The organism is Oceanobacillus timonensis (assembly GCF_900166635.1).
Taxonomy (GTDB): Bacteria; Bacillota; Bacilli; order Bacillales; family Amphibacillaceae; genus Oceanobacillus; species Oceanobacillus timonensis.
This window is the reverse complement of record NZ_LT800497.1, coordinates 1,164,358-1,222,028: the sequence shown is the minus strand read 5'-3', so window position 1 is coordinate 1,222,028 and position 57,671 is coordinate 1,164,358. Positions and strand designations below refer to the sequence as shown.

The following is a 57,671-nucleotide window of genomic DNA, read 5'->3' as shown; positions in this document are numbered from 1 at the left end:
AGCTTCGACCGTATACACATGGCTCAGCGGGTTATCCTGTTCAAGCATTACCCATGCTTGTCCCTCATCACCCATACTGTCAATTAAACTATTTAATTCATTTTCATTAGAAGAAAACTGGACTTCTGCAACCCCATCTATTTGCTCTATTTCTTCACCGAGTTCGACAATTTGATCCTCATCAGCAGTCACATCAATCATGGTGCTGATTTGCACATCTTCTTCAATATTCTTCGCCATCTGATTCAAGTTCAAGACTAACGCTAAAAATACTGCAACGAGAATTAAGGTTGTGGTTACTGCTGCAATCGAAGCAAAGGTCATCCAGCCATTCCGGAATATGTTTTTTATACCTTCGCGTAAATGTCTTAATAATGTTCTATACTTCATAGCCGTAGTCACCCCGCTGTTGATCTCGTACAACATTTCCATCTTCTATTGCAATGACACGGCGTTTAATTGTATTAACAATATGTTTACTGTGAGTTGCCATGATGACAGTTGTACCTTTTGAATTAATATCATCTAAAACCTGCATAATTCCCCAAGAAGTATCCGGATCCAGGTTTCCTGTCGGCTCGTCCGCTATGACTACCTTCGGGTTATTTACAATAGCCCGCGCAATTGCCACACGCTGTTGCTCTCCCCCTGATAATTCACTTGGGATCATTTTCGCTTTGTCTTCCAACCCTACAAGCTGCAGGACTTCTGCCACTCTATGTTTGATACTTTTTGGCGATGTTTCAATTACCTCTAAAGCAAACGCTACATTTTCATAGATTGTCAGTTTTTGCAGAAGTTTAAAATCCTGAAAGACAACGCCTATATCACGTCGCAAGTACGGAATATGTCTTTCTTTTATTTGACTTAAATCCCGACCATTAATGATTATTTTCCCTTTTGTCGGCTTTGCTTCGCGGTAAATCAAACGGATAAATGATGATTTACCGGCTCCACTCGGCCCGACAAGATAAACAAATTCGCCGCGGTCGATATGTATATTAATATCGTTCAGGGCTGTTACTCCATTACTATACGTTTTGGATACATTCTCCATCGTTATCATTTCATGACCACCTATTACTATATTATTTCCATTTATGACGAAGCGTCTCTACGATATGTTATATATATTCTAAAAAATACATATTTCGTCATCTCTATTTATTATCATTTTAACTAGTATATTAATCATTTTTATTTATTATATAAGCTCTATATTTCTGCATGAATCGACATCATTTAAATAGATTGAAACGAACAAAAGCAATTATAACATCTCTGCGTATTTTTTGATGAAAAAATCACATTACATTTTTATTTCAATTCGACAAAACTTGTAATAATTCAATCAGGTCATTCTGCAATCCCTTCATGATGGTATTTCACAGTTTTTCTTAAAATTGCCATATTTATTTTTTTCGTAAATTCATATGTTTCGTTTTTCCATGAAAAGGGTAAAAGAGCTTTTATTTTATTAAAACATTGCTGAGATGTTTCATAGGTATTTTAAAAAGCAGAATGAAGTGGAATATATTGCTTGAAAAAGGGATATTTCTATATTCGATAAGAGAGGAGATAATGATTTCTTGAAGAAGTGTTGCCGATACATCTTGGGAGGTAAAATAATAGAAAGAAGAGAGGATAACAGACGCTTGCAATAAAGCAAACGTCTGTTGTCATTATTGTTCCGATAACCAGGAAGACAATTCTTGCAAGTCTTCTCCTTCTACTTGTGTCTGTGGAGGCATACTGCCAATTCCTTCATGAACAATATCCTCAATTTGTTCCGGTGAATATTTCGAACCAATATCAGCCAATTCCGGACCGCCATTACCAGAAAGGTCGTTGCCGTGACAGTTGGCACAATTATTACGATATACTTCTTCACCGGCTTCCAGATTCTCTTCTGTGTCACTGGTGTCGCCTGCGTTACCACAGGCACCAAGAACAAAAAGTAATCCTAAAAACAAAGCAGCTATTCCTTTTTTCACGTATTATCCTCCTTGATTCATGCTGTTGCTATCAGTATATCTTTTTTTCATTCTTACTACATGGAGGATTTTGAACAAAAAAGAACAATTGCTTTTAATTCATTTGTGAACGAAGATACGCATTAATAAACATATCTAGTTTGCCATCCATCACAGCCTGGGTATTTCCTGTTTCCACATCTGTCCTGTGATCTTTCACCATCGAATACGGATGAAAAACATACGAACGGATTTGGCTGCCCCAGCCAATTTCCATTTGTTCTCCACGAATATCAGCCAATTCTTGCTGCTGTTTCTCGATTTCCAGCTGGTAAAGTTTTGATTTTAACATTTTTAACGCCTGTTCACGGTTTTTAATCTGTGAACGTTCATTTTGACATGTCACAATGATATGCGTTGGAAGATGCGTAATCCGCACTGCAGAGTCTGTCGTATTGACATGCTGTCCGCCAGCACCGCTGGCACGATAGGTATCTATTTTTAAATCTTCCGTCTTAATATCAATATCGACATCGTCGTTCATTTCCGGTGTCACATCGCAGGATACAAAGGATGTATGCCGTCTTCCGGATGAATCAAAAGGAGAGATTCGGACCAGACGGTGAACTCCTTTTTCTGCTTTCAAATAGCCATAAACATTATGCCCTTTGATTAACAATGTAACACTTTTCACACCGGCTTCATCACCAGGAAGGTAGTCAATTGTTTCTACTGAAAAAGAATGGCCCTCTGCCCAGCGTTGATACATCCGCAATAACATACTTGCCCAATCCTGCGATTCTGTACCGCCGGCTCCTGGATGCAACTCTAATATAGCATTATTTGCATCATAAGGTTCATTTAATAAGAGCTGTAATTCAAATTGATCTACCTGTTCTTTAAAACTTTTTATTTCCGTTTGCAAGTCATCAAATAACTCTTGATCATTTTCCTCTTTAACAAGTTCATAGGAGACTTCCAGGTTATCTAATGTCTCTGTGATATCCTCAAATTTATCAACATAGCTTTTTAAACCATTTGATTCTTGAATGACCGATTGTGCTTGATTCTGATCATCCCAAAAACTTGGATTAGCCATGAGTGATTCTAATTCAGCAATTCGTGCTTTCTTCTGATCGAGGTCAAAGAGACCCCCTGAACGCTTCAACTCGTGAAGTTATTTTTTCTAGCTCTTGCTTAATGTCGCTTAATTCCATAAATTAATTCCTCCTGATAAAGTGAAACTTCCTTTAATGGGGGAAATTCTTTCCTCCTCCCATTGAAGGTTCATTGAACGAATCGGGCCGTTACTGGCTGCCCTATTTCTCACTTACAATTTTCGATTTTTCTCCATTATTGAAGTGGGAGTCTTATAGCCAGTTGCACTGCGATAATGCTTTCTATCACTTATACTTTATTATTTCCCGTGACAGTTTTTATATTTCTTACCACTGCCGCATGGACAAGGATCATTTCGCCCTACTTCATTGTTTTTCACAACCGGTTTTCTTGATTTCTTCTTGCTTTCTCCGCCTCCGGAAACAGCTTGCGTATTTTTAACAACTTCCTGACGTTGCAGGTTATCCTGGATTTGTGCCTTCATAACATATCTGGATACTTCTTCTTCAATGCTTGCAATCATTTCTTCAAACATATTGAAGCCTTCCATCTGGTATTCACGCAATGGATCATTCTGTCCATATGCACGTAAATGAATACCTTGACGCAATTGATCCATCTGGTCAATATGATCCATCCACTTAGTATCTACTGTACGGAGTAAGATTACTTTTTCAAACTCGACAAATTGCTCCGGTGTCAGTTCTGCCTCTTTAGCATCGTAGCGGCGATTCACTTTTTCCATGATAATCTCTGTTATTTCAGCAGGTTCTTTATCCTTCAATTCGTCCTTAGGCATATCGCCCTGTTCCAATAAATTACCTTCCACATATTCGATAATGGCATCCAGATTCCATTTGTCCTCATCATTATCCTGCGTATGCGTATGAACAATCCGCTCTACCGTAGATTGAAGCATATTTGTAATAATCTCACGCAGGTTGGTTTCCGAATCGATGACTTCAAAACGCTGTTTGTAAATAATTTCACGCTGCTCACGAAGTACATCATCATAAGACAGGATGGTTTTACGAGCGTCGTAGTTATTGCCTTCAACACGTTTCTGGGCAGATTCTACTGCACGGGAAACCATTTTACTTTCAATTGGCTGGGTATCATCCATACCGAGTCTTTCCATCATTGTTCTCAAATTATCTGACCCAAAACGCCGCATTAGCTCGTCTTCCATGGATAAGAAAAATTGGGAAATACCAGGATCTCCCTGACGTCCGGAACGACCGCGAAGCTGATTGTCAATCCGGCGCGATTCATGCCGTTCTGTACCAATTACTGCAAGTCCGCCCAGCTCTTTGACACCATCACCCAGCTTAATGTCAGTACCGCGTCCGGCCATGTTGGTCGCAATCGTTACAGAACCTCTTTGTCCGGCATTCTCAATAATTTCCGCTTCACGAAAATGGTTTTTCGCGTTTAACACTTCATGTTTAACGCCTGCCCGTTTTAACATCTGTGAAATCAATTCGGAAGTTTCTACAGCTACAGTACCGACAAGAACTGGCTGACCGGCTTCATGACGTTCTTTAATATTACTTACAACAGATTTAAACTTGCCATCCATTGTTTTATAAATCTGATCTGCTTTGTCATCTCTTTGAATAGGTTCATTCGTAGGGATAGCAATAACATCCATATTATAAATGCTCCGGAATTCCTCTTCCTCTGTTTTGGCTGTACCTGTCATTCCAGATAATTTATTATACATCCGGAAATAGTTCTGGAAGGTGATAGAAGCAAGTGTCATACTTTCATTTTGAATCTGCAATCCTTCTTTGGCTTCTATCGCCTGATGCAACCCGTCACTGTACCGGCGTCCCTTCATTTTACGTCCGGTAAACTGATCAATGATAATGACTTCCCCTTCTTCCACCATATAATCTGTGTCACTATGCATCGATACATGCGCTTTTAAAGCCTGATTAACGTGGTGGGTTAAGGAAACATGTGATAAATCAAACAAGTTTTCAATTTGAAAGAATTTCTCTGCTTTATCAATTCCTTGTTCCGTTAATTGTACTGCCTTTGTTTTTTCATCAAAAGTATAATCTGATTCTTTTTGCAGCGTACGTACAAATCGATCCGCCTGCTGATAAAGCGATGCAGATTTTTTGGCCGAACCGGAAATAATCAACGGTGTACGAGCCTCATCAATTAAAATCGAGTCAACCTCATCAATGATGCCATAATTCAATGAACGCTGTACCATCTGCTCTTTATACAGCACCATGTTGTCTCTTAAATAATCAAAACCAAATTCATTGTTTGTTCCGTAAGTGATGTCAGCCTGATATGCTAAACGTTTTTCTTCCTTAGGAAGACCGTTGTGATTTAAACCGACTGTTAACCCTAAAAAGCCGAATAGTTCCCCATTTACTTTCGCATCACGATCTGCTAAGTAATCATTAACCGTAATAATATGCACGCCCTCTCCGGACAATGCATTAAGATACGCTGGCATGGTTGAAGCCAACGTTTTTCCTTCCCCTGTTTTCATTTCAGCTATATTACCGTTATGCAGCGCGATTGCGCCAATTAATTGTGTTCGGAAAGGACGCATTCCGAGTACACGTTTAGAAGCTTCACGGACAACCGCATATGCTTCAGTCAGTAAATCGTCCAATTCTTCTCCATTTGCAATTCGCTCTTTGAATTCTTCTGTTTTATGCTGCAAATCTTTATCTGAAAGCTTTTCCACTTCTGGCTCTAATGCCTCAATCTTGTCCACCTGTTTTTCAATACGCTTCACTAATTTTTGGTTTCCATCACCAAAAATCTTCGTTAATAATCCTGCCATTATAAACGCTCCTCAGTTATTTGAAACTTTTGTTACTTACCGGACTACATTCCAGCGTCATTCATATATATGATTTACCATTGTTTAAAGCGCGTCTTTAAAAAGTTACTAGCTTTTATATTACTTTTCAAAGGTAAAGATATCATCGTTAGTACCTTTATCATTTCTTATAGGTAATCGTCAATAATAGTATCATAACACTTCCTAAACCGTTATGACAACTTACATCGTTTGTGTCGTTTTTGATAGTGTTTCCTCTGGATCACTAAAAGAATCTCTAGACTTTTTTTATTAATAATTCAACTTTCGCGCTCTTAAAAGTGACTTCCTTTCCAAAGGAACAGAAGTTGATCGTTTCTTGCATACATCTGTTGACAAAGATGAGAAAGTAAAGTGTAAGACGACCGCTGCGGCGGACCGTTTTGCTTTCCGACGTACAAATGTTTTCGGTGGGGCGAGTAAGCGCAGTCCCAACCCAGGACGTTGCGGTCTTAGTCTGCCTAAGGGCACGCTCTTCAGATGGTGCTGATCCCTCAGGAGTCAAAACGGTCCGCCTCCGCTAGTAGGATATTCTATGCGGTTAAAATTGCTGAACCAATAAAAGTTCAATCAGACAGAACACGTTTTTTTAGCGCATGGCAAAAGATTTTATTTCTTCCATCCGCTGTAGAATCCTATTAGAGCGCAGGCCAACCACAAAGTTGAGTTATAAAAAAAAGAACTGAAACGATTATTCCAGTTCTACAATGAGGCAATCTTGCGAGGGAGTTTTTTCGGAGAGTAGTACCATTCTTGGTTATACTACTTTATATTTTTTCTTTTTGTTTTGAGGATAGTTGTGCAACATTTTTATTGAGGTTAGCTATAAAACGTAATAATTGTTGAATTGTCTGTTCCTGCTGTCTCACCCGTTGTTCAAGCTCATTCAACAATTGCTGGTTCATATACTGCATTTGACCGCCTCCTTTTTTCTTTCTAAACCATTTATATCATAGGTTGTCTTTCCCCGCGAATCGACAAAATTGAATTTTTATTTGCTAAAATTGCATTTTCTCCCGGGAGAAATTCAATTTTTAAAGTATAAAAATGATTTTCTTGTCAAAAATAATACTAAAAATTGAAAATTGATGCTTTTTAACAAAAATTTTATTATATAGAGACAATTTATTACGTTTTCCTCTATCCCCTTATTATTCGTATAAAAATTAAAACAGTCTGCTGCCTCTATGACAGAAGCAGCAGACTGTTTTTTCTACGAAACTATTTTTCTATTTCGATTTATACATGCGGTTCAATTAAACCGTATTTTCCATCACGGCGTTTATAAACCACATTGGTTTCGCCGGAATCATCGTTGGTAAATACAAAGAAGCTGTGTCCCAGCATATCCATTTGCAGAATAGCTTCTTCAGAATCCATTGGTTTCAGATTAAACCGTTTGGTACGAACCAGTTCAATCTGATTTTCAGGTTCTTCAGCTGCCTGTTTCGCTTCTCTTTCTAATTCAGCAAAAGCATGCTTAGGTGCTCCATTTTGTCTAAATTTACGGTTAATTTTTGTTTTATGTTTGCGTATTTGTCTTTCTAATTTATCTACGGCTAAGTCTACAGCAGCGTATAAATCAATATGCTGTACTTCTGCACGCAGTAAGAGATTTGTCATTGGGATAGTAACCTCAATGCGCTGTTCATCATTATAGACACTTAAATTCACATGCACATCGCTAGTCGGAGGGGTATCAAAGTATCTTTCCAATTTGCTGATTTTCTTCTCAACATATTCCCGAATAGCGTTTGTAACCTCAATATTCTCGCCTCTGATATTAAATTTCATGTAAGTGTCCTCCTTCTTTACTTTTATAAATCTATTATAACACTATTTCACAAACTTCTCTTGTCTAAACCCCTTTTTTTCGTAAACGTTTTCTATTAAATTACTTCATCTCCTTATACGCAAGGATTAGAAAGGGGGATGTTTTCTATTAACACTAAAAAGAGAAAGGAATATCGTTCTCCTTCCTCTCTACTTTTTTTTATCTAAAAACATACCATCCGTATTTTGTACATTTTTATAAGGGTTAACGTAACTTGTTGTCGATTTTTTTTGCTGTTGTACCTGTTTCATTTCATTTTTTAATGCAGTGAACAACTGCTCCATCTGCTGTTCGATATGCTGGTTCATCTGGACAACCGTAGTTCCCAGTTTTTCTTCCTCTTCTGTATAAGGAGGAGCTATCGTTTCAAGCAGTTTCCCTCTCTTCTCTATTTTCTTCTGTAATACACCGATAACTTCTTCACGGTTATGAGAGGTGATGTCCCGCAGTAATAGCTGCTGCATGCTTTCTGTTATTTGGTGGATAGGGCGTATTCGGTTCATCAGATGGAAGCACCTTGTTTGTATTTTTGCTGACGGTCCTTTAGAATAACCTGCTTCCAGACATCACGGAATTCTTCGGTGTAACCGAGCGCTTCTTCCAGTTTCTCTATATCATTCTTTATATTTGCTTCTTTTAACAGGTTATGGATATAGTCATATAATGGGAGAATTTGTTGAGAAATCTCCATCTCCATATCAAGCGTTACTATTAGTTCATTAATGATTTTTTGCGCTTTCTGGATATTTGTATTTTTGGCAGCAAAATCTTTATTATCCAAGTCTTTCATGGCTTGTTTTATAAATTTAATACAACCGTTATAGAGCATTAAAGTCAATTCACCGCCGGAAGCTGTGTTGACAGCATTGTTTTGGTAAGCTTGATATGCTTTATTGCTACTCATACCGGGTCACCCCCTCTTTTTATTGTTCCATTCCGGAAGAGAAATTCGACATTAGCATACTGGATTGCTGGTTCATATTCGAAATAGCACGCTCCATCTCCGAGAATTGCTTCCAATAACGTGCTTCTACACTCTCCAGGCGGCGTTCAAAATTCTCAATACGGCTATTTATATCCTCCATCCGCTTTCCTATCGCATAACCATCTAAAGTCATGTTGTTTTCTGTACCAGCACGCTGATTGATTTGGCTGATGGTACTTTCTACGGAATCCTCCAGACGGTTAATTAAACCTCTTCCTTCTCCTTCTTCATTATTTACGAAGAGTTTTTGGACACTTTCTGCATCTTCAGCCAATGCCTCTCGAAGACTTTCTTCATCGATAACGAGCTTTCCACCATTCATATAGTCAGCGGACGTTTCAATTCCTACTTCGGTTAACGAAGTAAAAGCTCCTTCATTTTGCACCGTTCCATACCAGCTGGAACGCATGCTGGTTAAGCCATTTGATAAAGAAGCCTCTCCTCGGAGCATTCCGCTTTTTGCCTGTTCTTCCCAAAGTTCAATTTCTCGTTCGCTCATGTCCGATTTCTGCTCATCGGTTAATGGCGGATAATCACGAAAAACTTCTTCACGTTGCGACCCATTTATTTCATCAACAATTTCATTATACGATTCCACAAATGCTGTGATTTTTTCAACCGTATGATCAATATCGCTCGTTACGTTTAAAGATGCCTCTCCGTTCGTTTCATTTAAAAATTGGAAGGTAACACCATTCAGCTCATAATGGTTATCTTGGGATTCAACTGTATAAGCGCCGTTATAGGTGAATTCAGCATTTTGGGCGCCTTCTTCATCTTCTACATTTAAACCTAGTGCTGTAAACAAGCCGCTATCGTCCATGCTAAAGTCAACTTCCGCCCCGTCTTCATTATAAACACCCGTTCTGGTAGCTTCTAAAATCGCTGTATCGGAATTTTGATCATAAGTCATCCGAACAGGAGCATCCGCATCGTCATTAATCCGTCTGATAACATCCGAAAGGGTATCGCCCTCTTCCATTTCATATCGATGTTCTTTGAAGAATCTTCCCTCACCATCTTCTTCTCCATATGAAGCATCTTTTCCATACGTTCTAAATGTAATCGGACCATCCAAATTCAGAGGTTCTTCTGGGTCAAATCCTTCTTCAGGTTCCCCAACATTAATCGCAGAAGTCGCCAATTCCCCTACTTCAATCCGATATGTCCCGCTGTCTGCCCCGGCGCTTCCTGTGGCAATTACCGCATCTTCCTGTGTAGATGAAATTATTTTTGAATTAAACGTATCACTCATTTTCATATCAAAAATCTTATTTCGATCAAAATCGGCCAACAATTTATTCACATCCCGGAAAGCATCGCGTTTCCACTCCAACTTTGTCCGGTCTTGGTGTAATTTATCAAGCGGAATTCTTTCTGCGTCCATTAAATCTTTAACCATTGAGTCTGTATCAATACCACTCGCTAAACCGCCAATTCGCATTATTCTTCACCTCTATATCCTTTTATTGACTAACAGTCCCATGAAATCAGCCATTTCTGCATACATATCCAACATCTTCTTTGGAGGAATTTCACGTATAACTTCTTCTTTATCAGCATCGACAACTGTAACGTAATACTTTTCCAGTTTTTCGTGCATTTCAAATTTGATATTTCTTCTGACCGGCTTTAAAAAATCATTCATCTTCTCTATGACTTGTTCAACTTGTGCTCTGCTCACTGCTCTGTTTTCTTCTTTCATAGCTGTGTCTTTGCCTTTTGTGTCAGATTCAAAAGCAGCGGATGATGTAACGGTGTTAATGGAATGAGGAATAAATGAAGTATTTGGAACTCCAGTTTTATTAACAACCATCAGGTTACACTCCTTACTGTTTATCTTTTATATCGGCTTCTTTTGTAAATTATGAAGCGCTAAATACAATGAAAAACATTTCTCCAAAAAGAAGCCATCTGCATTACAGTTCCTTTCCTTTCAAAAAGTCTAAGAGGTTTTGATCGATTTGTGCCGCCTGATTGTTTTGGTTTTTCACATCTACATAAATCTCCTGACGATAGATATCCACTGATTTAGGTGCACGAATCCCCAGCTTGACCTGGTCTCCTTCAATGGCAATGACTTCGACTTCAATGTCTTCACCGATTTGAATCGCTTCATTTCTTTTTCTGGAAAGTACAAGCATTATTTCCCCTCCTTTTCATGAGAAGGCTGGTTAATGGAAGCTCTGGATGAATAATCGTCCTGTTGAAGAACAACCTGTTTCGCCAGATTTTCTTTCACGTGAATCACAATGGGCGCTTTCAGGTTAATGGTACTGTCTGTAAAAGGTTTATTTACTGTGACGATGGTATAAATCGCTACATCATTGCGGTCTTCTATATGTAAACGTTCAATAGCAGAAGGCTCCAGCTCAAACGTATAATCTTGATAAAAATAATAGGGGTCAGTGATGATAAAAGCTAAACTGGCATCATCTACCGATTGTAAAATATGAAAAATGTGATTATCCGGAAATTCCAGCAATACAAATTGCCTGGCTTCTGAAAATCCAGGGATTCCGGACGGAAAGGTAATTATTTTAGACGTATCAATTTCTATTTCACCCAGATAGGCAGATGTTATTTTCATGGTGCACACTCCTTATATTTTCGTATTGACTACTTCGATTGTTAAATTCGGATGCTGCGCAAGAGAAGTTTCGACGCTTCCTGGTGTATATTGCATCATCGGTTTATTTATGTTTCCTTCAATAACTGGTTCATTCACCTGCACTTGAATGTCCAATTCTCCCGGCTCATAAGATGTCTCTACAGCAAAAGGAGAAGGAATAAATGTTAACCCTAATTGTTTTGGATGGGAAAAACCATTTTCCATCGCTTGTGATTTAATGGGATTGGTATCATTTTCAATCCGCATGAGCGCATCTCCTTGACGTGCTCTCCGTGCAGTTCCTTGCAGTGCTGCCTGCTTACCATCCTGTGCATTTTTGGCAATACTTTGTTTCGCACTTAATAAATTCATGTCTTCCCAAGCCTGGCTCTGATCAATGTTTAATCTCCCGGGGCTGGTTCGCATGGTGATGTCTGCTGCAGGCTGTCTGATGGTTAAATCGCCGGAAGGCTGTGACATATGTAATTGCGCCGGTTCAGATTGTATTTGTATTTTCGCCTGCTGCGAATGCATGCTAATTTGCGGAAAATCCATCGCCATTCCCTCGCTATCATCTTTTTAAAAACACCCCACCGCAGACAACATAATGGGCAGGGTGTATGAATGGTACCTATACCTTTTTAGTGCGTGTTCAAAAAGTCCGATAAATAGGACCAAGTCGGTTAAGAACGCGACGTCCTGTCGCAACACCGACACTAGCACGTCCTGTGCGTCGGAAGTTCAAGGCGACTAGCAAATTCCAAACGGAGCGTATGCCCTAATACGTGAGTATTGGAATTTGCTAGTCAACGTAGAAATTCGCCGTGTCATTTTTATTGGACTTTTTGAACATCTTCTTTCATGAGAAATACATCAAAGACGGCATATCCTTCCTTAGTCAGATACGTTTTGACATTAACGTAAAAAGTCAACCAAAGAAGGCTGAATGATTCGGGAGCCCGCTGAAAGCGCAGCCCGATGTAAACTTTCCTGCGTCATCAAATTCGTAATGGCTTCTGCAAAATCAACGTCCTCATTATCGGATAAAGTCTCTGTCGTTACGATTTTTTGATCGGCGAGACGATTTTCAACAAGCTCCAGACGATTCATACGAGCACCGATTTCTGCACGGGAATCAAGAACACCATTAATGGAAGTCTCCAACTCGCCAATACTGTCCTCTATATTTTCTTCCGCTTCCAGGTTATCGATGAATTTACCCACCGTATCAAATAGTTCGCCCGCTTCGCCAAAAACCGTTGACCCATTCATATTCGTTTTAACGTTGATGCCGCTTGAAACCTCAATCTGTACATCATCATCCGTAAAATCGGATGTCACTTCTCCATTCTCATCGATGGAAACTGGCGGCGTATCCGAGTTAGTGCCATTAAAAATATATTTCCCATTCACGTTTGTGTTCGCAATATCCACCAGATGCTCTTCTAATTGTTTTGCTTCTTCCACAATACTCTGGTATTCATCACTGCTATTCGTCCCGTTACTCGCCTTGACAGCCAGTTCTCTTAACCGCTGTACTGCGTTGTTTGCCTGGTCAATGGCTGCATCTGTATTATCCAGCCTGCTATTTGCTTCTGACGTATTGCGTTCAAATTGTTCAATTCTGGATAACTCAGAACGGTACGAAACACCTTTCATCGCAACCATCGGATCATCAGAAGGCTTGGATATCTTTTTTCCAGAGTACAACTGATCCATGTATTGATTCATTTGTGTACTGCTATTTGTCAAATTTCGTAATAAATTATTGGAAAGCATACTTTGAGTAACACGCATTTTTTTAACCTACCTTCCTACTAATCCCATTCGGTTGATAACGGTATCTATCAGCTCATCCATCGCTGTCATACCGCGAGCAGCAGCATTATAAGCATGCTGGAATTTAACCATATTCGTCATTTCTTCATCTAAGGATACAGCACTGATTGACTGGCGCTGGTTATTCACTTGATGCTGTAATGTTGCGGTACTATCCAGCATCGTGTTGGCATGGTTGGCATCCACACCAATCTCACCAATCATTGATTCCAGATAACCGTTCACAGACACATCGTCCAGTTCACCATTCGGGTTCGTGAAAATGTCAGCCAGCTCACTTGCTAAATCCCCGCTTCCTGCATTTCCATTAGACGATACAACAATATCCTGGGGATCTTCCAAAATAACTTCCATCGCTCCGGCAGCCCCTTTAGAATCTGCTAATTCGTTAAAGAACGGAACCTCTGTACCACCCTCCTGATGCACCTCATTAAAACTTTTACTAATCGCATAAGCAAGGTTATCCAGCTTCTCCAGCATTTCTGGAAAATCACCTTTTACTTCTCCGTCTTCAGCATAACCTGAAGTATGTACATAACTTTGAATCGTCCCCTGGGAAGATGTAATATCCATACCATTTACGGAGATGCTTTCAAATACGGTCATTCCATCTATTTTTGTATAAACCGGGTCGTCAATTTCATTGGTTTCTCCCGTTACACCGTTCACTAAAGTGGCCAACGCATTGCCTTCTTCATCTTTTACCTTTACCGTTGCGGTACCATCCCCTTGTTTTCCTTGAGGGATATGACTGTCGTCGTATTCCACTTCGATATTCACGATTCCTGACAAATCGTCTAACATATTATCGCGCTTATCATATAAGTCGTTCGCATTATATCCGTGCGTTTCAAGCTTTTTAATCTGCGTATTTATCTCATCCAGACCTTTGATCATATCATTTGCCTGATTAATCGTATTCTCTGTCTCTGTTTGTAAATCAGATCGAATATCATTCATGGAAGAAGACAGGTGATTAAACGTGTCTGCCAATGCACCGCCACTTTGCAGTACAACGGCTCGGGCACCATTCTGTTCTGGATTGGCAGCTGCTTCCTGCAGCGAACTCCAAAAATCGCTCGTGGCTGCTTCAATACCTGTATCACTCGGCTCATTTAATAAGTTTTCCATTCTTGATAACGCCTCTGATCGTTCAGACCAGTAACCTACCGATGCATTCTCCGCCCGGAATTGTGTATCTAAGAACTGATTACGGAGCCGCTGTACTGATCCAGCCTCAACTCCGGTTCCTACCTGCCCAGGCAGATTCGGACTATTCATTCCTGGTGTCGGATATGCATTCATTGCCTGCATATTAACCCGTTGTCTGGAATATCCAGGTGTGTTGGCGTTGGAGATATTATGTCCGGTTGTATATAGAGCACTTTGTTGTGTACTCAATGCTTGACGTGACATTTCTAATCCTCGGAACGTGCTCATTTCATTCTTCTCCCCTTTTTCTATGCTTTCGAATCAAACAAAGAACGGCCAGACATCTTTTCGGAAGAAGCCGCCCCATAATTCATCGATTGGATGGTTGGATTCACTAATTCCATCGAAAGCTGCACAAACTTCATGGATTCCTCCAATAAGGTCTTATTTAACTGTTCTTGTCTCTTCAATGCAGTAATGGTATCCGTTAATGCAACCGCAGCTTTTTCCAAGCTTTTCTGTTCTTCTCCATCTAACCGTTTCAGAATCTCTGTAATCGTTAATGTTTCTGCCGGATGAGACTGCTCTTCATTCCATGCTTCTGACATCTCTTGTCTTTTTTCCTCCTGCTTTTCCAGCTGGCGGATCAGGTTCCGTTCTTGTACAAGCAGGCCTTGAAATGCATCCAAATTATTATTTGTTAAAGCTTCTGTTTTTTGTTTCGATAACATCAGCAAATCTGTATGCGTAGCCGTTAAATCATTTATTGCGTGAATCAACTGCATGCTCACCCATTTTCCTCCTTTGACTGTATGCACTATTTACCAGTCCAAAAATCATGCATTTTCTGAGCAACCTTGTCATAGTTTATTTCATATTGGTTATTCTCAATCTTCTGCTTTATTTCATTTACATACGCAGCCCGTGCTTCATTTGGCTGACCCTGCTTCTGTAATTTCTTTGCTTCATTCGATATTTCAATACTATCTTTCTTGGAAGCTTCTGATTCCGCCGCTTGTTTATTGTTAAAAGCCTGTTTATATGGATTAAAATTTGTTGGATTTGGCCCATGTATTTTCATTTTCTGCACCCCTTCCAGTAATGTCCTGATATATTAATCTTTCTTCCATTCCCCTTTAGCATAATATGTTTTCTCTTTTGTTTCCTGGAACGTCTTCTCCTGTAAAGACTCTACGGCCTCATGCTGCATCAGATCTTCCTTTAATTGGGTTTGGCAATCGTCACATATATTCCCTTCTGTGATAGGATTCCCGCATCTTTCACAAGGATAAGATAAATTCGGAAATTGGGAAGGCTGAAGTCTGTTTTCGCGAATAAATTTATGGAGAAGGTGTTCATCTATGCCTGTTGCTGCTATAATCTGCCCCATCGTAGCAGCTCTGTTTTCCCGTTTTCTTAAATAGGTATATACCGTTTTAAAATCTTCTTCTTCTTTTTTATAACAAGCATTACATATTTCTCTAAATTGCTTTACAAACACACGATTACATCGTTCGCAGTTTGCCAGTTCTGCCATTGTTATGTCTCCTCTCCGCTTTTATCTTGCCAGGAAGGAATTTTCAATGTTCAGGCACTTATATCAATGAATATTTCTTCAAAAAAGCCTTAACCTAATTATATCATCGTCACTATTACCGTTTTTGTTAATAGTAAAAATGATTCATTTTACGGATGATTTTTCATTTTACCAGGGAGAATCGCCCGTAAATCTTTCGCTAAACGCAGTTTGATTTCAAATTTATTATAACAAATCACCACACTGTTTTGGGTATTCTCCTGCTTTTTAACGTTGTTCTTACACTGTTCAATCTTAACTTCTTGCTACGGTTAATACATAGACCGCCGGGCAACCATGAAGTTTTAACTGCTGTGCTGCCTGCCGTACGGTTGTCCCCGTTGTATAAACATCATCCACTATCAGCGCAGTCTGCTTCAATGGTTTGATGATAAAAAATGGATTATCTCTTTTTAACCGTTCTTTCCGATTATTGCTTGCCTGTTTCTCCCCGCTTCTCCTGCCTAAAACGTGGTTGATAGGACACGCCAGCATTTCTGCAAGTGCCAGTGATTGATTAAATCCCCTTTCCCGCATCCTGTTTTCACTTATCGGAATCGGTACAACAGCTATCTGTGGATACTTATCTGCAAATTGTTTCTTAAAGGCACTTTGGAGTTCTTTTCGAAAAATTTCTCTTAATACATAATCGCCTCTGTATTTCCATTGACGAATCATGTCACGTATTGCAGCGTTATAATTAAAAATGGAAAAATTCTTTTCAATATTATCTCCCAGTTCTCTCCATTGCTGACAATCCAAACATAATTTCCCATTCCACGCCCGGCTGCATCCTTCACATCGTTTCCCGGAAATGATTTCTAATGTATCCGCACAGGACGAACATAAGGCAGGCGGTTTTACCAACGTCAACCAATGCGACCAGGTCAATGGTTTCTCCAATGGTTCATAACAATATAGACAATGATTCACAGCTTTTTCCCCCTTTGATTCATATCCAGAATCATTTGTCTTGCTTTCTCCATAGCGTCTGTTTTTCCATCATGAAAAAAGGCGACCTCGCCGGATGGATCATCCGCACTTCTTCCGGCACGTCCGGCAATTTGAACCAGCGCTGCTTCATTAAATACGTCATGACCGGCATGCAATACCGCAACATCTACAGAAGGAAAAGTCACCCCTCTTTCCAATATCGTTGTAGTTATCAAGGCACGTAATTTCTTTTCCCGAAATTGATTGATTTTTGCTTCCCTGTCCTGATCGGCCGCAAAAACAACTTCTAATTCTTCAGAAGCAGAAATAACCTCTGTCTTGAGCAATAATTTGGAAATGACTTCTTTTAATTCTTTTGCCATCACAATTTCCGGGACAAAAATAAGCAATTGCCGTTTTGGGTTCTGTCTGCGGATAAGCCATGTTAAAAAAGTTTTTGGAAGTTTTTTATTCGTTAATTGATGAGAGAGAGTAAAAGCAAATTGATATGTGGGAACAGGTAAAGGATGTCCGTGGTATCGTAAAGGAACGAAAACGTATGGCAATTTTCCAAGCTTCATTTGCAGCTTGAAATTTTCACGCGGGGTTGCGGTGAGGTATAAAGTCGTTGCTTGTTTCTTAACAGCTTGTTTGGCGGCATGTATTAAACTTTTATCTACATAAAATGGGAAAGCATCCACCTCATCAATAATCAATAAATCAAATGCCTGATCATAACGCATTAGTTGATGCGTCGTGGCTAAAATGAGTTGTGCCTTGCCTGTCCGATGCTCACTTCCGCCATAAAGCGCTTCTGACGACACATTTTGGAAAGCTTTTTTTATTCTCGGATACAGTTCCCGAATCACATCAACACGCGGGGAAGCAAGAGCCACACGATCTCCACGCTTTAATGCTGCCGTCATCGCAGGGAATAACATCTCTGTTTTCCCAGACCCGCAAACTGCCCAGCATAAATAGGATGGAATTCGATTGTTAACAGCTTGCTCCAGACTAGCTGCTGCCCGACTCTGAGCTGTTGTTAGCTCTCCTTCCCAAGTTAAAGGGCTGGAATGCTCCGGCCAATCTGCTTCTGCACCATTCCAGATATATAACGGCTTACATTCACTTATTCTGCCCATTTGAATACAGTTTCGACAGTAGAAATGGTTTTTTTCACAGATACCACAGGGGTATTCCGAAAAATAAGACATGGCTGTATTACCACAACGGGTACATTTTAATAACCCATTCTTGTTTTCGATAGCAGGGATCGGGAGTACTTGTTTTGTAGAACAAAGAACGTGAAAGCATGCTTGAGGTACAGGGGCTTCTTCTGCTAATATCCGTTTACCGGATAAAGCTTGTGCCAGGAGTGCAGGGGACAACGGAATCTGTTTATCCATATTGTTTAACACCTCCGTAAAATGTGGGGAAATAGTTATTTGTTACATTGGAGGAGAACTTCATTCAGCGAACTTATTGCCTCTGAATGAAGTTTTCCTTATTTTTCATACCAGGCAACGCCAATAGCACCTTGTCCAAGATGTGTACCGATAACAGGTCCAAAATAACTGATAGACGTTTCTATTTCAGGATGTTTTTCTTGAAAGTCCGCTTTCAATTTTTCAGCATAGGGACGGTCATTGCCATGAATAAATACAACACGCAGTTCCTTTCCTGCGTTCACTTCTTCATCTAATAACCCAAGCATTCGGGATATCGCTTTTTTCTTCGTGCGGATTTTTTCAAAAGGAACGATAAGCTTGTTTTCAAAATGAAGGATAGGCTTGATTTGCAGTAAACTGCCTACTACAGCTTGCGCATTGGATAATCTTCCGCCTTTTTGTAAATTCGTTAAGTCGTCTACCATAAAGTAGGCACGGACTGTTTTTTTCATTTCGTCCATTCTCGCAAGAATATCTTCCGGGGAGACCGCTGCGTTCTGAGCCATTGCCGCTGCTTCCAGTGTATAAAAACCTTGTATCATACAGCTCATTTCCGAATCATAGGCATAGACATCAATTCCTTCGACCATTTCTCCGGCACTGACCATGGTCTGGTATGTACCGCTGATGCCGCTTGATAAATGAACCGAAATCACTGCATCATAGTCTTCCGCCAACTCTTCCAATTTTTCCGTGATCTCACCGAGAGATGGCTGGGAGGTACTTGGCAGTTCTTTTTCTTGAGCGAGCTTTTGATAAAATGCTTCTGTGGTAATATCCAATTCTTCACGATAAGATGCATCTTGAAAATTGACGCTCAAAGGAACCATATGAATATGGTATTTTTCACGTTCTTCGGGCGTAATATATGCTGTACTATCTGTCATAACAGCAATCTTCATAGACAATAACTCCTTTTTATTCTGATACAATGCTATTTTATTTCTGTTTATCTGTTTATGAAATAGATTACTTGACATTATTCTACACGAAACACCAGTAAAAATCGAATGATTTTTCAAGGGCTGTGAGCATATTATTCCTCTTGCCTTATTTTATATTTATTTACTGTTTTCCCGGCAACAAACGCGTTTTTCATCTCCTCCTCATCGCTAAAGAAGATAACGAAAAACAACGCCCTGACGAAATAAATCAGGACGTTGTTTGCTTATATATTAAATCACTTCTACCCAGCCTTTTCGAATCGCATGCACAACAGCTTGGGTACGATCATTTACATTCATTTTTTGAAGAATATTACTTACATGGTTTTTGACTGTTTTTTCACTAATATAAAGAGATTCTGCTACAGCACGGTTACTGTTTCCTTCTGCTAGTAGCTGAAGCACTTGACATTCACGTCTTGTTAATAGATGGAGCGGTTTGCGATGTTCTACATTTCTATTCGCCAGATTGGAACTATTTTCCCGTGCCAGACGGCGGTACTCCTTCACTAAATTATGAGTGATACGCGGATGTAAGTAAGAACCGCCTTCGCTTACTACTTTAATTGCCTCGACAAGTGCCTCTGCATCCATCTCTTTTAGCAGATAACCTTGTGCTCCTGTTTTTAATGCGTGCGTTACATAATTTTCATCGTCATGGATAGACAGGATGATGATTTTTGTGTTTGGAAATTGTCTCAGCAAATCCGCAGTTGCTTGTACCCCATTTATTTTAGGCATATTAATGTCCATTAATACAACATCCGGATTATTTTCTCTTACAATATCAGCTGCATCCGTTCCGTCATCAGCTTCCGCAACGACATGAAAAGCAGGTTCAAACTCTAAAATCCGCTTAACACCCTCCCGAAATAATTTATGGTCATCAATTAATACAATATTTACTTCTTTTTGTGCGTCCATATATAAATCTCCTTTTCTACTGAATGATACTAATTGAACGGTGATATTTTTAATCATTAATAGATAGATTATTTTTTTCTAATAAAGTAAGTCTATTATAGTATACCTCACTATCATTGTCTCATTTCAGCTCAATCTATTTATTTCAGACTGATTACTTATTTCACGGATGAGGACGGCGGTATGAAAGAGCCAAGACAGTCTGTTTTCTACAAAAAGACTCTGTTACATAGCAGGAAAATATAAGAAAAACGACGAATTCGCTAAAGAACGGACAAATACCAATTTTCTCATATAGTTCCTCTTTCTCATTATATACGTAACTTTACGAATATGGAACATTTATCGTAACTGTTGTCCCTTTTCCTTCCCCTGTAGTGATATCTAATTTACCTTCAAGCATGTCGACCCGTTCTTTCATCCCTATTAATCCAAAAGAATTATCATTTTTTTCGTCCGGATAAAACCCTTTTCCATTATCGGCTATAATTAAGATGATTCTATCTTTTAAAATTTCCAGCTTGATTTTGACTTCTGTTGCTTCACTATGTTTGATAACATTCTGTGATGCCTCTTGCATAAGCCGGAATAAAGCAACTTCGTATTTCGAATCCAATCTTTTTTCTTCCCCAAATACGATAAAATCCACATGCACGTCATGATATTCTGTTAATCTGTCTGCATATTTCCGGATTGTCGGGATAAGTCCTAAGTCATCCAAGGCCATTGGGCGCAGATCGTAGATAATCCTCCGAACTTCCCGTAAGGAAGAGCGAACATTTTCCCGTAAGGATTTAATTTCTTTAGAGACCTCTTCCGGAGTACCTTTTTTTATAACATGATCAAGTATATCGGAACGTAATAAGACATTAGCCAACATCTGAGCTGGTCCATCATGAATTTCCCGTGAAAGTTTTTTTCTTTCGTCTTCTTGTGCTTCAATGATTTTCAGACCAAATGCTTGCTTTTCTTTCGCATCTTCAATCATTTCATTAACTACTTTCATATCATCTTTCATAAAGCTGAAGATAACTGTCATTTTCGCTACAAGGTCTTCTCCGCGTTCCAATACATGGGCAAGATTTGTCAGCCTGATTTCGATTTCATCACGACGCTGCCTCAAAAGTCTTTCTTCCTCACGCATAATGAATAATTTTGTTTGAAGCTCGTTTGTTTTTTCATAAACCTTGCGTGCTTCGTCTTCTGAGTATTCCTTAAAGTCCTTGTTTACCAATGCAAGCTGTTGGCGATAAGCTTTTACTTCCTTCTCTAATTTATCCCCTTTTTGAATATGCTCTTTCACTTTCTTTTTGGTTGATTCTAATTCCCCAGAAAGATATTCATATTCTTTTCTGCTTTCTTCCGTTATTTCAAAAACTTCATCCTTACTTTGATCTATCATGTTCAGTACATTATCCACAATTTGATCTATCGCTTCACTGCTTAAACTTTTTGACATCAGAAATCTCACCAACCTATGTTATAATTATTCGTAACTTTCCTTTGTTTTATAAGGTTATATTCAAATTAATTTCACTAAAATCGCTTGTTCTCTTCTAAGCTTCATTCTATGTCTTTCGAATCACGGATAAAAAAGCACAGAAATAAATGCAAGACATTCAGACGATACGCCTATATACGAATCAAAATGACGCTTTCAATGAGGTGAAAATAATTATGCTTTCCACTTATTATACCGTAAATCATCAAGGAACAGATGAAATTACTATTCAAAAATCGCGTTTTATCGCACACATTAAACGGGTTGAATCAGAAGAAGAAGCCCAGGAATTTGTTCAATCTATTAAGAAAAAGCATCGGGATGCGACACATAACTGTTCTGCATACATCATCGGTGAAACAGACCATATTCAAAAAGCAAATGATGATGGGGAACCGAGCGGAACTGCAGGCGTTCCGATGTTAGAAGTGTTAAAGAAAAAAGGACTGAAAGATACCGCTGTTGTCGTGACCAGGTATTTCGGGGGAATTAAACTTGGCGCCGGGGGACTTATCCGTGCTTATGGATCCGCAACTACACAAGGTATTCAAACCACTGGTATTGTTCGGAGAGAACGAATGCAAGGAATATCCGTAACGGTAGCATATTCGTTACTCGGTAAAATGGAAAATGAAATCCGCCAGCAATCCCGATATATTTTAGAAGATATTCAATATCTGGAGAATGTCGCTTTTATTATCTATGTTAAAACAGAGGAAACGGATGCTTTCCAAAATTGGATAACTGATATGACAAGTGCACAGGCAGAAATGGAATTGCTTGATCAAAAATATGTCGAAATAGAAGTGGATGACACCCCATCTGCTTAGAAAAAAAGCTCTGCCGGATGTTTTTCAGCATCCGGCAGAGCTTTTGCTTTAATAACTTTTCTTTATACTCGTGTTTAGGGATAATTCCTTAATAAGTAACTGAATGATTTCATCCATCGAATTCACTTTTTGACTCTCCGTATCATGAATGACTCTTTTTAAAATCTTTTGATATTGCTCTTGCTCTCTGCCCATTCATCTACCGCCTTTAAATATATTTTCTTAAATACCTGTTCAAAGTCGTAAATCATTACGCTGCCAAGCAGAATATGTAATATCGTTCTCTAAGTTGAACACTCTCATTAATCGTCATTCTATAAAAAAATATACAACTTGTCTACTTTTTTCGCTAAATTTTTGGTTTGAAATCGAAATCAATAGATTAAATATTTGTTTTTAGCATAGACGATTAACCTAAATTTCGATATAATCTATTACAGATTTATTTTTCCTGACAATTAGTAAAAATTTGTTTAAATTAGGGATAGAATTGAGGAGAATATATTGGTATCTAGAGTAGATAGTAGAAATCGTAAAAGAAAGAAATGGCCATTTATTGTTGGTGGAATCATTTTGTTTTTCATTTTAGTCATTGGCGGTGGAGCTTTCTTTATTTGGAACCAGATTGGCAATGTTGTAGAATCGATGCATAGCCCGTTAGACAGAGATAATGATCCTGAACGGCAAGATCAGATTAATCGGATCTATAATGATTCAGATGCAGTGAACATGCTGCTTCTGGGAGTAGATGAACGTGATGGAGATGTTGGGCGTTCGGATACGATGATCTTACTTTCATTAAATCCAAAAACAGACTCCATGCTTATGTTAAGTATCCCGCGTGATACATATGTGAACATTCCGGACCGGGGCATGGATAAAATTAACCATGCATACGCATTTGGTGAATCTGCTGAAACGGGAGGCGGTACCGAATTATCGGTAGAGACCGTAGAGGATACTTTTGATGTACCAATTCATTCTTACGTACGTGTGAATATGGAAGGTTTCCAGCAAGGTATTGATGCCTTAGGCGGCGTTAACGTCGAAAATAGTACAGCTTTTTCGCAAGATGGGCATGATTTCAATGAAGGAAACGTCAATTTAAATGGGGAAGAAGCTCTATCCTACATTCGCATGCGAAAAGAAGATAGCCGCGGCGATATGGGAAGAAATGAACGTCAACGTGATGTGATTGTTGCTGCAATGGATGAAGCAGCAAGTTTTTCAAGTATTACGAAAGCAAGTAATATCCTGGACATCTTAGGAAATAACGTCCAGACTGATTTAGACATGAAACGATTACAAAGTTTATTTAAAGACTACAGTGGAACAAGAAATAATGTAGAAACAATGGAAATCGACGGAGACGGTCAAACAATCAGCGGAGTCTGGTATTATGTTGTACCAGATGATGAAATCAATCGTATCCACACGACCATTACCGAACATATGGAACAGGAATAGAGCGGCTGTGCTGAAGAACTTTCATACCTATTGAAAGTTCTTCAGGTAATGTGATAGCTGATTCCAAAAGGAAACAAAACGTCACCTGGTTATTACAGCGTGGCGTTTTTCTCACAATCTCTTATTTTCCTGATTGAGAATCTATATTTTTAAAAGTTTATGACTTTCTAGTCATTGTTCTTTATATAAACCAGAACGTGGTATACTTTTACGTAAACAGATATTTTTTAATGGGGGTTAGAAAATGTGGAAAAAAAGTTTATGGCTTATTCTTTTTATCACCCTATTAGCCGGGTGCTCTGAAGAACAAACCGACCCGACCGATACGTTAAATCAATACGCAGATGCCGTAGAAGAAGGAGATTATGAATCGCTGTATAATCTATTCTCCCAAGAAGCGAAGGATACATATGCAGAAGAAGATTCCGCTTTACGATTAGAGAAATTATATGATGATATTTCTGCCTCCGATATTGAAATGCATGTACAAGCATTAGAAGAGAGAGAAATCGCCAATGCATATGACGATGGCGTAGCAACGATTCCTTTCACTGTTAACATGAACACCGTAGCCGGTGAAATATCATTTGATTATCAAGCTGAACTGAGTCTAGTTGAAAAAGAAGACGAAGAAGACAGTTGGCTAATTAATTGGGATTCTGGTTTTATTTTCCCTGATTTGGCAGATGGCGGAGAAATTCAAATTGCTACTAATCAACCCGTTAGAGGGGAAATTCTTGATAAAAACCAAATGCCGCTTGCCATTAATGATGAAGTATATGAATTTGGAGTAATTCCGAGTGAATTAGGAGATGATGAAGCAGCTCTTGAGGAACTCGGCCGTTTACTTGGAATGTCTGTCGATTCTATCCAATACGATTTGGAAGCAGAATGGGTGGAAGACGATTTATTTGTACCATTAAAGACCATTCTCCCGGATGATTCGGATACCGTCCAGGAATTAAACGCAATTGATGGCGTATCCTACCGGGAAAAGGAAGGCAGAATTTATCCGGAAGGCGAGATAGCAGCTCAATTAGTAGGTTATCTCCGTTCAGTGAACGCAGAGGATTTGGAAGAACTGGATACAACCGAATACGATGCTTCTGACAACATTGGTGCACGCGGATTAGAAAGCCTGTTTGAAGAAGAACTCCGCGGTAAAAAAGGAGCTACGATTGAAGTTACCAAAGACGGAGAAGAAAATGTAGTCTTAGCAGAAAAAGAAGCAGAAGACGGTGAAAATGTTACAGTCACCATTGATATTAATATTCAGGATAAGGTTTTTCAAGGTTTTGATGAAGAACCCGGGAATGCTGCTGTCATTGATCCAAAATCAGGAGAAACATTGGCTTTAGTAAGCAGTCCGTCATTTGATCCAAACGATATTCTTTATGGAACCTCTTCCAACTTTTGGAGTGATATGGAAGAAGATGAATTACAGCCAATGCAAAATCGCTTTTCTTCCACTTTTGCACCAGGTTCGGTCATTAAACCAATTACCGGAGCAATCGGGCTGCAAAACGGTACGATTGATTACGATGAAGGCATCGAAATTGATGGACTGGAATGGGAAGATTACAATGTAACACGCGTATCCACTTCCGATGAACCCGTCGATTTAGATGATGCTTTAATACGTTCAGATAATATCTATTTCGCAATGAAGGCAGTCGAAATGGGCGGAGATGCTTTTGCAGAAGGATTGGAAGCATTCGGAGTTGGAGAAGAATTTCCATATACGTATCCAGTTTCCGATTCTACCATTTCCAATTCCGGGGATTTAGACGACGACTATTTACTGGCACACACAAGCTATGGACAAGGTGAAATTCAAATGAGCGCCCTGCACTTGGCAACCGCATATTCCACCTTTGTAAACAGTGGCGATATGATTCAGCCAACACTATTATCAGAGGAAGAAACAGGTCAATTTTGGAAAGAAGACTTAGTTACCGAAGAACAAGCAGACCAAATACAAGATTCTCTTCGGAAAGTAGTAACAGAAGGTACTGGTGAAGCAGCTGATGAAGCAGATTTTCCTATTTCCGGTAAAACGGGAACAGCAGAATTAAAACTGACTGATGAAGATAGCGGTGATGAGAATAGCTGGTTTGTTGGTTACCCAACGGATGACCAAGATCTAATGCTTGCCATTATGGTAGAAGGAACCAAGAATAATGACCGCAGTTCTGGCGTTGAAAAAGGGACAGATATTCTAATGGATATAGAGGATTAGGACATTAAGAGAGGATGGTGTATGGAGAAATACACCATCCTCTCTTCTTATTCCATTCTGAAGTAGACAAAAAAGCTATCTGGCAACAATACTTCTTTGCCAAACAGCTATGTCGGGACGCTTATAAACATATAAGCCATTTATATTATTTATGTTTCAAGGTATTTGTTAATTCTAAAAACGTTTCTTTATCTTCATTATCAATCGCTTTATCAATGAGTCGTTTTACATTTTCATCCTCTAATTCAGATACCAGTTGATCCAAAGCTCTTTGCTGATCTGAAACAACCTCTGTATCTTCAGGTAAATAATAGGATTCAGCTATACGGTGAAGCATTTCTAAAAAGCCGGGAACCGAAACCAATTGTGACATGGAAATAGTCAATACTTCTTTCTCTTTTTGAAATGCGAAAACATCCTCGGTATTTTCAATTTTCTTCGTTTTGCGGTTAATACGGACTTCTGTAGATTTAACAGGGATAAATTGATATATATTCTTATTCATAATAATTGAGAAATACTGATACGCTAAAATAATCCGTATATACTTTTCCTCGGTCTTTACATAATAAGGTTTTAACATTTTTACAGTAACCATCTTATTATCCCCCCTTATTCAATATACACATCTAAATTTTCAGTTAATTTATTCTATCCGATTTTTTTGAAAAAATCAAGTACATTTTATTTTTTAACGTGTGGTAACGAAAAGCAGCTGGCAAAAAACTCCAGTTCCACTTTCGTTGTTTATGATGCAAACAGGAAAGTGCGATACTTCCCTGTCTGCATCATGAAGACCTTGCGTGTAATGCTTCTGTCTCTTCCTCTGTAAATACTCTGGAACGTGTTAAAAATCTTTTTCCTTCAGGTCCTTCCAATGAAAACATGCCGCCTCTTCCATTGACAACATCAATAATAAGCTGGGTGTGTTTCCAATATTCAAATTGATCTTTGGAAATATAAAACGGGATATCTCCCTGCAGATTCCCCAATAAAATATCGGAATCACCAGTTTTCAATTCTCCAAGCGGATAGCACATTGGTGAACTCCCGTCACAACAACCTCCTGATTGATGGAACATAAGCGGACCATGGATATCCTTTAATTTTGTCATCAAATCCTGGGCACCCTGTGTCGCAACCACTCTGTCTACCATGGAAAATACCTCCTTATTAAAATCAATGGAGAACGTTTGCTAACTTAGCGCATCACGGCAGGCATATGTGTAATCTATGCCTGCCATCACTACAGATGCACATTCTCATCCATTTTCAGTATTATACTAGAATAAGCCGTCTGGACTTTCACTATAGCTGACGAGCAAGTTTTTTGTCTGCTGATAATGATCCAGCATCATTAAATGGTTTTCTCTGCCGATTCCTGACTTTTTATAGCCTCCAAACGCAGCATGTGCCGGATATTGATGATAACAATTTGTCCATACACGTCCAGCCTGAATGCCACGCCCAAAACGATAGGCTGTATTCATATCGCGTGTCCAGATACCGGAACCTAATCCATAAAGCGTATCATTCGCAATTTCCAATGCCTCTTCTTTATCTTTAAATGTAGTTACGGCTAATACTGGGCCAAAAATCTCTTCCTGGAAAATACGCATCTTATTATTTCCTTTGAAAATCGTTGGCTGGACATAATATCCGGAGGCCAGTTCGCCGTCAAGCTCATTCACCTCACCGCCAACAAGAATCTCAGCACCTTCCTGCTTACCAATATCGAGATAAGATTTAATTTTTTCAAATTGTTCTTCCGAAGCCTGTGCCCCCATCATGGTCTCTGTATCCAGCGGGTGTCCAATTTTAATTTGTTTGACACGTTCAATTGCTTTTTCCATAAAGCGATCATAAATTGATTCGTGGACAAGTGCCCGGGAAGGACATGTGCAAACTTCTCCCTGGTTCAAAGCAAACATAACCATTCCTTCAATTGCTTTATCAACAAAGCTGTCATCCTTATCCAAAATATCCTCAAAGAATATATTAGGCGACTTTCCACCCAGTTCCAGTGTTACCGGAATAATATTTTCAGACGCATACTGCATAATCAGACGTCCTGTTGTCGTTTCTCCAGTAAAGGCAATTTTTGCAATACGACTATTCGTTGCAAGTGGTTTTCCGGCTTCTACACCAAAGCCATTTACAATATTTAAGACACCATCCGGCAATAAGTCCTTTATTAAATCAAGCAGAACATGAATGGACGCCGGCGTCTGTTCAGCAGGCTTCAACACAACACAGTTTCCGGCAGCTAACGCCGGTGCCAGTTTCCAAGTTGCCATGAGTATCGGGAAGTTCCATGGAATAATTTGGCCAACAACTCCTAAAGGTTCATGGAAATGATAAGCAACCGTATCATTATCAATTTGGCTTAACGTTCCTTCTTGCGCACGAATCGTACCTGCAAAATAACGGAAATGGTCAATTGCCAACGGAATATCTGCTGCCAATGTCTCACGGACTGCTTTTCCATTCTCCCAGCTCTCCGCTACTGCCAATTTTTCCAGATTTTCTTCCATACGATCAGCAATACGGTGTAAAATAAGCGCACGTTCGGCAACAGAAGTTTCTCCCCAGGCATCTTTTGCTTCATATGCTGCATCAATTGCCGCGTCAACATCTTCTTTTGTGGAACGGGCCAACTCGCAAAACACTTCCCCTGTAATCGGGGTTGTATTTTCAAAGTAGTTTCCCTTTACCGGCGGCTGATATTTCCCGCCAATGTAATTATCATAACGCTTTTCATAATTTACAATAGCACCTTCTGTATTTGGATTAGCATATCTCATTCAAATTCCTCCTTTAGTGTAAGCGATTACAATTTAGTGGTAGTATTCATTTGTTTGTTACTATAAGTATAGCAAATTATATTTCACTTTTACAATAATTTCAACTATTTTATTTTTAATCAGCAAAAAGCCCCTGCACCAATCAATGCAGGGGCTTTTTCACAGCATAAGCGCCTTCCCTTCTTTTATTATAAACGAGCGCTAGATCTCCTGATTAACACAGGTGAAAAATGCTGCTTCCCTTCATCCTGCGTCTGATCCTACTAAATAATAGAGATACTATTTACTTCAATTCCGGAATTACGCGAACTTCTTTTGTCATTTCAGATTGACATAAAGGGCAGCTCGGTTCATCTTCAAAACTAAATGATTCTCTCATCCATCCTTGACAATCTTCTTGCGTACATGACCATACATTCGTTTCAACTTCTTGTACTGGTTCTTTTGGTCCGCGAGAAAAAGACATTATAGCATCTCCCTTCCTTATAGAGAATGTTTCAAAACCCGTTAAAACGGACTCTGACAACACACCCTTATATACAGTATACGCTAATTAATGAAAGAGTGAAACTTTTAAGCATAACAACTTTTCGAAATCTTTTCAATGATAATATCTTTGTCAGGTTCTTTTTTCCGTTGGCATCTTCTTATAGCTTGTACCATTTTCCTATTCTGTATACTGTCCTTCTTTCAAAATTAAAATGCTCTTCTTTTTTATTTTATGCACCCTTTTTTCATTTATGCTTCATTCCTAAAAAACCGGACAGTATTACTATAATACTGTCCGATTTCCCTCTTTCATTTATATACCACGTAACCTTTTGAATTGTCTCTTGACAGATTCATTATTTTAAAGCAAATTTTTCAATAGCTTTCCCGACACCATCTTCTATATTGCTGAATGTGACAGCGTTAGCTGCTTCTTTTATGACATCTTGCGCATTTCCCATTGCGACACCTACGCCGACTTTTTGAATCATTTTCATATCATTCAGACTGTCGCCAACTGCCATGATTTCCTCCATTGAAATACCAGTACGCTCACATAGAAAATCTAATGCGTTTGCTTTACTTACACCTTTTGGATTAATTTCAATATTTGTAGGTAAGGAATTCGTTAATTCCAGCTCCTCCCATTCCATTAATCTTTCCTGTACTTCTCGCAGTTTTTCCGGATTTTCCGAAGCACATCCAAATTTTAACCATTGATAATCATGGATGTTTACAATTTCATCCTCTTGAAATACTTTTTCAGTAGAAATCATCCAACGACGTACGCCCTTTTCTTTTGTAATTTGATTTAAGTCTTCTACAATATTAGCAGAAAGCAGTTTTCTTTGCAGTAACTCTTTTTCCATCGTCCATACTTCCCCGCCATTAGCTGTGATCAAAAAAGTCTGTAAGTTTAAGTCTTGCGCATATGGATAACATGTGTCCATTCCCCGTCCCGTACTTAAGACTACTTGGATGCCTTGATTTAACGCTTCTTGGATTGCTGCTTTATTGCGTTTGGATATCTCGAGGGCCGGGTTTAGTAATGTCCCATCCATATCCAAAGCAATTAGTTTAATAGGTTTTGTCATTTATGCCATTCCTCATTTCTCTATTGTCTGATTTAAGTATAATGGAAATCCTCCTGTTTTGGCTATGGAAATATTCATTTCTGTGTATAACAGTTATTTCTACAAATTATTCTATAATATTTCCCAGGAAATACTCCTATTCTTATTTTCATTTAATAAAAACACTTAATCAGAAATACTTGATTAAGTGTTTTTAAATTAATTTTCTATGGATTGCTCCGGGTTATCTATTTCTTCTATTATTTCTTTGAGTTGATTTCTTTCGGTAAACTGGATAATCTGTTCTAAGTCTAATAATAAGATTAGTTCCTTGTCTATGGTTGCTACACCTAATAAAAAGGTATCTTTTATTTCCCCTACCAGCTTCGGTGCAGATTTAATGAATGAAGCGGGTATATCCTTCACTTCTGTTGCCTGATCAACGACCATACCAATTTGCATCTCATCCACTTGCACCACAAGCGTTCTTGTCTGATCGGTTATTTCGACAGTACCAAGATCCAACCTTTCACGTAAATCGATAATCGGCGTCATCATCCCGCGCATTTCCGTGACCCCTTTTAGAAAATCAGGTGTACGGGGAACCTTCGTCAAAGATAAAGCCCGTTCTATGGAAACAATTTGCTGCACATGAACTGCAAAGGTTTGTTCTTTTAATCTAAATATTATATGTTTATCTGTATCCATTCATTTTCCCCTTTCCTGGACATTCCATTTACTCCATTAATGCATTGGGATCAATAATAAGAGCTACCTCTCCATCACCTAAAATCGTCGCCCCTGAAACGATAAAGACTTCTCCTAGATAATTCCCAAGCGATTTTAATACTACTTCCTGCTGTCCGATTAATTCATCAACAACCAGCCCTAACAACTTATCTCCTTTTTTAATAATAACAGTAGAGTAACGATCTGCTTGTGAATGGTAATCTGGAACCTTCAGCACTTTTCCTAAAAACAAGACAGGTATGATTTTACCACGATAATCAATCACATCAGCACCTTGCGCATACATAATCTTCTCTTTCGGCAGTATAACCGTCTCTAAAATAGAAGTTAACGGAATGGCGAATGTTTCCTTCTGAACATGCACAAGCATCGTTGTAATAATCGATAATGTTAATGGGAGCTGGATGGAAAAAATGCTTCCTTTTCCGGATGTTGTGGTAACAGAAATTTTACCGCCTAAAGCCTCTATCTTATTTTTAACAACATCTAATCCGACACCGCGTCCGGAAACATCGGAAATGGTATCTGCTGTACTGAAACCCGAGCTCATAATTAATGCAGCAACTTGATCATCTGTCAATTCTTTCGCTTCTTGCGCTGTAATAATATGATTTTCAATTGCTTTTTCCGACACCTTTTCACGGTTAATTCCAGCCCCGTCATCTTCAATTTCCACAAACACATGATTTCCACTGTGGTAAGCATGTAATGTCAGTTTGCCTTCTTCCGGCTTATTATTTGCTAACCGTTTCTCCGGACTTTCAATACCATGGTCACAAGAATTACGAATCAAATGAACAAGCGGATCGCCAATTTCATCAATGACAGTACGGTCTACTTCTGTATCTGCTCCTTTTATTTCCAGATTAATTTTTTTATTTAAATCTTTGGCCAGCTGACGAATCATTCGCGGAAAACGATTGAAAACCTGCTCAATCGGCACCATCCGCATAGCAAGAATCAATGACTGCATATCCGAACTCACTCTGCTTAAGTGTTCGACGGTTTCTCTTAAATCATTATTATCTATCGAGGAAACAAGTACCTCTAAGCGACTTCTATCTATAACAACCTCTTCAAATAAATTTAACAGATTATCAATTTTATCGAGATTAACCCGGATATTTTTAGAAGTTGCTTTTTTCCCGTTAGTGGATGCTGAATCCTTTTTCTTTGATGTATCTGTCTTTGTTTCATCTTTCTTCACCGGGACTTCTGTTGCCTTTTCACTGACCGGCTTTTTATCCGTTTGCGCTTGTTCGGCTTCCACTGTTTTTTCCTTTTTCTCGGCTTGAGGATGAAGCATTTTATCATCTATTTCCATAACATGTGCTTCCACCGCTTCGACTTCGGACACATTTTTTATCGCTTTTATCAAATCATCCGGCGTCTGGTCTGTTAAAAATAGAAGGGTAAATCCAGAATCAAAGGTCCCTTCTTCTATTTCCTCAACTGTCGGGAACGTACGGATAATTTCTCCCAGGTCTTCTAATACTTCAAAAACCATAAATGCTCTGGCACCCTTCAGAATACATCCCGTTTCAAAAGTTACTGTGACCTCAAAAGGAATCATTCCTTGCTCTTTTGCCTGCTGAATAACAGTAAACTGAAATTCATCTAAATCGGAAGTTTTAAAATGCATTCCTTCATTTTCGGACTCTTCCCCTGTTGTAGTAACACCTGGAGAAGACATACTTTCTCCTTTTTCAATGGCTTCCAGCTTTTTCACATGTTCGCTGACATCTTTTTTACCGTCGCCCCCGTTACGTATAGAATCAACCATATCTTCCAAATCATCAATTGCCAGAAATAAAATATCTATGATTTCCGTATCCGTAACTAATTCTTCATTCCGAATCAAATCCAGCACATTTTCCATTTTATGGGTTAACGATGCAATGTCATCATACCCCATTGTAGCTGCCATTCCCTTTAGCGTATGTGCAGAGCGAAATATCTCATGTACATACTCCAAATTAGAAGTATCTTCTTCTAATTTCAATATATTATCATTAATTGATTGTAAATGTTCTTGGCTTTCATCTAAGAAAATATCCAAATATTGTTGCGTGTCCATAAGATTTCCCCTCTATTCTATCTACTTTCTAATCCTCATTTATTTCATCCGGCACATCTATCTCATAATTAGGTAAGACCAACACCTCTACACGTCTGTTCCTTGCTCTGTCTTCCGTTGTATCATTGGGATAAGCCGGATCAAATTCTCCGTATCCTTTCACGCTGAACAAGGTTGGATCAAGGTCTTCGTTTTGCATCAAAAGTTGCATGAAGTTCATCGCCCGGTCTACACTTAACTCCCAATTTGAATCAAAGTCCGCATTATGAATAGGAACATCATCCGCATGACCGCTAATAACTACCTGATGAGGAGGTTCTGTATGTAAAATGTGAGAAACATCTGCTGCAACTTGTACCCCTTCCGATTTAACCTCTGCACTTCCCGAATCAAACAGGATATCATTACGCATTCTGACCAGCAGTCCTTCTCCCGTCAGTTCTGTGCCAAATTCTTCTGTCAGACCGGCGTCTTCAATATATACGTTTATTTCTTCCTGAACCTGCTGTAGTCTGAGAAGTTCCTGTTCCCCTTCTAAATCAGCATCCTCCATAGCTTCTTCCTCTTCTTCGCTGCCTTCTTCATCGTCCGTTCCCTCGTCCATATAATCACCGTCATCCCGGCCTTCATCCATTTTTGGAGGAACCGGCTCCGAGTCATACTCTAAAATTCCCGTTCCTGATCCAGCTGACAATTCATCCCGGAAAACATTCGCAAGCTGAAAATACCTTTCCACGTTGACATCACTGGAAGCGAATAAAACAATAAATAACGCTACTAATAATGTTAATAAATCGGAATAAGGCAGCAGCCAGGATTCATCTACATGAGATTGTTTTTTCTTTCTTCTTCTTCTAGCCATCGCTATCCCTCTTCTGCAGTTCCTCCAATTCTTTGGAAGAAAGTAAAGATCCCAGTTTTTCCTGTACAATTAAACGTGAATCACCTGTCGTAATAGCCAGGACCCCTTCCACGATTAACTCTTTTTGCAACACTTCCTGCTTTGATTTTTCACGCAGTTTATTAGCAAACGGATGCCATAATACGTAACCTGTAAAAATCCCCAGCAATGTCGCCACAAAAGCAGCAGAAATAGCATGCCCCAACGCGTCTATATCTGACATATCTGCAAGCGCCGCAATCAATCCAATTACAGCTCCTAGTACACCAAGCGTCGGCGCATAAGTACCTGCTTGTGTGAAAATAGCAGCTCCTTCTTCGTGACGCTGCTCCATTGCTTCTATTTTTTCAACCATGACATCTTTAATAAAATCAGGTGACTGTCCATCAATGGCCAATTGCAAACCGGATGAAAGAAAGGGGTCATTTACTTCACTTACTTGACTCTCTAAAGATAGCAGCCCTTCTTTACGGGTCTGGTCTGCCCAGTCCATAAATAACGTAATAAGCTCTTTGGAATCTGTTTGTTTTTGATTGGAAAATAATTTTTTAAATAATGCCGGTACTTTTTTTAACACATTTCCCGGAAATGCAATGGTAACTGCTGCAACTGTACCTAATAAAATGATAAGAAATGCCGCCGGCTCAAGTAATGCAGTTAATTGTGCACCTTTAAACACCATTCCTAATCCGATAGCAATTACGCCTAATATTAATCCTATCACTGATGATTTATCCATATGTATCCTCCCGTTTTCCATTGTACCTACTTTTAATATCGGTAAAATTCATAAATTATGAAGCCTCTAACAAAGTAAATTTAACAACAAACGACAAGTATTTTACATATTTTTTATGCCAATAAAGAAAAACAGACTGTGCACTTTCACACGAGCCTGTTTTTCTTTGCTTTAATTCATTTGATAAATAACAGCTTGATAAGGTTTTAGTTTTCCTAGTTCTGCTTCGTCATAATTATTGATAAGTAATCTTAAATCGTTATTCTCCCATTGTTCCGGCAGAGCATATTCTGTTTCTTTTCCAAAAACATTCACAAGAATCAGCCACGCATCCTTTTGATATCTCCGTGTATATGCATAAATCGCAGGATGATTCTCCAGCACCAGATTATAATTCCCATAAATAAGTCCTTCTTGCTGTTTCCGTAAGGCAATCAGCTGTTTATAAAAAGTGAAGATAGAATCCGGATTCTTTTGCTGTGCTTCTACATTGACCGTTTTATAATTTGGGTTCACTTTCATCCATGGTGTTCCTGTTGTAAAACCAGCGTTTTCTTTACTGTTCCACTGCATGGGTGTCCGTGAGTGATCCCGACTGGTCTTCGCCAACGCTTTTAAAATGTCTTTTTCAGGGATTCCTTCTTCCAATTGCTCTTTATAAAAATTCTTGGCGTCAACCGCGTCATATTCCTCAATTGATTCAAACGGGGCATTAGTCATCCCTATTTCCTGCCCTTGATAAATAAACGGCGTTCCCTGCATCATAAAGTATAGTAATGCAAAAGCTTTTGCAGAAGCTGCATGATAATGCACGGTATCTCCCCAGCTGGAAACCGAACGCGGCTGATCATGGTTTTCTAGAAATAATGCATTCCATCCAACATCCGCAAGTCCTTTCTGCCAAGTAGTAAACACACGCTTCAATTCTTCTAAATCAAGCCTCTCCCCACTTTCACGTCCCCAGAGGTTGAGGTGGTCAAATTGAAAAATCATATCAAATACCCCATGCTCTTCGCCAACCCAGTCATCCGCCTGCGAAAGCTTCACCCCATTGGCTTCTCCAACAGTCATGATGTCGTAATGATCAAGCGTTGCTTTTTTAAACTCCTGTAAAAATTCATGAATGCCATCCTGATTCATATGCCCTTTAAAGGAAGGAACATATTTTTTCTTTTTCGGATTCGGCATATCCGGAAAGCCGGGTTTCTTTTTAATATGTGTGATTGCATCCACCCGAAAACCATCAATCCCTTTATCCAGCCACCAATTGACCATTTGGTATAAATCGTTGCGGACTGCTTCATTTTCCCAATTTAAATCAGGCTGTTTCTCAGAAAAAATATGCATGAAATACTCTTTTGTCTGCGCATCATATTTCCAGGCGGAACCTCCAAAAATCGATTCCCAATTATTCGGTTCTTCCCCGTTGTTTTTCCCGGGATGCCAAATATAATAGTCGCGGTATGGATTATCCTTCGATGATCTGGATTCGATAAACCAAGGATGTTCATCTGAAGTATGATTTATAACTAAATCCATAATCAGACGCACCCCTTTTTGATGTACTTTTTCCAAAAGCTCGTCAAAATCAGCCATGGTCCCGAACTCTTCAGCAATTGCCTGATAATCACTGATATCATAGCCATTATCATCATTAGGAGATTGATAGACTGGGCTGACCCAGATGACATCGATTCCTAAGTCTTTTAAATAATCTAGTTTAGAGATAATGCCTTGTATATCACCAATCCCATCTCCGTTCGAATCCATAAAGCTTCTTGGGTAAATTTGATAGGCTGTTGCTTCTTTCCACCATGTTTTTTTCATTTTCTCGACTTCCCTTCTCTACCTCACGTTTCATATTCTCACTTCATAATAAAATGTGTAACAAAAACGGAATACTCGAATTTATTGGAAAAGTGATAATTACTTTTATCATAACCGTTTGAAATAAGAAAAGACAGCTAAATGGATATAGCTGTTTTAAGAGGATTTCATTTGTCAGGGGAAGCAGATAATTTGTATACCAGTCTATGGATACATTTATTCTCGGCAGTTTTCACATTGAAACTGGGGTGGAACAGTTGGGTCTCCTCCATCCATTCTGTCAAAATCCTGCACCATTTCATATGGAATTTTTTCTTCCTAATAACATGTCAAACAATGTTAGTTGACAACTTGTCTCTTCTTCGATGGATGTAGGTAGTTTCTCCTTTCTGATCCGTAATCCAACAGGACAGCTCTTCATTCTTAAGGGATTATCAAAGGATTCAGGTACCTTATATGAAGTATGCGAGTTCCAATAATTCACATATAAAAACCAATCATCCTGTTCTCAGTGACAATCTAACCACTCCAAAACAATATTGGCAGGCTATCAGTCTGTAATAAATTATAAAATTCGCATTTTTCTCCTTCAATCTGCATATCTCCGGCGGTATCGCCATGACCGACATTACCAGTATGGATACCAAACCAGCCTGTCATCAATACATTTTGCGAAGTAGCACATGGTGCATCCGTCACGTAATAATTAGTAAAACGCACCCTTGTTCTGCTATTTTATCAATGTAGGGAATGGTATCACGATGATAACCATAGCACCGTAGTGATCAGGTCTAGTTGAGTCTAAACCTATTACTCTCACGCTTTTCCATCCATTGACTTGCTAGCAGATTATCACTTCTTGTGTTTAAACAGCCATGTATAAAGACTTTTGTCTTGAAAAGCGGGAACCCAAGAATCATGTCCTACCCCAGGGTAAATCGTTAACCTAACTTGATCATTATACTGTTTTAGGTAATTGATTATTTCAGCTGTTTCATCCATTGGCACCACTTCATCTACCTCACCATGGAACGCCCAAATCGGTATATCTTGCAACACCTCTAACCGCTTCCATATCTCTGCTTTAGAATAGGTTTGCGAGAATTCCTTCGCTCTATGTTCCGGCAGCCGAACCGAGCCACAAACCGGCACCATTGCCGCAAAACGGTCTGGTTGTTGAAGGGCAAGATTCCAGGCACCAATTGCACCCATACTTAGCCCGGTCAAATATACTCGTTGTTCATCAACTGGGTACTTCTTGATGATTTCATCTAACAATCCATCTAACATAGGCAATTCTTCCGTCCAGTATGAATCCTCTGCACATTGAGGCGCCACAAATATGAACGATGCATCTTGATTTTCTGTTTCCATCATCTTCATGGCAAAACCATGTTTTGTTACTTCCTTCAAATCATTTCCGCGTTCTCCTGCACCATGCAAAAACAGAACGAAAGGCCACTTCTTTGTTGTTTGATCCGCTAATTGATGGGGTGTATGAAACAAGTAAGGGAGTATATCATTACCTGCTTGTTCGTACACTTTATGGACTAACACAATGATCACCCACCTCTCATCTATTATCTTTAGCCATTACTGACTCTCTTTCAACCAACTCTGTTGATAATTTATATTGCTCATTAATTTGTGTACCCTCCAACAATTGAAAAATCAAATGAACAGATAGAGCACCTACTTCATACTTAGGATGTTTAATTGTAGTCAGAGAAGGTGTGACGTATTCAGAAAGCTGAATGTCATCATAACCAATGATAGAAATATCTTCCGGAACCCGAATTTGATTTTCCTTAAGTACTTGTAAACCTCCAATAGCCATCTCATCATTTCCATAAAAGATAGCTGTTGGCAATTCACCTTGTGCAATAAGCAGCCTTGTCGCTCGATACCCACCTTCTTTAGTGAAATCTCCTTTTAGATTCCATTTCGAGTATTCCTTTATTTGATGTTTAGCAAGTGCTCTTTGATATCCCTTCATCCGATTCTTATTGTCATACGAATCAACAGGTCCGCTAATATACGAAATGTGACGATGTCCCTTCTCTATCAAATACTCAGTAGCCTTAAAGCCTCCTTCCACATTGTCAATTTTCACATGATAGATGTGCTCTTCTTGCATCTTTCGATCTAATACGACAAGTGGCAAACCTCCTTGAGCTGCTTGCCTAGTAATCGCATCACTAATATTATTAGCCAAAATAATGGCTCCATCGACACGTTTCTCCATTAAGAATTTAACCGCAGTCGATTCTTTTCCACCTATAGAACTGCAAGCAATTAGATCAAAGCCATTCGCTGTCGCGATATCTTGCACACCTTTGATTAACTCCGAGTAAAACGGTCCTGATAAATCGCTCAAAACCAGAGCAATGGTATTGGTTTTTGTTCGTTTTAAATCTGAGGCCATACCATTCTTTCGATAGTTTAATTCCTTGGCTGCTTTTAACACCTTATCCCTTGTTGTCTGGCTAATTCGCCCATTATTATTCAATGCGTAAGAAGCTGTCGATACTGCCACACCAGCCAATTTCGCTACATCCTTAATCGTTGCCATTACCGTTCCTCCGATACTGTTACGCTACGTTTCCTATTATTATAACATGCATTATAGGTTATTTAATGCCCGAAATGTTAAAGCCTTCCATAATATATTTCTGGAATATGATAAAAATAATGATGATTGGCACAACCATAAAAGCAGAACCTGCCATTTGTAGCCCATAATTAGTTACATTCTGATCCTGTAACAACGCCAGACCAACGGATAGTGTATACAGCGATTCATCATTTGCAACAATTAACGGCCATAGGAAGCTATTCCAGGCTGCAATAAAGGTCAAAATAATCTGCACAGCTATCACCGGCATAGATAAAGGTAAAATCAAACGGAAGAAAATATAAAATTCACCTGCACCATCTAATCGTGCAGCTTCTATTAAAGCATCCGGAATCGTCACCATAAACTGTCTAATCAAAAAGATATTAAACGCTGCAACCAAACCTGGAAGGACAATCCCACTCATCGTATTTGTTAACCCCATTTCATTTAAGATTAAATAAGTAGGAACCATTGTCACTTGAGCAGGTAACATCATGGTAACTAAAACAACGATAAACCAAATTTCTTTCCCTTTAAATTGAAATTTACCAAAACCATAACCTGCCATTGTATTCAACAGCAAACCAACCATCGAACACAAAACGATAATGAGCGTATTGATTAAATAAACGTCAAAATTTAAATTCTGAAACAAATTAATATAATGTTCTAATGTTGGATCTTGAGGAAACAATGTTGGTGGAACACTCAACACTTCTTGATCGTTCTTAAAAGAACTTAGTATCATCCAAATAAAGGGAAGAGAAACTAAGATACCACCTATCGTTAATATAATCACTACAATTTTTTTTTCTAATCTATTTCGTAAGTACATAATTACTCACCTCACAATGATTGATCTTTATTTCGGAATTTGAATTGAATCAATGTTGCTATAATTATAAATGCGAACAGAATAAACGAGGCAGCAGCACCATAACCAAATTCACTATATTGGAAACCTTCTTGATAGATAAATAAAGCAATCGAATTTGTGCCGTTTAACGGTCCACCCTCTGTCATTACAAACGGTTCCTCGAAGAATTGCATCCAGCCGATTAAAGTAGTAATTGTAACGAAAAAGGTTGCAAAACTCATCGATGGAATGGTAATGTATCTTAATTTTTGCCACCTATTTGCCCCGTCTATATCAGCTGCTTCATAGTACGTACGCGGAATGGATTGTAATGCGGCTAAGAAAATTAACATACTAACACCATTACTCTTCCAAACAGCTAATAAAATTAAAGATAGCTTGGCCACAAATGGGTCCTCCAACCAAGGTACTCTGCCAATATCAACTAGAGATAATAAATAGTTGAACAGCCCATATTCTTGGTTATACAAGAATCCCCACACTACCGCAATCGCCACAATGTTTGTAACAGACGGTACATAATAAATAACTCGAAAGGTAGAAGCTAACCACCTGCCCACCGAATGAAGGAATACCGCAATCAAAAAGGAAGAGCCAACTGACAACGGTACACCAATAATCACATAGAAGAAAGTGTTCCCTATGGATTGAAGAAAATTACCATCACTAAGCAAATTAATGTAGTTACGAATTCCAATGAAATTAATATCGGAATGGTTCGCCAGACCGACTAGATTGGTATCGGTAAAACTCAATACTAATGCCACCAAGATTGGCAAGAAGGCAAACAATATTAAAATAATTACTGCCGGACCAATAAATAAAAACGGTGTCATTTTCATTTTAAAATTATTCATGTTCTTCTTTCACTCCCTTTTTATAGGTGAATTTAGGAAAAGCTTCTTTTCCTTCCAGCTTTATCTATTCAGAATACTATCCGCTTGACTAATAAATTCTTCCAGAGACTCGTCAATATCTTCACCGCCACGAATGATTTTCTCTAAACTATCTAAAAGTTCACCACCGATTCGTTCATAATGTGGAACAACTGGTGATGATGGTGTAGCTTCTAACTGCTCACCAAACGTGCTCATCATCTCATCATCGGCAAGGATTGGATCGTCCCAAGCTTCCAGATTAGCTGGCAATTCTCCAATAAACTCGTACCATTTCACCTGTGTTTCTGAATCAGCCATCCAATTAATAAAATCTAGTGCTTGTTCCCTTTTTTGAGAGTTATGGAATACCGTTAAATGGGCACCTCCCATCATTGAATCGTTATTCTCGGCAGATGGCATGACACGTGTACTCCAGTCTCCTTCAATTTCCGGCACTCTGTCTTGAATCGTGTGGACATCCCATGGTCCACTAAAGAACATCGGCTTCGATCCGTCACTAAACGATTGGAAGAATTCCTTCCCTTCTCCTAGTTGAGAATAGCCATTATCGTAAAATAATTGATATAATGCTATCGCATCACGAAAACTTGATTTTTCAAAATTATCCGCTTCCTTATCCATCTCATACTCCCAACCGTGCTGCCAGGCAAATATATAGGGAAAGTGTATATCATCAAATTCTAAATCTATCGCATATTGATCATCTCCACGTGCTGCTAATTGTTCTGAGGCATCGATCATTTCCTCCCATGTAGCTGGACCTTCCGGATAACCTACATCTGCCAGTATGTCAGTCCGATAAAATAACACCCGCGTATCAACATACCAAGGTATCCCAACCGTCTCTCCCTCAAAATCTGTGAAAGCAACCGAACTCTCATAGAAGTTTTTCGGACTTAAATTCTCGTAATTGTCAATATAATCGGTCAAATCCATAAAGGTACCCGCTTCTGCAAATTCTTCTATCCAGGTCGAACCTATTTGCAAAACATCTGGTCCTTCTCCAGAAGCCACTGCTGTCACTAATTTATCGTGCGCATTATCCCAGGGTATTGTCTGTACTTCGACATTTATTCCAGTCTCTTCTTCATACTCTGTCACAAACTCGTCTAATCCATCAGACATTGTCCAAACTCGAATAGTATTCTCATCCGTATTCGACTCATCTGAAGAACACGCTGCCAAATTCATCACTACACCAAACAAAAGCAATCCTAATAGTTTTTTCTTTGCCGTCAACGTTTTCCCTCCTAATTTATTATTTATGCTTCGCACGCCAACTCCTCATCATCCATTCGTATCTTTTTTCATATTTTTGCTCAAAACTGTTGAAACGTTTCATCAATTTCATTATAATTAAATTTGTAAACGCATGCAAGTATCTTTTTTTTTTACGTAACCTAATATAAAACTATGCATACTAGTAATTAAAAACAATTAATATAAATGTGGATAGTTTTAATCATTGATGAAACGTTTCTACAATGATTATTCTCATACTTATAGTACGTGATAATGAAGGAGGAATTATTTATGTCCAAGTTAGAAAGCTTACTAAATCAAATGACGTTACAAGAAAAAATTGATCAATTAACACAACTTGCAACACCTTTCTTTAAGGGCGCCAAAGATGCAGGTGAAATTACCGGTCCTATGTTAGCTATGAATATTGGAGAAGAAAATATTAAAAATACTGGTTCTGTTCTTGGCGCCTCTGGTGCAGCAAATATTCGCGCTATACAAGAGAAACACTTAGAAGAGAACCGGCTAAAAATACCATTATTGTTTATGTCTGATGTGGTACATGGATATAAAACAATCTTTCCAATCCCATTAGCAATCGGTTGTTCATGGAATACACAGCTCGCAGAAGAGAGTGCACGCATTGCCGCTAAAGAGGCAGCAGTTTCCGGGATTCATGTCACTTTTGCTCCTATGGTAGACCTTGTAAGAGACCCTAGATGGGGCAGGGTTATGGAAACTACCGGAGAAGATCTCTATTTAAACAGCGAATTTGCCAAGGCACAAGTACGTGGTTTTCAAGGTAATAACTTAAAAGAAAGCACCGAACATGTAGCAGCTTGTGTGAAACATTTCGCTGCATATGGAGCAGCAGAAGGCGGACGTGATTATAATACGGTAAATATGTCTGATCGGCAACTTCAAGAATTATATTTACCTGCTTATAAGGCAGCACTCGACGAAGGCTGTAAAATGATGATGTCTTCTTTTAACACCATAGATGGAATTCCTGCTACCGCAAATCAAACCTTAATGAATGGACTCCTTCGTCAAGAATGGGGCTTTGACGGTGTAATGATTTCTGATTGGGGAGCAGTAAAAGAGCTGATTCCACATGGGGTGGCAGCGGATAAAGCGGAAGCAGCTGCTAAAACACTACGTGCGGGAACAGATATTGAAATGATGACCGATTGTTATATCAGCCACCTTCATGAGCTAGTAGAAACCGGCAACATCGAAGAAAGTATAATTAATCAGTCTGTCTTACGCATCCTTCAGTTAAAAGAAGACTTAGGTTTATTTGAAAATCCATATCGCGGAGCAGATGCTGCTAAAGAAGAAGAGGTAATTATGTCGCCGTCCCATCGAACAGCAACCAAACAAGTTGCTGCCGAAAGCTCGGTACTATTAAAGAATGAACAGGTCTTGCCTTTAACTACCTCACAGAAAGTGGCCTTAATTGGTCCATTTGCTAACAGCGGCGATATCCTTGGGCAATGGTCTTGGCTAGGTTCCAAAGAAGATGCTGTGACACTCCAACAAGGAATGGGGAAAAAAGCAGAACAAGAATTATTGATATCCAAAGGTTGCGAAGTAGAAAATATTAATTCTAGTTCATTAGAGGAAGCAATCCAAATTGGGAAAAAAGCAGATGTAATAGTCGTAGCTTTAGGGGAAGATTCTATTATGAGTGGTGAAGCAGGTTCATTAACAGACATTCAGTTACCTGAAGCACAGTTGCACTTACTAGCTGCTTTGGCCAAACTAGAGAAACCCATTGTAACGATTTTATTTAATGGACGTCCACTTGACTTACACGGTGTCATAGAACATTCCGATGCGTTGGTAGAAGCTTGGTTCCCTGGTACAGAAGGAGGAAATGCATTAGCTGATCTGCTATATGGAGACCAGAACTTCTCAGGAAAATTAACCATGTCCTTCCCTTATAGTGTTGGACAAGTACCTGTCTACTACAATCATTACAATACCGGTCGACCTAAAGGTGCTGCTGATGCACAAGTAAGATATGTATCCCAGTATCTCGACAGCCCTAATGAACCATTGTTTCCATTTGGCTATGGCTTAAGTTATACTACTTTTTCTTATCAAGAGCTTCAGCTTTCTACTGATCAATTGAAAACTGACGATACTTTGACTATTTCCATCAAGGTAAGCAATAAAGGCAGACGTTCCGGAGCAGAAACAGTACAGCTTTATATTCAGGATGTAGTTGGAGAAGTAGTAAGACCTGTGAAAGAATTAAAAGGTTTCCAAAAAATCAACTTAGGTGCAGGAGAAACGAAAGAAGTGCAATTTACTTTAACGGAAGAACAACTTCGCTATTATCATGCAGATATGAGTTACACAAGTGATCCAGGTGAATTCAATATATTTGTAGGGCCAAATAGTAAAGAAACAACCAGTCAATCATTTCGATTAATTTAATGGATAGAAAGGCAGTGACAACAATGACAGAACAATTTATACATTCGTTTACATCCAATAGATTAACTATTTCCTTTTTAAATAGTGGTGATATATATCGTATTCAACACGGAGATATTCTCATTAATCAAATTTTATCGAACAGCCTAGACGGTTCCTTACAGAATATATATCTACGTATATTTGAAGAAGACGGTAATATTTCTGCCACACCTTTATTAGGCGTACATTCCAACAGCACTTTTTCAATAGGAGTAAACAAGGCAAAGTGGACAGGAAATGTTGCACACGTTGATTATGAGGTGATTTTTCACTTGCACCAGTCTACTTGGTTCTGGGAAGTAAATTTAACCGGGGAAACGAAGCAAGCTGATCTCATCTATGGGCAAGATTTGGGGTTAGCTAATCAAGGAGCTGTTCAAGCGAATGAGGCATACGTTTCTCAATACATTGATTACCAGGTTTTCACGAACCCTCAGCAAGGGCATGTAATAAGCGCTAGACAAAACCAACCGCAAGCAGGTCAGCATCCTTACTTACAACAAGGCGCATTAGGTAAAACTATTGGCTACTCTACGGATGGCTTTCAATTTTTTGGTTTATCTTATAAAACTACCAATCAGCCAGAGGCATTAACACAGCAGCAAATAGCAAATCAAATTTATCAGTACGAATTTGCATATACCGCACTTCAATCTGAAACCTTTCTGTTGAATGGCGAACAACAATTTGTATTCTATGGACATTTCCAGCCGAATCATCCAGAAGCGGTGACTCAACAAGAGTTTGTTGATGAAATACAACTAGCTTGGCAAGAAATGAGTAAACAGGAAACAAACTATGAGACCAAACCAACGTTAACATGGTCTGATGCGTTTGCAGAACCACTTCAGGCCGATTCTATGACAGCCAAGGAAATAACTGACTATTTCCCTGAACGAAAATTAGAAGAATATCAGGATGGTCAGTTGTTATCCTTTTTCACGAATACGTATGAACATGTTGTGTTAAAAGAAAAAGAACAATTACTTGAACGTCCGCATGGACATATCTTATTAAACGGAAATAATGAAAAAGTTCGAGACGATGTCTTTACGTCCACTTCTTATATGTATGGAATATTCAATTCTCAGGTATCAGCCGGCAATGTCGAATTCAATAAGTGGATGACTAATTCTCGTAATCCGCTTAACCGTTTAAAAACTGCCGGGCAGCGTCTCTATATCAAGCTAAACGAACAATACCAACTATTAACCATGCCTTCTTTATTTGAAATTGGCTTTAATTATACACGTTGGTATTACAAAACAGCAGAAGATCTGATTATCGTTACTAATTTTACTATGTTAGACCAAAAACAAGTCCAGCTTCAAGTAGAATCGAAATCAGGCAAAGCATATCCTTACATTCTGACACAACAAATCACAGAACCATTTCTTTCTACTATGCAAACAGAAGATTCTTTTGCCTATTTTGAAAAAAAACAGAAGGACGAATCAGTGTACCCTGATCTACATTTTCAATTAATGATTACCGGAAGTGACGTGACGTTTCAGGATGAACGATTACTAGTGTCAAACGTCCAATCAAAGGAAGCCTCTCTTTTAGTTGCTGAATTAACTGCTACTAGTCAATTTACGGTAACGATTCAAGGAGATGTACGAAAGCCTGTATCATCATTAAAAGTAATGGATTTCGCACAAGAAACGGAACGATACCGCAAATTTTACCAACAGTTATTAAGAGGGTTCCATTTAGAGATTGACGGTTCCAAACAACCTGCGATGGAGAAACTGAATACACTTGCCTGGTGGTATACGCACAATATGCTGGTTCATTTCTCTAATCCTCACGGTTTAGAACAATATGGCGGAGCTGCCTGGGGAACGAGAGATGTAAATCAAGGGCCTCTTGAATATTTTATGTCAACAGGGAACTATCAAATCGTGAGAGATATTATTCAAAGCGTGTACTCTCACCAATATCAAGATAAAGGTAATTGGCCGCAATGGTTTATGTTTGATCAATATACCTCTACTCAACAGGAAGAAAGCCACGGAGACGTAATTGTTTGGCCATTGAAAGTAATTGGTGACTATTTAGAAGCTACCGGGGATACTTCTATATTAGAAGAAAAGCTCGCTTATATGGATCACACGGAAAAACATTTCACCACAGAGCAATATTCTTTGTGGCATCATATTGAAAAACAAATAGAATATATGGAACAAAACTTTTTGCACGGCACCTATCTGCCTGCTTATGATGACGGAGATTGGGATGATACATTACAGCCTGCTAACCCAGCATTCAAAACAAATATGGTTAGTTCATGGACAACCGCATTACTGTATCAATCATTAACCAAAATGGCCAAAATCAGTAAAAAACACGGCTATACACAAACTGCAAAATGGGAAAAATTAGCTCAATCCATCCAACAAGATGTCAAAACGTATATGTTAGACGACAAAGTAATGCCTGGATTTATTTACATGGAAGATACTGCCCATGCCGAAAAAATACTGCACCCTTCTGATCAACGCACGGGCATACAATATCGCTTATTACCGATGCAACGTGCGATTATTAGTGAGTTATTCACGAAGGAGCAAGCAGAAGATCATTATCAATTAATTAGAAATAAGCTGTATTTCCCAGATGGCGTACGTCTTATGAGCCAACCAGCTCCATACAATGGAGGTGTTAGCACTCATTTCAAACGTGCTGAACAAGCAAGTAACTTCGGGCGTGAAATCGGCCTTCAATATGTACATGCCCATATTCGTTTCATTGAAGCCATGGCCAAATTGGGGAAACCAAATGAAGTATGGCAAGGGTTAGCTGTCATTAATCCAGTCGGTATCAAAGATGTTGTAGCTAATGCCGAGCTTCGTCAAAGCAATGCCTATTTTAGTAGTTCCGACGGTAAATTTGCTACACGCTACCAAGCAGCCAAAGAGTTTGAGAAACTTCGTACAGGAAAGGCAACTGTAAAAGGGGGCTGGCGTATCTACTCCAGCGGTCCCGGAATCTATATGAACCAACTTATTTCTAATGCTCTAGGAATTCGAGAAGTACAAGATCATATCATTATTGATCCTGTACTTGAAGCTGAACTAAATGGTCTTCAGTTTGATTTCCACTGTCTGAACAAACCAGTCACCTTCGTTTATCATCAGACCGAAGTAGAACGCAAGGTAGTGGTAAATGGCCAAGACATCCAGACAGTCACATTAAATAACCCTTACCGCATGGGCGGATTCCAATTAGATAAAGAAGATGTAGCAGCATTATTAACAGATAGCCAAACCAACCGGATAGATATTTATATGTAATATGTCCCTTTAAAAAGTAAACTTGAACATGCAGTGATACTTCTACCAGTGGGGAAGTATCCTATCAAAAAATAAAAACCCGAATGTTAACTTCACTGGTTAGATTCGGGTTTTAATTATGTTTGCTATCCTATTGTTTTCAACTGCTACACTTTAAAAAATCTGTTTCTACTACATCATCAACGTTCATCGGATCTTTAACACCAAATCTATTTCTTTCATTATCACTCGAAACAATCCGTTTCTCATAATATTCAAGATATTATAATTTAATAGTTTGTTCATAATATTCTTCTTTTGGTTCTCTATACAGAGCATAGCTTGAACGACTGATATAAATTTTATGAATTTCTACTGACAATTCTAAATAATAGCGGTCGCCTGAATCTAGTATGGTATCTCCTGCACAGGAGAACACCTGAATAGAATCACCTTCTAAACCTAAATTAATAGATTAATTAAAGGAACTTGAACTCGTTAAAGAAAAATCACCGGCATTTTCGCAGTCCTTGTTTCTGCTTTATTTCCTGCAAAATTTCCTAAGCCGTTTCTCGACTAAGTGTTAATTTACTCTATCCATCAGCAAAGGTAAGGTAATCTATATCTACTTCTCTCGTCACCATACACGCTGTCACTGGTGTATATTTTTGTAACACAATTCTTTCATCATCTACGAAGATTTCCATTGAATCTTTTATCTTGATATCAAGCGTATTCGCAGTTTTTTTGGAATAACTACTCTATCTGCCTAATTCATCTACTTTTCTTACAATTAAGTTGCTATTCATTGTTTTTTCTTCTTTTTCTATACTTAATCCCTATATAACTTACCTAATTATCCTGTTATTCTTAAATGAAGTTTTATATTTCTCTTTACTTTTTACTTAATTGATGAACAATAATTGCTTCAAATAGTTTCCAATGAACCAAAACTTTTAACACAATGGCTAGTATCGATCCTCTAGCCATTGCATAACGCAGTCGAGGCTTACGTTTTGCTGTAATTTGTACTGTTTTTTGCCACATCAATCGGCTGACCTGCATGTTGCGTCAATTCCTGACCAAATGACAATACTTATTTCATTGGTTGCTGGTAAAGAGAATTTATCCGGCTTGTATGCTCTATATGGATAAATCCCTTCGCCCAAAAATCTATCTGATATGCACCTAGCTCCACTAAAATGACATCTATACCATACATAGCAAGCTCTAACCGCACTAATTCACTGAAACCCTCTAAGGTAAATATAGGAGAAGAATAAGGTTCTTATCTCTGAAAAGCTACTATCTCCAACATCTTATACAGATAAATTTACTTTTTTAGTCTTTTAAAATAATATAGTTTGAAATACTGCGGTAGAGCCAAAAATTATATACTTTCGTTCCCTTTACTCTAAGCCCACCACATCGAAGCTGGAGGCTCTGTGATATTCACCTGTTTTAAATTTTGTACTGCTTTATGAAAACCTTCTTCAATCGACATGATTGGGTCTTCATGTTCGATACTGATCACATAATCATAGCCATATGTCCGAAGCGCACTGACCATATTGGACCACTCCTGAATACTATGCCCATATCCTACCGAACGGAAGCTCCAGGCCCGCGTCTGCACTTCTCCATACGGCTGCATGTCGGTTAAGCCATACATGTTCACATTGTCTTGGTCAATGTACGTATCTTTGGCATGAAAATGATGAATCGCATTCGCTTTGCCCAGAATCTTGATGGCCGCTACCGGATCGATTCCCTGCCACCATAAATGACTCGGGTCCAGGTTGGCACCAATTGCATTATTCGTTGCTTCCCGAAGCTTCAGCATGGTATAAGGTGTATGAACCAGAAAACCGGCATGCAGCTCCAACCCTACTTTGACACCATGATCTTCAGCAAATTGTCCCTGCTCTTTCCAATACGGAATCAACTTTTCTTCCCATTGCCATTTCAAAATATCAGAGTATTCTGTCGGCCAAGGAGTTACTGGCCAATTCGGATATTTCGAATCTTCATTGGATCCCGGCGTTCCGGAAAATGTATTAACAACCGGAACATCCAGCATCTCTGCTAAACGTACCGTTTTCACAAACGTGTCATGGCTCGCTTTTGCATGGGCCTTGTTTGGTGAAACAGGATTATCATGACAGCTGAATGCGCTGATGGTTAGTCCGCGTGATTCAATCTTGTCTTTAAATTCTTTTCGTTTATCACTGTTTTCCAACAGCTCATCCAGTTGACAATGCGCCGTTCCAGGGTTGCCTCCTGTCCCTATTTCCACCGCATCCAATCCGGCATCTTTCACATAATCCAGCATGTCTTCCAGCTTCTTCTCTGCAAATAAAACCGTAAATACACCTAATTTCATTTTTTATGCCTCCCTTTAGTTAATTAAGATACTTTTTCCCTGCTCACTGCTTTCATAAATAGCATCGATGACTTTCGTGACCAACAACGCATCCTCTGGACTGTTTTTTAATGTTTCTTTTCCTGAGCATACATCAATAAAATGTTGTGCTTGTAAAAGCGCCGCTTCCTGTTGATTTTCTGTTGTATCTGTCTTTGTCTCCATCATTCTATGATATTTCGGCTGATAGAATTCATAAGGGAACACGTTTATTCCTCCGTCTTCACCAGATATCGATACATGGGTTTTATCCGCTTTAATATTTGCGGCCCAGGAACATTCAAATAACAACGTGCTCCCATCATCGAACCGGATATAGGCACTCACATGATCATCCACATCTACTGCTTCATGATCATAACTTCCCCAATCGTTGACCTGATTTGGCTGCTTACTTAAGCGCTGATAAGTCTGTGCATTAACTTCGATTGGTTTGGAAGGCGCCACAAGCCAGAAAGCCGTATCAAGTAAATGACATCCCCAGTCAATCAAGCTTCCGCCGCCTTGAAGCTGTTTGTTGATAAACACGCCCCAGCCGGGAACTTTCCTCTGACGCAAGGCTTGCACCCGCGTAACAATAGGCGCTCCTACTTCCAGCATCGCTTCTTTTGCCAGCATGACAGAATCAACAAAACGATAATGATAGCCAATCATTAAAATTTTGTTATTTGCTTCCGCTGCTTCTAGCATCCGCTTTCCTTCATCTGCATTCATTGCCATCGGTTTCTCGCATAAAACATGAACACCTTGATTCAGAGCGGCAACCGCTATCGGTTCATGAAATTTATTTGGTGTGCAGATGGTTACCGCATCTACATGTTGAAACATTTTCAAATAATCCTCAAACACATTCGGAATCGCATATTTTTCTGCTACTTCTTTGGCACGAACAAGATTCACATCTTGTACTGCTGTGATTTCCACCTGTTCACTCAGTGCTTGGTAAGCGGGGATATGGCGGCTCTCCGCAATTCCCCCTGCACCTATAAGCCCCATTTTCAACCTTTTCATGTTCCGTCACTTCTCCAATGAATAAATTCTTTTCGTTTCTACTGATTCTAAAGCTCCTAAAATAATAACGAGCGATTTCTTGCCTTCTTCTCCATCAATAAGAGGCGTGGTGTTATTTTGAATGGACTCGATAAAATGATCAATCACATGTGTTGTAGTCTGACCGCCTTCATCATTGGATTGAATACCGCCAAGTTCGTATTTGACAGTTTCGCCACTCGCATACTGAGCTACCAGCGAATAGGTCGGGTCATCTTCCAACCGCAATATTGCTTTCTCTCCGTAAATCACCGTGGAATTATCTTCGTTTGCTGTATAAGCCCAACTTGCCGCCAAAGTGCCGATAATGCCGTTCGCTGATTTTAAGATAAGCGATGCATTATCATCGACGTCCGTATCCGCTTTCGCACTTGTTTCTACAAATGCCCCGACTTCCACCATCTCATCCTGTAATACATAACGGATTAAATCCGCCTTATGTATACCTAAATCACCCATGGCACCAATGAAAGCTTCATCTTTTTTAAAGAACCAGCTTTCTTTGCCATCTGCGCTCCACCCTTCCGGACCACCATGTCCGAATGTTGTACGGAAGCTGTAAATCTTTCCAATTGCTCCAGAGGCAATCAGCTCTCTCGCTTTTTGGTGCGACGGAACAAAACGTTGATTATGCCCAATCATTAATTTCTTTCCACTCTGTTTCGCCGCTTCTATCATTTGGTCTGCTTCTTCTGTAGAGGTTGCCATTGGCTTTTCACAAAGTACATGTTTTCCGGCATTTAGTGCATCGACACTGACAGGCGCATGTAAGTAGTTTGGCAGACAAATACTGACTGCATCTACGTTTTCGTCTTTTAACAATGTCTTATAATCCGTATACGCTTTTGCCTGATAAGTTGCTGCCGCTTCTTCTGCCCTTTCCTGGACAATATCGCAAACTGCTGCGATTTCTACATGTTTATTTGCTGCATATTCTGGCAGATGACGATGTTTTGCAATACTGCCACATCCGATAACTGCTATTTTTACACTCATTTTCCCTCTTCCTTTCTCTCTATCTTGTTTTATTTTTCAATCGGCTGATAGTTCCCATACGTATGTTGTGGCGTATCTTGATTTTTCGCCCACTCAACAGCATTTTTAATCACTTGTTGGACTTCAGCCTGATGATACGTCGGATACGTTTCATGCCCGGGACGGAAATAGAATATCTTCCCTCTGCCACGTTTAAACGTCGCCCCGCTGCGGAACACTTCTCCACCGGTAAACCAGCTTACAAAAATGAGCTCATCTGGTGCTGGAATATCAAAATGCTCTCCGTACATTTCTTCTTTTTCAATTTCAAAATACTCGCCGATTCCTTTGGCAATCGGATGCGATGGGTCGACATTCCAGACACGTTCGGTATCATCGGATTCGCGCCATTTTAAATCGCAGCCTGTGCCCATGAGCGTTTGAAATATTTTGGAGAAATGGCCGGAATGAAGTACAATTAATCCCATGCCGTCCCACACACGCTTTTTTACACGCTCTACTATATCATCCTGTACTTCGTCGTGTGCCTTATGTCCCCACCAGATCAGGACGTCTGTGTCTTCTAAACGTTCTTCATTAAGACCATGTTCCGGTTCATCTAATGTAGCTGTGGTTACGTCGTGTCCTGCTTCTGATAAAAAGTCGGCAATTGCTCCGTGGATTCCATTTGGATAAATAGAGGCAACGGTTTCATTTGTTTTTTCGTGACGGTTTTCGTTCCATACTGTGATATTCATTAGGCATTCTCCTTATCTTATTTCTCTTTTTCTATTACTGCATCGTTAGAAAAATAATTATTATCTTTCACTAACCTTTTGTGAGATTCTCTAGATTCAATTTTTGTTGGAATAATCACGCTCCGTTTGAAGGCATTTGGATTATTAATCAGTTCAATTACTCCTCTTGAAGCTTCATAGCCCAGTTGAAATGCTTCTGTATCTATAGTTGTTAAACTAGGAATAGCGAACTCAGTTAAAATAGTTCTATTAAACGTTATTAAACTTATATCTTCCGGAACGCTCAATCCATATTTTTTTAAAGCTTTTAAAACTAACATCCCCTGTATATCATGGGAAATAACTAAAGCGGTTGGCGGGTTTTTCTTATTTAATAACTTTTTTACTTTATAATCTGTATCTTCAGGGATTTTAATATACTCAATATAACTTCCATCAACAGGGAGTTTGTTATCTTCAACTGCCTTTAAATAACCATTTACCCTGTCTCTTATTACTTGAAAGTCCGGATCTTCTCCAATAAACCCTATAAACTTATGATTATGATTTATTAAAAAGTTAGTAGCTTGCTCTCCTGCGTTTATATTATCATTATCAACATACATTATTTCATTTCTTCTTTGCATTGGTTTTCCAACAACGGTAAATGGGATATTATTTTCAATTAAGAATGGTACTACTTTATCCTCAATTTTTGAATAAAGTACGATAACTCCATCAACTCTTTTACCCTGAACCATTTTTACTACCTCATCATAGATTTCATCCTCAGAACTACCAGTTGTTATGGATAAGCTATATTGATGTTGATGGCAATGAGAGCTAATACCTTGCTGTGCCTCTGGAGTAAACGGATTAATCCAATTCCAAGACTGGCTTAGAGAATGTTTTAAAACAACTCCAATCGTTTTGGTGGATTGTTGTACTAGTACTCTAGCATTTAAATTAATATGATAACCTAACTCCTCCATTGCATTCCTAACTCTTTTCTTTGTCTCCACACTAATTTTATCACTATCTGATATAACACGTGAAACAGTAGAAGGAGATACATTTGCTCTTTTTGCTACATCTTTAATAGTTACTGTCATTCTTGAACCTCCTCCCCTTTATAATAATCGCAAGTGGAACAAATAATAACGCATTAACTGAATCAAGTATACAGTAATGATAGCGATTAAAATATTAGTGAAAAACATCTCAAGAAAAAATGACATGTAAATTAATATTAACCCATTTCTTCTTAAGACAATCACGGTGTTTTAATAATCTAAAACTTCTTTTTTCATTTCTTATAAAATCAATAAAATTCTAAACAATGCATGTGATTTTCAACTGACTTCATAATAACAAGCATTTCTAAGTTTTGTTAAATATGAAAGCCCATTTATTTTTTATGCTAATCAAGTAAACACAAAAACCTAAACTCCTTTATCCAATCACTCAAGCATCATTTCATAGAGAATATCACGCATATCTTTACTTTTCTAGTTTATAACAGACTATTTCACTAAAAAAGTGTTAATAATATTACCTTCTCTCTCTAACTTAATTCTAATGCTGTCTGCCAAATATCGAAGATCAATTACACGAGTCAAATACTTTCTATTTGTAATCTCTTCGATTATCAAAATTCGTTTTACTTGTGTGAGATTTTCTTGGTTCAACCAGTCAAAAATGTTAATTCAACATATGATTTAATAACAAGATCAATGATTAACTACATGTCATATTGGATTGATACATTTATAATAGTAGATATTACAGACATTATTATTCAGCAAATAGTAATCCTTAGTTGCTTTAAATATTCAAGCCTTGCGATAATCCTTTGTTAATCACTAATATTATGTCCATTGGAATCAAAAATTAATAGACTACGCTTAATAACATAAAACTTCTTTCCACCTCATCTTTTTCATATGTCTTTTCTCTTACCACTTTACGTATTCATTGTACCACCATAATTTGTCAGAAAATTCTTTCATACCTTCTCAAATATACAACAATTTTTACATTATTCACAAACTCGAGTAACCTTTCATATCTCTCTACCCTTTCGTTGCCCCAGATGATAAACCTGAAATAAGGTAGCGCTGCAAATATAAGAAAACTGCAGCAATCGGTAATGCAATTAAGACTGCACCAGCAGCAAACCGAGTGAAATTATTAGCAAATTGATCACTAACAAAATTAAATAAACCAAGCGCCAATGTATAATTTTCTGGACTTCTCAAGAGAATTCTTGGCAAGATAAAATCCATGAAAGGGGTCATAAAGTTAAACAACGCAACAACAGCCAAAATTGGCTTAGCTAACGGCAAAACAATCTGAAATAAAATACGGAAATGACCTGCGCCGTCTAATTTTGCCGATTCATCAAGTTCTTTTGGAATTGTATCTAAATACCCTTTTACTAGAAAAGCATTCATCGGAATTGATGTCCCCACGTAAACTAAAATTAGACCGAATAAGGAGTCAAGCAAACCTACCGTATTCAGCAGTATATAAATAGCAACCATGGCCATTAACACAGGAAATAGTTGAAGAACTAAGAATAAATATAATCCATTCTTCTTCCCCACAAATCGGTACCTTGAGAAAGCATATGCTGTCAATCCAACTGTCGCTGTTGCCGCTATTGATGTGGAAAATGCAATAATTAAGGTATTGATATACCATTGGACATAGTTACTTTGCGGGTCAAAGAACAACCATTTATAGTGTGCCAAAGACCAGCTTTCTGGAATAATACTTGCCCCATAAAGGTTGGTTCCTGAATTGAATGAAAAAGCTAATGTCCATAGTAATGGATATACAATAACAATGAACATAAGTGCAAGAAACAAATACATGAAAAATACTTCAATTTTCGATTTTGTTTTTGGATTCATTAAGAATCATCCCCCTCTTTAAAGGATCTGCTTTGACGGAACTGGAATATAGCAAATGCAGCGACTATTAACCCAATAATAATAGAGACAGCAGCAGCCATGCTATATTGAGAATTCTCAAATGCCAATCCATATATCCATGAAATTAAAATATCTGTTCCCCCTGCATTTTGTCCCCGTACCGGCGGACCTCCTTCATTAAATAGATAAATAATGTTAAAGTTATTAAAGTTCCCTGCGTATTGCATAATTAACAGTGGTGCTGTCGCAAAGAGAACATGTGGAAGTGTAATAAAACGAAACTTTTGGATACGATTAGCACCATCCATATCGGCAGCCTCATACCAGTCTGAAGAAACACTTTGCAAAATCCCAGTAAAAAGAGCAAATACAAAAGGAAAACCTAACCACGTTTGTATCATAATCAATGCAATTCTTGTCCAAAATGGATCTGATAACCAAGGAATTCCTGAACTAAATAAAGGCTCCAGGATATCTCGATTGATAGTACCGAACCCATCATTAAACATTGCCGCAAAAATCAAGATAGTCACAAATGATGGAACAGCCCATGGAAGAATTAAGATCGTTCGAATGAACCGCTTGTATTTAATTCGTTTGTCATTAACAATTACTGCGAGAAGCATCGCTAATGCAATTTGAAGCGTCGTTGCGACTAATGTCCAAATCACCGTCCAAGAAAGAACCGAGAAAAATGTACTTCTCCATATAGGGACAGTAATAAGATCGGTAAAGTTTTGAAAGCCAACCCAATCCAATACGTTTCTTGGAGGAGCATTAAACAAATTATAATTAGTAAAAGCTAGACCTATCATGAACAATAGTGGAAAAATAACAGTAAAAATTAAAAGTAACAATCCTGGCGTTAACAATAGATACGGAAATCCTTTATTCCACGATTGTCTAAAGCCCTCCCGCATAGAAAGTGAAGTAAAACCATCTAGACGCATTTTTGCTATCTTTCTAGCATCCTTTATTTGCAAAACATAGAATAGAATAGCAAATACCGTCACAATCATGGCTAATATACCTTGAGCTAATAAAACTCGAGAATCGTCTACTTCAGGAAGTGTTCCAAGTGTAACAAGTCCCCAATAGCCGATGTTTAAAATATCATAAAACACTGTAATAAATGCTAACGTAATGAAAAAAAATAATACGCCTTTTAAATATTGCTTATTATAGATTTGGCCGAGCCCAGGAACAATAGCAAGTAATGTTGCTGTTCTGGGATTATGGGTTGCTTTTTTCACTACTATCACTTCCTT

At 38.7% G+C, this 57,671-nt stretch carries 54 protein-coding genes (1 of these 54 running past the window's edge); 5 read left to right on the top strand and 49 right to left on the bottom strand.

Going from position 1 to position 57,671, the window contains the following annotated elements:
* The 24 genes from ftsX to B7E05_RS05775 form a co-directional block, all read right to left on the bottom strand.
* On the bottom strand, positions 1-390 hold the 5' end (the start) of the coding sequence (gene ftsX / locus B7E05_RS05890) for a permease-like cell division protein FtsX (protein ID WP_080873291.1). 504 nt of this gene lie to the left of the window's left edge; only the first 390 of its 894 coding nucleotides appear in the window; it begins with the start codon at positions 388-390; the stop codon falls past the left edge of the window.
* Positions 380-1,066, bottom strand: coding sequence for a cell division ATP-binding protein FtsE (gene ftsE / locus B7E05_RS05885; RefSeq protein ID WP_080873289.1), 687 nt, complete (start codon positions 1,064-1,066; stop codon positions 380-382). The genes ftsX and ftsE overlap by 11 nt, the downstream gene beginning before the upstream one ends.
* A 616-nt stretch (positions 1,067-1,682) precedes the next feature.
* Positions 1,683-1,994, bottom strand: a complete 312-nt coding sequence (locus tag B7E05_RS05880) for a c-type cytochrome (RefSeq protein ID WP_080873287.1) — start codon at positions 1,992-1,994, stop codon at positions 1,683-1,685.
* 94 nt (positions 1,995-2,088) lie between these two features.
* Positions 2,089-3,190 (bottom strand): peptide chain release factor 2 gene (gene prfB, locus B7E05_RS05875; RefSeq protein WP_143833184.1). Its coding sequence is split into 2 segments (ribosomal slippage): positions 2,089-3,117 and positions 3,119-3,190, totalling 1,101 coding nucleotides; the frame shifts between segments, so codons are not numbered across the junction.
* Between the two features lie 200 nt (positions 3,191-3,390).
* Entirely contained in the window at positions 3,391-5,904 is a 2,514-nt protein-coding gene (gene secA, locus B7E05_RS05870) for a preprotein translocase subunit SecA (RefSeq protein WP_080873283.1), read from the bottom strand.
* A gap of 806 nt (positions 5,905-6,710) precedes the next feature.
* Positions 6,711-6,857: a hypothetical protein gene (locus tag B7E05_RS22075; RefSeq protein ID WP_179134476.1), complete on the bottom strand. Its 147-nt coding sequence runs from the start codon at positions 6,855-6,857 to the stop codon at positions 6,711-6,713.
* Between the two features lie 325 nt (positions 6,858-7,182).
* Entirely contained in the window at positions 7,183-7,737 is a 555-nt protein-coding gene (gene hpf, locus B7E05_RS05860; protein ID WP_080873277.1) for a ribosome hibernation-promoting factor, HPF/YfiA family, read from the bottom strand.
* A gap of 189 nt (positions 7,738-7,926) precedes the next feature.
* On the bottom strand, positions 7,927-8,280 hold the full coding sequence (gene fliT, locus B7E05_RS05855) for a flagellar protein FliT (protein ID WP_080873275.1): 354 nt from the start codon (positions 8,278-8,280) through the stop codon (positions 7,927-7,929).
* Entirely contained in the window at positions 8,280-8,681 is a 402-nt protein-coding gene (gene fliS, locus B7E05_RS05850) for a flagellar export chaperone FliS (protein WP_080873273.1), read from the bottom strand. The genes fliT and fliS overlap by 1 nt, the downstream gene beginning before the upstream one ends.
* Positions 8,682-8,700: 19 nt before the next feature.
* Positions 8,701-10,206 (bottom strand): flagellar filament capping protein FliD, encoded by a 1,506-nt coding sequence (gene fliD / locus B7E05_RS05845; protein WP_080873270.1) that lies wholly within the window; start codon positions 10,204-10,206, stop codon positions 8,701-8,703.
* 12 nt (positions 10,207-10,218) lie between these two features.
* Positions 10,219-10,578, bottom strand: coding sequence for a flagellar protein FlaG (gene flaG / locus B7E05_RS05840; RefSeq protein WP_080873268.1), 360 nt, complete (start codon positions 10,576-10,578; stop codon positions 10,219-10,221).
* 103 nt (positions 10,579-10,681) lie between these two features.
* Entirely contained in the window at positions 10,682-10,906 is a 225-nt protein-coding gene (csrA, locus tag B7E05_RS05835) for a carbon storage regulator CsrA (RefSeq protein WP_080873265.1), read from the bottom strand.
* On the bottom strand, positions 10,906-11,352 hold the full coding sequence (fliW, locus tag B7E05_RS05830; protein WP_080873260.1) for a flagellar assembly protein FliW: 447 nt from the start codon (positions 11,350-11,352) through the stop codon (positions 10,906-10,908). Before fliW ends, csrA begins: the two co-directional genes overlap by 1 nt.
* A gap of 12 nt (positions 11,353-11,364) precedes the next feature.
* Complete coding sequence (locus B7E05_RS05825) at positions 11,365-11,928, bottom strand: DUF6470 family protein (RefSeq protein WP_080876230.1); 564 nt, start codon at positions 11,926-11,928, stop codon at positions 11,365-11,367.
* Between the two features lie 360 nt (positions 11,929-12,288).
* A complete protein-coding gene (gene flgL / locus B7E05_RS05820; protein ID WP_080873258.1) occupies positions 12,289-13,170 on the bottom strand; it encodes a flagellar hook-associated protein FlgL in 882 nt (293 codons plus the stop codon).
* A gap of 9 nt (positions 13,171-13,179) precedes the next feature.
* On the bottom strand, positions 13,180-14,652 hold the full coding sequence (gene flgK / locus B7E05_RS05815; RefSeq protein WP_080873256.1) for a flagellar hook-associated protein FlgK: 1,473 nt from the start codon (positions 14,650-14,652) through the stop codon (positions 13,180-13,182).
* A 20-nt stretch (positions 14,653-14,672) separates the two neighbouring features.
* Positions 14,673-15,149: a flagellar protein FlgN gene (locus B7E05_RS05810; protein ID WP_245833234.1), complete on the bottom strand. Its 477-nt coding sequence runs from the start codon at positions 15,147-15,149 to the stop codon at positions 14,673-14,675.
* Positions 15,150-15,181: 32 nt separating this feature from the next.
* Complete coding sequence (flgM, locus tag B7E05_RS05805; RefSeq protein ID WP_080873252.1) at positions 15,182-15,445, bottom strand: flagellar biosynthesis anti-sigma factor FlgM; 264 nt, start codon at positions 15,443-15,445, stop codon at positions 15,182-15,184.
* Between the two features lie 33 nt (positions 15,446-15,478).
* Positions 15,479-15,901, bottom strand: coding sequence for a TIGR03826 family flagellar region protein (locus B7E05_RS05800; RefSeq protein ID WP_080873251.1), 423 nt, complete (start codon positions 15,899-15,901; stop codon positions 15,479-15,481).
* A 294-nt stretch (positions 15,902-16,195) separates the two neighbouring features.
* Positions 16,196-16,873, bottom strand: coding sequence for a ComF family protein (locus B7E05_RS05795; protein WP_080873249.1), 678 nt, complete (start codon positions 16,871-16,873; stop codon positions 16,196-16,198).
* Positions 16,870-18,279 (bottom strand): ATP-dependent helicase ComFA, encoded by a 1,410-nt coding sequence (locus B7E05_RS05790; RefSeq protein WP_080873248.1) that lies wholly within the window; start codon positions 18,277-18,279, stop codon positions 16,870-16,872. Before B7E05_RS05790 ends, B7E05_RS05795 begins: the two co-directional genes overlap by 4 nt.
* Before the next feature lie 98 nt (positions 18,280-18,377).
* Positions 18,378-19,223, bottom strand: a complete 846-nt coding sequence (locus tag B7E05_RS05785; RefSeq protein WP_080873246.1) for a DegV family protein — start codon at positions 19,221-19,223, stop codon at positions 18,378-18,380.
* A gap of 273 nt (positions 19,224-19,496) precedes the next feature.
* Complete coding sequence (locus B7E05_RS05780; RefSeq protein ID WP_080873245.1) at positions 19,497-20,189, bottom strand: response regulator; 693 nt, start codon at positions 20,187-20,189, stop codon at positions 19,497-19,499.
* A gap of 325 nt (positions 20,190-20,514) precedes the next feature.
* Complete coding sequence (locus B7E05_RS05775; RefSeq protein ID WP_080873243.1) at positions 20,515-21,648, bottom strand: sensor histidine kinase; 1,134 nt, start codon at positions 21,646-21,648, stop codon at positions 20,515-20,517.
* Between the two features lie 218 nt (positions 21,649-21,866).
* Between B7E05_RS05775 and B7E05_RS05770 the strand changes: the two genes are divergently transcribed.
* The gene (locus B7E05_RS05770) at positions 21,867-22,520 is read left to right on the top strand and encodes a YigZ family protein (protein WP_080873242.1); all 654 of its coding nucleotides are present in this window, start codon (positions 21,867-21,869) and stop codon (positions 22,518-22,520) included.
* 48 nt (positions 22,521-22,568) lie between these two features.
* On the opposite strand, the gene B7E05_RS22070 is transcribed toward B7E05_RS05770, so the two are convergent.
* A complete protein-coding gene (locus B7E05_RS22070) occupies positions 22,569-22,715 on the bottom strand; it encodes a hypothetical protein (RefSeq protein WP_179134475.1) in 147 nt (48 codons plus the stop codon).
* A gap of 309 nt (positions 22,716-23,024) precedes the next feature.
* On the opposite strand from B7E05_RS22070, the gene B7E05_RS05765 reads away from it, so the two are divergent.
* Positions 23,025-23,987 carry an LCP family glycopolymer transferase gene (locus B7E05_RS05765; protein ID WP_080873240.1) on the top strand — a complete coding sequence of 321 codons (963 nt, stop codon included), beginning with the start codon at positions 23,025-23,027 and terminating at the stop codon, positions 23,985-23,987.
* A 244-nt stretch (positions 23,988-24,231) separates the two neighbouring features.
* The gene (locus tag B7E05_RS05760) at positions 24,232-26,226 is read left to right on the top strand and encodes a penicillin-binding transpeptidase domain-containing protein (protein WP_080873238.1); all 1,995 of its coding nucleotides are present in this window, start codon (positions 24,232-24,234) and stop codon (positions 26,224-26,226) included.
* A gap of 145 nt (positions 26,227-26,371) precedes the next feature.
* Here B7E05_RS05760 and B7E05_RS05755 read toward each other — a convergent pair whose 3' ends face one another.
* The 16 genes from B7E05_RS05755 to B7E05_RS05680 form a co-directional block, all read right to left on the bottom strand.
* A complete protein-coding gene (locus B7E05_RS05755) occupies positions 26,372-26,824 on the bottom strand; it encodes an IDEAL domain-containing protein (RefSeq protein WP_080873237.1) in 453 nt (150 codons plus the stop codon).
* 190 nt (positions 26,825-27,014) lie between these two features.
* Positions 27,015-27,383, bottom strand: a complete 369-nt coding sequence (locus B7E05_RS05750) for a DUF779 domain-containing protein (protein ID WP_080873235.1) — start codon at positions 27,381-27,383, stop codon at positions 27,015-27,017.
* Between the two features lie 126 nt (positions 27,384-27,509).
* Positions 27,510-29,030: an acetaldehyde dehydrogenase ExaC gene (gene exaC, locus B7E05_RS05745; protein WP_080873234.1), complete on the bottom strand. Its 1,521-nt coding sequence runs from the start codon at positions 29,028-29,030 to the stop codon at positions 27,510-27,512.
* Between the two features lie 283 nt (positions 29,031-29,313).
* Complete coding sequence (locus B7E05_RS05740; protein WP_080873232.1) at positions 29,314-29,496, bottom strand: cold-shock protein; 183 nt, start codon at positions 29,494-29,496, stop codon at positions 29,314-29,316.
* 379 nt (positions 29,497-29,875) lie between these two features.
* On the bottom strand, positions 29,876-30,613 hold the full coding sequence (locus tag B7E05_RS05735; RefSeq protein ID WP_080873231.1) for a Cof-type HAD-IIB family hydrolase: 738 nt from the start codon (positions 30,611-30,613) through the stop codon (positions 29,876-29,878).
* Positions 30,614-30,811: 198 nt separating this feature from the next.
* Positions 30,812-31,300, bottom strand: coding sequence for a chemotaxis protein CheW (locus B7E05_RS05730; protein ID WP_080873229.1), 489 nt, complete (start codon positions 31,298-31,300; stop codon positions 30,812-30,814).
* A 28-nt stretch (positions 31,301-31,328) separates the two neighbouring features.
* The gene (locus tag B7E05_RS05725) at positions 31,329-33,419 is read right to left on the bottom strand and encodes a chemotaxis protein CheA (protein WP_080873228.1); all 2,091 of its coding nucleotides are present in this window, start codon (positions 33,417-33,419) and stop codon (positions 31,329-31,331) included.
* Between the two features lie 28 nt (positions 33,420-33,447).
* Positions 33,448-34,281: a flagellar motor protein MotB gene (locus tag B7E05_RS05720; RefSeq protein WP_080873227.1), complete on the bottom strand. Its 834-nt coding sequence runs from the start codon at positions 34,279-34,281 to the stop codon at positions 33,448-33,450.
* Positions 34,274-35,059: a flagellar motor stator protein MotA gene (motA, locus tag B7E05_RS05715; RefSeq protein WP_080873225.1), complete on the bottom strand. Its 786-nt coding sequence runs from the start codon at positions 35,057-35,059 to the stop codon at positions 34,274-34,276. The genes B7E05_RS05720 and motA overlap by 8 nt, the downstream gene beginning before the upstream one ends.
* A gap of 171 nt (positions 35,060-35,230) precedes the next feature.
* Positions 35,231-36,886, bottom strand: coding sequence for a glycoside hydrolase family 13 protein (locus tag B7E05_RS05710; RefSeq protein WP_080873222.1), 1,656 nt, complete (start codon positions 36,884-36,886; stop codon positions 35,231-35,233).
* 519 nt (positions 36,887-37,405) lie between these two features.
* Positions 37,406-37,606, bottom strand: coding sequence for a hypothetical protein (locus tag B7E05_RS05705; RefSeq protein WP_080873220.1), 201 nt, complete (start codon positions 37,604-37,606; stop codon positions 37,406-37,408).
* Positions 37,607-37,738: 132 nt separating this feature from the next.
* Positions 37,739-38,443 carry a carboxylesterase family protein gene (locus B7E05_RS05700; protein WP_080873217.1) on the bottom strand — a complete coding sequence of 235 codons (705 nt, stop codon included), beginning with the start codon at positions 38,441-38,443 and terminating at the stop codon, positions 37,739-37,741.
* Positions 38,444-38,459: 16 nt separating this feature from the next.
* Positions 38,460-39,458, bottom strand: a complete 999-nt coding sequence (locus B7E05_RS05695) for a LacI family DNA-binding transcriptional regulator (RefSeq protein ID WP_080873215.1) — start codon at positions 39,456-39,458, stop codon at positions 38,460-38,462.
* A 58-nt stretch (positions 39,459-39,516) separates the two neighbouring features.
* A complete protein-coding gene (locus B7E05_RS05690) occupies positions 39,517-40,338 on the bottom strand; it encodes a carbohydrate ABC transporter permease (RefSeq protein WP_080873213.1) in 822 nt (273 codons plus the stop codon).
* Positions 40,339-40,349: 11 nt separating this feature from the next.
* Positions 40,350-41,237, bottom strand: coding sequence for a carbohydrate ABC transporter permease (locus B7E05_RS05685; RefSeq protein ID WP_080873211.1), 888 nt, complete (start codon positions 41,235-41,237; stop codon positions 40,350-40,352).
* A gap of 60 nt (positions 41,238-41,297) precedes the next feature.
* A complete protein-coding gene (locus B7E05_RS05680; RefSeq protein WP_245832983.1) occupies positions 41,298-42,518 on the bottom strand; it encodes an extracellular solute-binding protein in 1,221 nt (406 codons plus the stop codon).
* A gap of 294 nt (positions 42,519-42,812) precedes the next feature.
* Here B7E05_RS05680 and bglX point away from each other — a divergent pair, with 294 nt between their 5' ends.
* Together bglX and B7E05_RS05670 are read left to right on the top strand one after the other, a co-directional pair.
* Entirely contained in the window at positions 42,813-44,966 is a 2,154-nt protein-coding gene (gene bglX, locus B7E05_RS05675; protein ID WP_080873209.1) for a beta-glucosidase BglX, read from the top strand.
* A 23-nt stretch (positions 44,967-44,989) separates the two neighbouring features.
* Positions 44,990-48,304, top strand: a complete 3,315-nt coding sequence (locus B7E05_RS05670; RefSeq protein ID WP_080873208.1) for a GH36-type glycosyl hydrolase domain-containing protein — start codon at positions 44,990-44,992, stop codon at positions 48,302-48,304.
* Positions 48,305-49,177: 873 nt separating this feature from the next.
* On the opposite strand, the gene B7E05_RS22065 is transcribed toward B7E05_RS05670, so the two are convergent.
* From B7E05_RS22065 to B7E05_RS05630, 8 genes are all read right to left on the bottom strand, one after another.
* Positions 49,178-49,348 carry a hypothetical protein gene (locus tag B7E05_RS22065; protein WP_179134474.1) on the bottom strand — a complete coding sequence of 57 codons (171 nt, stop codon included), beginning with the start codon at positions 49,346-49,348 and terminating at the stop codon, positions 49,178-49,180.
* Between the two features lie 349 nt (positions 49,349-49,697).
* Positions 49,698-50,666, bottom strand: a complete 969-nt coding sequence (locus B7E05_RS05660) for a sugar phosphate isomerase/epimerase family protein (protein WP_080873206.1) — start codon at positions 50,664-50,666, stop codon at positions 49,698-49,700.
* 15 nt (positions 50,667-50,681) lie between these two features.
* A complete protein-coding gene (locus B7E05_RS05655; RefSeq protein WP_080873205.1) occupies positions 50,682-51,716 on the bottom strand; it encodes a Gfo/Idh/MocA family protein in 1,035 nt (344 codons plus the stop codon).
* Between the two features lie 6 nt (positions 51,717-51,722).
* Entirely contained in the window at positions 51,723-52,751 is a 1,029-nt protein-coding gene (locus B7E05_RS05650) for a Gfo/Idh/MocA family protein (protein ID WP_080873204.1), read from the bottom strand.
* Positions 52,752-52,780: 29 nt separating this feature from the next.
* A complete protein-coding gene (locus B7E05_RS05645; protein ID WP_080873202.1) occupies positions 52,781-53,488 on the bottom strand; it encodes a ThuA domain-containing protein in 708 nt (235 codons plus the stop codon).
* Positions 53,489-53,505: 17 nt separating this feature from the next.
* A complete protein-coding gene (locus tag B7E05_RS05640) occupies positions 53,506-54,579 on the bottom strand; it encodes a LacI family DNA-binding transcriptional regulator (protein WP_080873199.1) in 1,074 nt (357 codons plus the stop codon).
* Positions 54,580-55,539: 960 nt separating this feature from the next.
* Positions 55,540-56,382, bottom strand: a complete 843-nt coding sequence (locus tag B7E05_RS05635; RefSeq protein WP_080873197.1) for a sugar ABC transporter permease — start codon at positions 56,380-56,382, stop codon at positions 55,540-55,542.
* Positions 56,382-57,656, bottom strand: a complete 1,275-nt coding sequence (locus B7E05_RS05630) for a sugar ABC transporter permease (protein ID WP_245832982.1) — start codon at positions 57,654-57,656, stop codon at positions 56,382-56,384. The genes B7E05_RS05635 and B7E05_RS05630 overlap by 1 nt, the downstream gene beginning before the upstream one ends.
* Between the last annotated feature and the right edge of the window lie 15 nt (positions 57,657-57,671).

Coding starts and splice junctions, on each gene's coding strand:
- flgM (WP_080873252.1), bottom strand. CDS start 15,445: ATGAAAATACATGGGCCAAATCCAACAAATTTTAATCCATATAAACAG.
- B7E05_RS05690 (WP_080873213.1), bottom strand. CDS start 40,338: ATGTACTTACGAAATAGATTAGAAAAAAAAATTGTAGTGATTATATTA.
- fliD (WP_080873270.1), bottom strand. CDS start 10,206: ATGCGAATTGGCGGTTTAGCGAGTGGTATTGATACAGACTCAATGGTT.
- B7E05_RS05655 (WP_080873205.1), bottom strand. CDS start 51,716: ATGAAAAGGTTGAAAATGGGGCTTATAGGTGCAGGGGGAATTGCGGAG.
- bglX (WP_080873209.1), top strand. CDS start 42,813: ATGTCCAAGTTAGAAAGCTTACTAAATCAAATGACGTTACAAGAAAAA.
- secA (WP_080873283.1), bottom strand. CDS start 5,904: ATGGCAGGATTATTAACGAAGATTTTTGGTGATGGAAACCAAAAATTA.
- B7E05_RS05720 (WP_080873227.1), bottom strand. CDS start 34,281: ATGGCTAGAAGAAGAAGAAAGAAAAAACAATCTCATGTAGATGAATCC.
- csrA (WP_080873265.1), bottom strand. CDS start 10,906: ATGCTTGTACTTTCCAGAAAAAGAAATGAAGCGATTCAAATCGGTGAA.
- B7E05_RS05725 (WP_080873228.1), bottom strand. CDS start 33,419: ATGGACACGCAACAATATTTGGATATTTTCTTAGATGAAAGCCAAGAA.
- B7E05_RS05650 (WP_080873204.1), bottom strand. CDS start 52,751: ATGAGTGTAAAAATAGCAGTTATCGGATGTGGCAGTATTGCAAAACAT.
- B7E05_RS05635 (WP_080873197.1), bottom strand. CDS start 56,382: ATGAATCCAAAAACAAAATCGAAAATTGAAGTATTTTTCATGTATTTG.
- B7E05_RS22070 (WP_179134475.1), bottom strand. CDS start 22,715: ATGGGCAGAGAGCAAGAGCAATATCAAAAGATTTTAAAAAGAGTCATT.
- B7E05_RS05670 (WP_080873208.1), top strand. CDS start 44,990: ATGACAGAACAATTTATACATTCGTTTACATCCAATAGATTAACTATT.
- B7E05_RS05640 (WP_080873199.1), bottom strand. CDS start 54,579: ATGACAGTAACTATTAAAGATGTAGCAAAAAGAGCAAATGTATCTCCT.
- B7E05_RS05810 (WP_245833234.1), bottom strand. CDS start 15,149: ATGCAGTTGATTCACGCAATAAATGATTTAACGGCTACGCATACAGAT.
- B7E05_RS05735 (WP_080873231.1), bottom strand. CDS start 30,613: ATGACAAAACCTATTAAACTAATTGCTTTGGATATGGATGGGACATTA.
- B7E05_RS22075 (WP_179134476.1), bottom strand. CDS start 6,857: ATGCAGTATATGAACCAGCAATTGTTGAATGAGCTTGAACAACGGGTG.
- motA (WP_080873225.1), bottom strand. CDS start 35,059: ATGGATAAATCATCAGTGATAGGATTAATATTAGGCGTAATTGCTATC.
- B7E05_RS05825 (WP_080876230.1), bottom strand. CDS start 11,928: ATGGATTTTCCGCAAATTAGCATGCATTCGCAGCAGGCGAAAATACAA.
- fliS (WP_080873273.1), bottom strand. CDS start 8,681: ATGAGTAGCAATAAAGCATATCAAGCTTACCAAAACAATGCTGTCAAC.
- B7E05_RS22065 (WP_179134474.1), bottom strand. CDS start 49,348: ATGCAGGTCAGCCGATTGATGTGGCAAAAAACAGTACAAATTACAGCA.
- B7E05_RS05750 (WP_080873235.1), bottom strand. CDS start 27,383: ATGGTAGACAGAGTGGTTGCGACACAGGGTGCCCAGGATTTGATGACA.
- hpf (WP_080873277.1), bottom strand. CDS start 7,737: ATGAAATTTAATATCAGAGGCGAGAATATTGAGGTTACAAACGCTATT.
- B7E05_RS05775 (WP_080873243.1), bottom strand. CDS start 21,648: ATGTCAAAAAGTTTAAGCAGTGAAGCGATAGATCAAATTGTGGATAAT.
- ftsE (WP_080873289.1), bottom strand. CDS start 1,066: ATGATAACGATGGAGAATGTATCCAAAACGTATAGTAATGGAGTAACA.
- B7E05_RS05730 (WP_080873229.1), bottom strand. CDS start 31,300: ATGGATACAGATAAACATATAATATTTAGATTAAAAGAACAAACCTTT.
- fliW (WP_080873260.1), bottom strand. CDS start 11,352: ATGAAAATAACATCTGCCTATCTGGGTGAAATAGAAATTGATACGTCT.
- B7E05_RS05710 (WP_080873222.1), bottom strand. CDS start 36,886: ATGAAAAAAACATGGTGGAAAGAAGCAACAGCCTATCAAATTTACCCA.
- B7E05_RS05645 (WP_080873202.1), bottom strand. CDS start 53,488: ATGAATATCACAGTATGGAACGAAAACCGTCACGAAAAAACAAATGAA.
- B7E05_RS05760 (WP_080873238.1), top strand. CDS start 24,232: ATGTGGAAAAAAAGTTTATGGCTTATTCTTTTTATCACCCTATTAGCC.
- B7E05_RS05770 (WP_080873242.1), top strand. CDS start 21,867: ATGCTTTCCACTTATTATACCGTAAATCATCAAGGAACAGATGAAATT.
- B7E05_RS05660 (WP_080873206.1), bottom strand. CDS start 50,666: ATGAAATTAGGTGTATTTACGGTTTTATTTGCAGAGAAGAAGCTGGAA.
- flaG (WP_080873268.1), bottom strand. CDS start 10,578: ATGGTTGTTAATAAAACTGGAGTTCCAAATACTTCATTTATTCCTCAT.
- B7E05_RS05780 (WP_080873245.1), bottom strand. CDS start 20,189: ATGGACGCACAAAAAGAAGTAAATATTGTATTAATTGATGACCATAAA.
- B7E05_RS05740 (WP_080873232.1), bottom strand. CDS start 29,496: ATGTCTTTTTCTCGCGGACCAAAAGAACCAGTACAAGAAGTTGAAACG.
- flgK (WP_080873256.1), bottom strand. CDS start 14,652: ATGAGCACGTTCCGAGGATTAGAAATGTCACGTCAAGCATTGAGTACA.
- B7E05_RS05790 (WP_080873248.1), bottom strand. CDS start 18,279: ATGGATAAACAGATTCCGTTGTCCCCTGCACTCCTGGCACAAGCTTTA.
- B7E05_RS05800 (WP_080873251.1), bottom strand. CDS start 15,901: ATGGCAGAACTGGCAAACTGCGAACGATGTAATCGTGTGTTTGTAAAG.
- B7E05_RS05785 (WP_080873246.1), bottom strand. CDS start 19,223: ATGAAGATTGCTGTTATGACAGATAGTACAGCATATATTACGCCCGAA.
- B7E05_RS05695 (WP_080873215.1), bottom strand. CDS start 39,458: ATGGCAACGATTAAGGATGTAGCGAAATTGGCTGGTGTGGCAGTATCG.
- B7E05_RS05755 (WP_080873237.1), bottom strand. CDS start 26,824: ATGGTTACTGTAAAAATGTTAAAACCTTATTATGTAAAGACCGAGGAA.
- exaC (WP_080873234.1), bottom strand. CDS start 29,030: ATGAGATATGCTAATCCAAATACAGAAGGTGCTATTGTAAATTATGAA.
- flgL (WP_080873258.1), bottom strand. CDS start 13,170: ATGCGTGTTACTCAAAGTATGCTTTCCAATAATTTATTACGAAATTTG.
- B7E05_RS05685 (WP_080873211.1), bottom strand. CDS start 41,237: ATGAATAATTTTAAAATGAAAATGACACCGTTTTTATTTATTGGTCCG.
- fliT (WP_080873275.1), bottom strand. CDS start 8,280: ATGAACCGAATACGCCCTATCCACCAAATAACAGAAAGCATGCAGCAG.